The organism is Acidovorax cavernicola (assembly GCF_003581445.1).
In genome coordinates this window covers 1-57,671 of the sequence record NZ_QXMN01000023.1, presented here as the reverse complement: position 1 = coordinate 57,671, position 57,671 = coordinate 1, and the positions used below count along the sequence as shown (strand labels likewise).

Here is a 57,671-nt window from a genome sequence, read left to right as displayed (position 1 = left end):
CGCTGCAACTTGCCGCGCTGCCGCCGCTGTCGCTGTACATCCACTTGCCGTGGTGCCTGCGCAAGTGCCCCTACTGCGATTTCAATTCGCACGAGTGGCGCGCCGCGAGCGAAGCCGACATCGACGGCATTCCCGAAGCCGCCTACATCGACGCACTCGTTGCCGACCTCGACGCCGCGCTGCCGTTGATCTGGGGCCGCACCGTCCACACCATCTTCATTGGCGGCGGCACGCCCAGCCTGTTCTCGCCGCAAGCCATCGACCGGCTGCTCGGCGATGTGCGCGCACGCCTGAAGCTCGCGCCCGAGTGCGAGATCACGCTCGAGGCCAATCCCGGCACCTTCGAACGCAACCGCTTCCGCGCCTACCGCGCGGCCGGGGTCACGCGTTTGTCGGTGGGGGTGCAGAGCTTCAACGACGAGCACCTCACCGCGCTGGGCCGCGTGCACGACCGTGCCCAGGCCATTGCCGCGGTGGAAGAGGCCGCGAGCGCCTTCGATACCTTCAACCTCGACCTGATGTACGCCCTGCCGGGCCAGACCATGGAAGGCCTCGATGCCGACCTCACCCAGGCCCTGGCCCTCGCGCCGCCGCACATCTCGATCTATCACCTCACCATCGAGCCCAACACCTGGTTCGCCAAGTTCCCGCCCACGCTGCCCGAGGACGACATCGCCTACGCCATGCTCGACCGCATCACCGAGCGCACGGGCGCGAGCGGCATGGCGCGGTACGAAGTCTCGGCCTACGCGCGCGATGGGCACCAGTGCGCGCACAACCTCAACTACTGGCAGTTCGGCGACTACCTCGGCATCGGTGCCGGCGCGCACAGCAAGCTGAGCTTCGCGCACCGCATCGTGCGGCAGGTGCGCTATCGCGAGCCGCGCCTGTACATGGAGAACGCGCGCGCCGGCATGGCCGTGTCGCAGAGCGACGAAGTGGCGCTGGCCGATCTGCCGTTCGAGTTCATGCTCAACGCATTGCGGTTGAAACAGGGCTTCACGCTGCCCCAGTTCAGCGAGCGCACGGGCCTGGCGATGACGTCGATCCAGCGCGGCCTGGAAGAGGCCGAGCGCAAGGGGCTCGTCGCGCGCGACCTGTTCCGCGTGTGGCCTACGGAGCGCGGGCTCGACTTTCTGAGCGACCTGCAGACGCTGTTCCTGCCCGATGAGGAGTAGGGCTGCGCAGTCGGCATAAAATCAATGGTTCCGGAGAGTTGGGTGAGTGGTTTAAACCAGCAGTCTTGAAAACTGCCGACGTGAAAGCGTCCGTGAGTTCGAATCTCACACTCTCCGCCAAGATCGATCCCTGTCAGTTTTTGAAAGTCCCGCGCAGTCTCTGTGGCGGGACTTTTCATTGGGGATTCCGTCCTTTCAAGTCCGGCAAGGTCTTCCGCCGGATGCCCTCGGCAAGGCTCCGATGGTGGCATCCATCGTGGTATTTCCGGGGCACTACAGAGAGTGTCGCGACCCAGGCTGTTGACGCTGCCAGCTCGCGTGAGCAGGGCTGCAAACCAGCCGACATCCCGCCTGGGTGCCCTCTCGACCCCGCGGTGCAGGAGCACTTCAACGGTGCCCGAGTTTTCAGTCGTCCGCACCATCCCGCTCCTGCTTCAAGGGGTGGGCGATCGCCATGTCCTCCCATTCAAGCGGGTGACCTGCGCCTCGAAATGAGGACCAGAAATACCCCCGCGCCCGATGTCTTTCGCGGGACCCGGAGCCCGGGCAAAGGGCAGAAAGACTGGAAGGAGTTTTTCACGTTTGCTGCGCTGGCTTATTCCCTTTGGCCTGTGTTTAAGACTCGTCTGATGGTCCTGCGTAAAGGGTCCTCCTAGAGTCGTCCATGTCCCCACCGGTTGATCAGGATGCGTGTTCTCGCAGGCTGGCCCGGACCCATTTTTCACTCAGCGAGCACAGGATTTACATGGCTTCCAAGAAGACGAAGGTCGTTGTCAGCAGCAACGGAAAGAACATCGATCACGCAATGGCCGCAAAGGGCCAGGCACCGGTCAAGATCAAGACGCAGGCAGGTGCCAAGTACCTGCTCAAGGGCGAAGACGGCTTCGCGCCGGAGAACGTGACCCTCACGCGCGTGGGTGCGGATCTGCACATCACGCTCGAAGGCGAGACGACCCCCGGCCTGATCCTGGAAGGCTATTACGCGCATTCGGAACCCCTGGGCCTGTACGGCGTGGCCGAAGACGGCCAGGCGCCACCACCACCGGCTGCCGTGTCGAGCCCGGCGTCGCACCGGGCACGTTCTCGATCCGCATTCCCGTCAACGTTCCCGCATCGGCGATCGGTGCGGGCCGGGGGACCAATACCGCCAATCTCAGCGGCGGCGGTGACGCCGCCTGCACGACGGCATTGAACCAGCGCTGCGATGCCACCACGCCCGTCACGGCGGTGGTCGCCAACACGCCCAGGCTGCGCATCGTCAAGCGCGTGGAGGGCGACTTGGGCACGTATGAGTTCCGCTTCGCGCTGACCGGGCTCGCCGTGAGCAGCGAGACGATCACCGTTGCCAATGGCGTGGCTGTTTCCGGCGCGACGATCACGGGCACCAGTGGCCAGGCCGTGACCATCACGGAGTACGCGCCGCCAGGCTGGCCCCGTCGTCCGGTCAGCGCGAGTTGTACGACTCCCTCCGTCGTTGGCGTCATCGGCACGCTGAATGGCAATGTGCTCACCATTCCGGCCAATCGCATGGTGCCGGGTTCCGAGCTCGTCTGTACCTTCGTCAACAATCCGGCGTTTGCCCTGAACGGCCGGGTCTTCAATGACAACGGGGTGGGCGGCGGGGTCGCCAATGACGGGGTGATCAATGGCGCGGAGAAAGGCCTCGCCAATGTGGTGGTTCAAGTGGGCGGGTGCGGTGCGCCTCCGCTCGATTCGGTCGTGACTGACGGCAATGGGCGCTACAGCCTGAACGTGCCATACGCGTGGGCGGGTGCTCTGTGCCTCGAGAAACGCGGACTGGTGGGTTTCATGCCTGCAGGCGTATCGGTGGGGGGCGTGCAACTGCGCACGGACAGGACCACGGTCATCGACAGCAAGACCTACGGCTACAGCCGCCTCAATCCGCCGAATCGTGTCACGTTCACCTGGGACGGCCGGCGCATGGCCTCGATGGAGGCCACCAATTCCTGGATGATCGGATTGCCGCGTGTCCTGGTCGACCGGTGGCTGCCGGACGCTGCGGATGCGACCGAAACCTGCTTCAAGGGCGACAAGGGATGGGCCCAGGTGCTTTCGGCCTACCTGTGCGCCACAAGCCCTGAGCACCTGCGGCACATCAGCAGCCCGGTCGAGCGAGGCTTCGCGGTGGAGCACGTGATGTCGATGCTGTCGTTCGCGTTCGCGCAGAACGGTTTTGAAAAGATGGCGGGCGATGCGGAGAGCCGGGTGTCTCCCCGCGACCGCGAACTCCACGTGCGCATGCGGCGCTGGATCGCCGACAACTTTTCCAACCCGGACGTCAGTGCACAGAGCCTGGCGACGGACTTCAATATCTCCACCCGGTACGTTCACAAGGTGTTCGCGAACGTTCAGCGCGGGGTGACTTTCTGGGGTGTGGTGCAGGATGCGCGGTTGAAGAACGCCGCTCGGTTGCTGAGGACCCCGTTGTATCGACACGGATCGATCGAAGACGTGGCGCTTCGGTGCGGATTCGTGGACACCGCCTATTTCTCCCTGGTCTTCCGCAAGCGCTTCGGATGCACTCCACGCGCTTTCGCGTTGAAGACAGAGGACGAAACCCCGAAGGATTGAGGGTGGACGCCGGCCGGTCTGCACCGGCCTGTTCCTGGGGCCGCAATGTCCGCGCAACGACTGCTGGTAGCCTTGCCGGGTATTCAGGCGCGGCTCCGGACACCCGGGACCGCGCGATCCGCAAGATTCAGAAAGGACTTCGCGCGTGGTTGTGACAGGCGGCAGATGGGGCGCATGCCTCTCCTTGGCAGTGGCATTGATGGTGGGCGCATGCTCCACCACGCCCAGTACGCCGGTGGCGGGCCCCGGTGAATACGTCGTGCAGCCGGGCGACACGCTGTACCGCATCGCGCAGCGTTCAGGCCGGACGACGGCCGAGATCGCACGCTGGAACCAGATCAAGGACCCCGATCAGCTCGAAGCCGGACAGGTGTTGCGCGTGGTGCCGCCGGGCGGCGCCACGGCTGCTCCAACGCCCCCTCCACGCAGCAGTGGTGGCAGTGGCGGCAGCACTACAGAAAAGGCCAGGCCCGCGCCCGCTCCCCGCGAACGCGACCCCGTGGTGCCGCCTGCTTCGCGGCGCAGCGACTGGGGCTGGCCGTCGCAGGGCGCGGTCATCGCGGGCTTCAACGGCAACAGCAACAAGGGCCTGGACATCGGCGGCAGCAGCGGCGAGCCCGTGCACGCGATCGGCGCCGGTTCGGTGGCCGCGACCGAGACGATGCGCGGCTACGGCAGCGTCATCATGGTCGACCACGGCGGCTCCTACATGTCGATCTACACGAACGTGGCCAAGGTGGGCGTGAAGCAGGGCCAGCGCGTGCAGCGCGGCCAGAAGATCGCCGAGATCGGCCCGGCGGAGGGCAGCGGTCGCGCCAGGCTGCACTTCGAGATCCGCTACCGCGGCAAGGCGGTCGATCCGCGCCTGTACCTGCCCGCAAAGTAAGGCGAGGGCCGAGCGCCCGCCGGTTCAGGCGCTGGGGGGCAGGTTCATGAAGAGCCGGTAGCCGAAACCGCGGATGGACACCAGCGACACATCCTTGGTGCCCGTCGTCTTCAGCAGCTTGCGCAGCCGCGTCATGTGGACATCGACCGTGCGGGTCTGCCCCGAGGGTCCCGCGTCACCCCAGACGGCGCGGAAGATTTCATCGCGCGAGTACGCCCGGTTCGCGTGCCGGAACAGGAACAGCGCGAGCTCGAACTGGCGCGGTTGAAGGCGCGTGCCCTGCCCGTCGATGCGCACCGTGCAGTCGATCGGATCGAATTCGAAACGACCGAAGCGGAAGACCTCGTTCTCTCTTTCGGCCTTGGTGGCCAGCACCCGCAGGACGCGCACGACCAGTTCGCAGTCCTCGCATGGCATCAGCACGAAGTCGTCGGCAACCTCCGGGGCGATGACCTGGCTCCCGAGCAACTGCTCCGGCCGCATCAACAACAGCAGCGGCGTGGACCCGCCGGCCAGGCGCCGCAGGAACCTGGCGGTCGACCAGATCACGTCGTGCGAGCCGTCGAGCGCGAGCAGCAGCAGGTCGAACTTCTCTCCGGCGGACAGCGACTGCGCAAACTTGCGCAGCAGCGAGAACTCCACGACCTCGTGGCCCGCCGTGCGCAGGGCGCTGGCCACGAAGTACCGGTCGGGGTCCGATGGCTCCAGCACCGCGATGCGCCGCACGGCGTCGCCCGGCCCGTTGCCGCGATGGACCGCGACCTCGAGACCGTGTGTCGACGAGGCGCGCGCAGGCCCGGCCGCAGCCCGGGAAGCGGGCGCGCGGTCGCTCGGCCGAACGGCCTGCGACCTGCGCGCAGACGTCATGGCATCGGTGTCCGTGTCGCCCTCGTGCATCCACGCCCCGTGCAGTGCGAGCGAGAACGCCGGATGGCCGATGGGAATGACCGGGTGCATCAGCGGGCCGCGACGCGTTCGCCGGCAGGTTGAACGAACACGTTCGCCGTCACGATGGCGGAGCGGCCGGCCGCGTTGATCGCCAGCACCTGGATCGTCTGCACGCCCGGCCGGGCGGGTGTCCAGTGGCAGGCATACGGCGCGGCCACGAAGGTGCAGACCGGCAGGTCGTTGCCCGCCACCATCACCTTGACCCCTGCGGCGCCGCTCGCATCGCTCGCCACCGGGACGAGGACGAGGGGCTGGCCGACGACCGCCGGGCCCGTCTCGGCCAGCGAGACCGTCGGCGGCGCGGTCTCGCCGCCGCCCAGCGCCAAGTCGATGGTGAAGTGCGCGCGGCCCTGCACCGCCTTCTGTTCGAAGGCATCGAAGATGGTGAACCACGTGGCGCCGTTCTCGCGCCCCGTGGCGCCGGCCTTCACCAGCAGGTTGGTCTTGCCGACCGCGAAGCAGCTGAACCCGCAGCCCCAGTCGAAGACGAAGCGACCTTGCGCGTCGGCCGTGCCGCTGGCCAGCAGCTCCAGCGGCTTTTGCGCGCCGGGGTCGCGCCACACCGACACCGCCGCGCCGGGCAGCGCCTGTCCCGTCGCGCGGTCGGTGACCGCCACCCGGGTCTGCGCGGTGGCGGCCATGTAGGTCGAGCCGGCCCAGCGCGGCCATTGGCGCCAGTCGGTGTTGATCATCGCCTTCGTGCCCTCGGTGAAGCGCGTCATCGCGAGCGTGGCGCTGCGGTTCGCCTGCGGATCGAGCCGCTCCTCGAACACGCTGCCCAGCAGCGGGTCCTGGCGCCAGTGCTGGCGTGGCCACCAGTAGCGGTCGCGCGGGTTCGAGAGTGCGAGGTCGGCCTTCGGTGCCACGCCGGTGGTGTCCGTCACATGGCTCGCGTGGTAGTACTCGCCCGAGCCGGCGCCATGCACATGTTCCAACTCGTGCAGCAGGGTCTTGAGCTGGCGGCCCAGGTAGTCCTTCTCGGTCGACTCGGGCGCCGCAGCGGTGACCTCGCGCGACAGCCGCTGCGGGTCGTGGATCGCCCGCCAGTTGAGGTTCCAGATCACGCCCTTGACCGGATAGGTCCAGCTCATCGCCAGGCCGCCGTGGCTGTAGCCGCGCTGCGAGGCCGACAGGCACACCACGATCTCGCCGTCCACCAGGTCGTTGAGGCTGCAGGCGGGTGCCTTCGACGGCGCCACCAGTTGCAGGTCGGTGGCCGGGTCGAACACGAAGCTGCGCACCGTCTCGCGGGTGAACACGCTGTTGACGTCGGCCACATACTGCACGAGACGCCGGCCCGCTTCCGCCGCGCCGATGTCGGCGGCGAGCACCGGGTCGACATGGAACTTCAGCCGGTGCACGCTGCGCGGCGCCTGGCCGATGGCATCGAGGGTGGGCGACGCCGCGGCCGCCAGCGGCATGAGCGGCAGGAGTGCGATGGCGCAAGACAAAGCTGCGCCCAGCCGGCGCGCAAGCGCCGGTAGAAAGATGGTGGACATGACGTGGGCCTGGCCTCAGCGCGGACGCCGCATCCGGGCGGCGTGTCGGTCGCGTGCGGCGACCCACAGAGGGCAAAGGAAGAGGGCCGGCTCAGGCCGGGGCGGCCTTTCCGCGAACGCCATGACGGCGCCCCGGAAAGCTCTGCGACTCGCGAACGTGGACAACTTGCATCTCCCTGGACTGACATGCAGCGCGGCGAATACCGCGCTTCATTGATTTGCCTCGTATTTCCTATTCGATGAAAAGTTGTGATTGGTTACGAGCGTGATTCTTCGGAGTGTGATTTTTTTCACAATCAAAGATGCCAAGGCGTCAATCAAATGGAAATTAAGAATCCAACCGTCCGGATGCTGCGTTTTTGTGGGTCGATATTTTTCGATCGAGGCGCAAGTTTCAAGAGCCGGATGTTCGTGCGCTGAGTTGGATTTAATCGTTAACAAATCTATTTAAATGTTTGTGAGAAAGTTCCGTGGTGCCTCGGATATGTTCCTGTTTCGCTTGAGGTCGTGTCTTCTGCCGCCTGTCGGGTTGCTCCTCGTAGCTTCTCGATTTTCATTTGGAGGAATTGATTTTTCTCGTGCAATTGACTTGTTTTAATTGTGGATTCAATGCGAAACAAATCACTTTCAAATCAATTGATGCGACAGCGCAACGCAATGAAAAGCATGGGTACTAAGGTTCTTTAATTGTGTGAATTAGGTCATCAATTTCTTTGAATCGATTTTTTCCGGGCGTCCAATGAATTGCCGATTGCCATAGAGTTCGCTCGCATTGAAAGCGCGAGGCAACCGTTTCCGACACGAAGGGCATGCCGAACGCGAACGCTCGTGGGGACTGGCCGCACGAGTTCACCCGGTCACTCATGAAGCAGTTCTGGAACAGCGTCGAAGGAGAGTCGTCTTGCGTCGGGCTTGCCGCCTCGCGCGTGGCCTCGGCTTGCCGAAGGCTGCCTCCGTCACCGGGCGAGGGCGCCCTGGGGAGGCCTTGCTGCGCCTGCCTGGAGGGCGCAGGCCGCCGCGCAGTTCGCGACCGGTGTCCAGAAACAAAAAAGTGCGCGTTGGACACATTCCAGTTCTTCGAATGCGACAAAAGTCACAAGCGAGGATGGGGGCTTCGTAACCGATCGAGAACGTGTTCCGAAATTGAGAGGCGAGCCGACAAAACCCAGCAAGAGGCGGTCGGCACGTTTCGATTCACCGGATGGGGGAGGCGCATGCGATCTGGATTGGGACTTCATTCAAGAAGCCGGACACCTGTTCCGGCGGCGATGCAGGGGCCGCAGCGGCCTGGCGTTGCCGATGCGAAGTCCGATGTCGCTGGCGAGTTGCCACGCCTGTGGATGCGATGTCGACAGAAGAAAGAAACGAGCGGTAGGCCGCGAGGGAGGCACGCCTTCCTTCATGGCCGGAACCGCAGGCGACGACCGGCGAGCGGCGTGCACTTCATGCACTTTCTCTCTCCAGGTCTTCAGTAGATCCGGTCCCGATGCGTCCCTTGCACACATTCAATTTGGAGTCATTCATGTCCCGTCTGAAATCATCTCGATCGAGCTTCCTTGCGATCCCCATCCTCCAGATGGCCTTCCGCCTTGGCGGCGGTGCGGCCGTACTGGCCGTGTTGGGAATTGCCGGCGCGGCCGTCGCCCAACCCGCCGCCATGGCTGCCGCCACCGAGGCTGCGCAAAAGAAGACGGTGGAAGTCGTCCTGGTGCAGTCCAAGGTCGTGAAGGACGCGCAAGGCAAGGAGCAACTGGTGGCGGCCGATTCGGTCAAGCCGGGCGACGTGCTGGAGTACACGGCCACCTACACGAACCACACGGGCAAGGCCGTCACCGGCCTGGTGGCCAACCTGCCGATCCCTGAAGGGCTCGAGTACCTGCCCAAGACCGCCAAGCCCGGCGCGACGTTGGTCAAGGCAGCGACCAAGGACGGCGCGTTCGCCGCCGAGCCGCTGGCACGCACCGTCAACGGCAAGAGCGAAGCGGTTCCGTACAACGAATACCGCTCGCTGCGCTGGACGCTGGGCCAGCTGCCGGCCAACGGCTCGGCCGCGGTGACCGCGCGCGCCAAGGTCGAGACGGTGGTACCGCCCGCCGCGCCTGCTGCAGCAGCACCCGCACCCGCCGCCGACAAGGTGGCGCGCAAGACGCCCTGAGTTCGCGGCGTTGACAACCGTCAGCGGCATCCCGCGCTGACGGCGAGTTCTCTTTCCTGAAACCCCGCTGGTTTTTCCATTGCCGGTTTCCGTTCGCGGAAATCCCCGGCCGGGGTGAGTTCGTCCTTTTTCCCTGACCTTTCTTGACCCACCCCTGAGGAGAAACCCAAGTGACCCCTACCTTGTCAGCCCGTCGCACCGGCCCCGCGCCGCGTGCGCTCTGGGCGGGCGCAGCAGCCTTGACGCTGAGCTTCCTGTTCGGAAGTTCCGGTGCCTTCGCCGCGGCTCCACCCGCCAACACCGTCATCGGCAACCAGGCTTCGGCCACCTACCTGGACCCCAATGGGGCCAGCCAACTGGCCACCTCCAACCTCGTGCAGACGACGGTGCAGCAGGTCGGCTCGTTCAACCTGGACACCTTCACCACCGAGACCACCACGGTGGTCAACACCAAGACAGGCGCGGCCGGCACGACCGTGTACGCGCCGCACGTGCTGACCAACACCGGCAACGGCACCGACACCTTCACCTTCACGGTGACCGCACCGGCGAGCCCGAACGGCTTCACCAAGGTCGAAGTGTTCGCCGATGCCAATGCCGACGGCGTGCCCGACAGCACGACCGCGCTGTGCTCGGTGGTGCCGGGTGCGGTGTGTAACGTTCCGGCGCAGACCGTTGCGGGCAACAACGGCACCTTCCCGTTCGTCGTCGCGTACTCGATCCCGAGCACGGCCACGGCAGCCACGTTCACCTCGCCGGTGGCCGCGACCGTCAAGGCCACCGCGGGCACGCCGGCGCTGTACGCCGCCGGCAACCTCACGGCCGCCGACGTCGACAACGTGAACCTCACGGACCAGGCCGCCTTCAACGCCACCAAGAGCCTGGCCGTTCCGTCGGTCGCCTGGTCCGCCAACGGCGGCACCTGGCCCACGGCGTCGGTGAGCGGTCCGCGTTCGGTGGCCGGTTGCGCCGCCACCGTGGCGGGCGCGACCACGCCGGCCGCAGGTTGCGTGTACACCACCTACACGTTGAAGTTCAACAACACGGGCGGTGCACCGGGTCGCTTCGTCATGACCGACACAGTGCCTGCCGGCTTCACGTACGTGCCGGGCTCGGCCGTGTGGAGCAATGCACCGGGCACCGCGCTCACGGATGCACCGCAAGCTGAAGCGGCCGCCGCCGCCGGCATCGACTTCACCGCGACCGGCAACACGCTGGCCTTCGTGGTGGCTTCGCTGCCGCAGAACGTGACGCAGACGGTGAGCTTCGTCGTGATGGTCAACGACACGGCCGCCATCGGCACGTCGACGACGACCAACACCGCCAGGTACAACCCCGTGACCGTGCCGCCGACGACCACGTCGGACAACCCGGGCACGCCGGGCTCGCCGACCAACCCGTCGAGCTACAACGTCATCGGCACCTTCGGCATCATCCTCGGCTCGGCCGATGCCAGCGCCAGCCCGACGGCCTCGAAGGACACGGCAGTGGGCAACCCCAACACGACCGCGGCCGACACCACGACCGTGGCCAGCGCAGGGGCGGGCACCACGGTGAAGTTCACCCAGACCGTGTTCAACATCGGCAACGCGCCGGACGTCGTGAACCTCACGGCGGCCCTGGGCACGTTCCCGGCCGGCACGACCTTCAAGTTCTTCGCCGCCGACGGCGTGACGCCGCTGATCGACAACAACAGCGACGGCATTCCCGACACCGGTCCGGTGCCGGCCAACGGCAGCGTGAAGTTCGTGCTGGCAGCCACGCTGCCGGCCGAGGCGGCACCTGGCGCGGGCGGCAGTGCGATCGTCACCGGTACCTCCACGGGCGATAGCACGAAGACGGAATCGACGCGCGACACGCTGACCAACGTGGTGGGTGTGCTGGTCGACCTGACCAACACGGCCACCGGTAACGGCACGGCCGGCAACACCGGCAACGGCGACGTGGGCACGGGCCCGAGCCCGCAGCCGACAACGACGAAGACGACCCCCGCCGGCACCGGCACGATCTTCAACCTGTTCGTGCGTAACAACGACTCGGTGGCCAACACCTACAGCCTGGCGGCGAGCCAGACCAACAGCTTCCCGGGCAGCCTGCCCGCGGGCTGGACCGTCAAGTTCGTGGCGGCGGGCGGCACCTGCGCGGGTGCGGCGATCACCTCGGTGAACGTTCCCGCCACCACGCAGACGCCGGTCGATGCCTGCGTGACGCCGCCTGCCTCGCAAGCGCCGGTCACCGGCCAGGCCGTGTACTTCCAGGTGCGCTCCACCATCACGACCTCCACGGGAGTGACGGCGATCGACACGAAGATGGACGCGGTGACCGTGACCACGGCCAATACCTTCGGCGCGACGCTCACGCCGAACAACAACGGCCAGGTCGCTCCCGGCGGCTCGGTGGTGTATGCCCACACGGTGACCATCACCGGCGCGCAAAGCTGCGGCACCAAGTACAACGTCACGGCCACGCTGCCCGCGGCAGACGTGACGGCGGGCTGGACCACGGCGCTGTATGTCGACGTGAACGGCGACGGCCAGATCGACGGCGGCGACACGCTGGTGACGAACGGCACGGTCACGCCGACCGCACCACCCACCGGCACCGCGCTGGACAGCGGCAAGACGCACAAGCTGCTCGTCAAGGTGTTCGCACCGGGCGGTGCCACGGCAGGTGCCACCGACACCGCCACGGTGACGGTGACCTTCCCCGACGTCGCAGCCTGCGGCTCGCCGACGGCCACCGACATCACCACCGTCATCACCGGCCAGATGCGCCTCGTGAAGACGCAGGCGCTGGACACGAACTGCGACGGCACCGAGGTCCCGTCCTCGTCGGCTCCGCTGGTCGCCAAGCCCGGTGAGTGCATCGTGTACCGCGTCGTTGCCACCAATGAAGGCGCCGCTCCGGTGACCAACATGTCGATCAACGACGCGGTGCCGGCTTACACCACCTTCACGGGCGCGACGCAGCCTCCGGCCGCGAACCAGTGCACGTCCACCGGCGTGACCGGTACGGCCCTGGCCTACAGCAGCACCGCGACGACGGTGGCTTGCGGCAGCGCAAGCAACACGGTTGCGCCTGGCGGCACCGCCACGCTGCTGTTCTCGGTGAAGGTGAACAACTAAGGGACCCCGGCCTGTGTGAAGGCGAAGCGCCGGCGGGCCCCGTGCCGGCCGGTGGCTTCCCTCCCAGGCACACCTTCACATCCCCACAAGGGGGCTCGCCCCCTTTTTCCCCTGCGCCTTCACCGCTCGTTGTCCATCGACGGGCGAGGGCGCACAGGAAAAAAGTTCTTCCATTCCTTTCTGGGTCCCCAGGCAGAGATCGTTCAAGGGTTCGCTACATGCTGTTCACGTCCAAGCTCAGAGGCACCGGCCCGCGATCGCCGCGCGGGTTCGCTGCCGCGCTGTGCGCATGCATGGCGTTCGTGCTGCTGCTCGGCGTGATGGCATCGGCGCATGCAGCCCCCGCCCCCGCGGGCATCGTGATCCGCAGCATTGCCACGGGCACGTACGTCCCCAACGGCCTGGCGCAGACCGAGACCATCTCGTCCAACGAAGTGATCGCCACGGTGCTGCCCGTGGAAGCCTTGGTGCTCACGCAGGACCAGTCGCTGTCGCGCCCGCCGGCCAGCGTCGTCACGCTGAGCCACCTGCTCACCAACACCGGCAACGTCGCCTCCACCTACACGCTGGCGCTGGCCAACAACGCAGCGGGCTGCGCAGCCGACACGCTGGACCTGTCCGCACTGCGCGTGGTGCGCGATGCCAACAACAACGGCGTGGTCGACCCGGCCGATCCCGTGGTGCAGCTCAACGCGGCAGGTGCCATCGCATTGAAGCCGGGTGAGACCGCCGCGTTGCTGGTGCAGGGCACCATCCCTACGGCAGCCACGGGCGTGGCCTGCGTCGGTTTGACAGCCACCACCGCACTGCAAGGCCTCACTGCCGCCAACCGCGACACCGTCACCGTCGGCAACGCCGCCGCGCTGCAGCTCGTCAAATCCGCCAGCTACCCCGGCACCGTCATCCCGGGCCAGACGCGCATCGACTTCTCCGTCTCGGGCACCAACATCGGCGCGCAGGACGCACAGCCGTCCAACGTCATCGCCCCCACCAACACGCCGCTGCTGGTCAACGGCGCACCCTCCGCATTGGTCCTCGTGCGCGACCCCGTGCCCGCCGGCACCCAGTACCTGCCCGGCACCCTGCGCACCACGGCCGCCAACGCCGTCAAGCTGTACCGCCTGGCCAACGACCCGGCCTTCAGCTACCGCACCGCAGAGGACGCCTCGGCCGTCGAAGTGGCCATCGGCATCTCCACGCCCGTGGCGCGCAACGTGTCCATCGCGATGCAGTTCGCCGTCAAGGTCAACGCAGACCAGACAGGCGAGATCCGCAACACCGCCCACAGCGCCTACAACGACGGCACCGGCCCGGCCACCGTGCCGTCCAACACCATCGTCATCAGCTCCACCCAGGCGCGCATCGGCGTGGCCAAGGCAGCATCGACCCCGCGCATCAACCGCGGCGCCGACGGCAAGACCGACGGCACCGCCACCGTGCGCTTCAGCGTCAACGTGCGCAACTACGGCACCTCGTGGCTGTACGGCGTGCAGGCCGCAGACGTCATGGAGGGCGCAGGCGCCACCCAGTTCGGCACCTACACCGCAGCGGCAGTGCCCGGCGCCAACCAGTACACCATCGTGCCCGGCTCGATCGTGATTGCGCCCGCCCCCAGCGGCGGCACCATCGCAACGGCCAACCCCGCCTTCAAGGGCACCGCCGCCGCCTCCAACCTGCTGGCCGAGGGCGCCGTGCTGCCCGTGGGCGCGCAGCTCACGGTGCAGTTCGATGCCCGCATCAACTTCACCGGCCGCACCGGCACCTTGCTCAACACCGTCAAGGCCTCCGGTGCATTGAACGCCGGCGGCCCGGCCGTGGCCCTGGACGACTCCGTCAACGGCGACAACCCCGACCCGGACGGCGACGGCAACCCCAACAACGACACCTCGCCCACGCCGGTGTCCACCCAGCTGCCCACGCTCACCCTGACCAAGCAGGCCTCCATGGCCCGCCGGGTCTCCCCGGGCGTCTACGAGCTGGACTACACCTTCAAGGTCAGCAACACAGGCGCTGTCGCCGCACCCAACGTGCGCGTCATCGACAACCTGAACTGCACCTTCGACATGGACAAGTCGAGCGGTCAGATCGCCTCCTGGGAACTGCTGGGCCCGCCCAAGAGCGCCAACGGCAACCTCAACGCCGCCACCGGCTTCACCGGCCGCGCCACCTGCAACCGCAGCACGCAAGACAGCGCCAACCCCTTCCAGCTGCCCACCGAAGTGGCGCTCAGCCTCACCGATGGCAGCCGCGCCCTGGCCCCCGGCCAGAGCGAGCAGATCCGCCTGAGCGTGCGCATCACCGAGAAGCCAGCGGCCATCGGCGGGCGCGTGTCGCTCACCAACAAGGCCTGGGCCGCCGCCTTCGAGCAGAACACCGTCAACGTCACCCCCACCATGCTGCTGGCCGCCACCGCCAGCTCGGTGCAGTCGCTGCTGGTCGATCCGCAAGGCACCGTCTACAACGCCCTCACGCGCCAACCCGTGGCCGGCGCCCTGGTCACCTACACGCGCCAGTCCTGCAGCAGCGGTACGGCCGGGCCCATCACCGCCGCGGAGATCTACGGTGCCGACTCCGGTGCCTACACCCTCAACCCCAACGGCAGCATCTCCATGACCACCGGCGCCGACGGCGCCTACCAGTTCTACCTGCAGTCGCCCCCGGTGACCGGCTTGTGCACCTATGGCCTGTCCGTGACCCCGCCTGCAGGCAGCGGCTACGTCTACCCCTCGCAACTGATCCCCGTGACCGGTGGTTCCTTCAACAGCTGCGGCGCCGTCGTGCCCAGCGCCGTGCCCCCGAAGGACGCCGACCCCACCAGCTACTACTTCCAGGTGCAGGCCGGCGCCAAGCCCGACGGCACGCCCTGCGACGCCGTGCACAACCACATCCCGCTGGACCCGGGCAACATCCTGGGCCTCGTGCTGCGCAAGGACGGCAGCAAGCGCCAGGTCGAGTTCGGCGACTTCATCGACTACGCGCTCACCGTCACCAACAAGACCGGCTTCCCCGTCACCGGCGTCACCTTCAACGACACGCTGCCCCCGGGCTTCGCCTACGTGGCCAACAGCGTGCGCCTGAACGGCCAGGTCGTGCCCAACCCCGCCGGCGGCGCCGGCCCGGGCCTGATCTTCAACTACCCCGCGCTCGTCATCGCACCCGATCAGAGCGCGATGGTGCGCTACCGCGTGCGCATCGGCGTGGGCGCGCCCACCAACGGCGATGCCATCAACCGCGCACGCGCCACCTCGGGCCCCATCCAGTCGAACCTGGCGAACTGGACCGTGCGCGTGACCGGCGGCGTGTTCTCCGACGACGCCTTCGCCTTCGGCAAGGTCTATCTGGATTGCAAGCGCGACGGCAAGCAAGAGGGCACTGACGAGATCGGCGTCCCCGGCGTGCGCCTGTACATGGAAGACGGCACCCACGTCGTCACCGACATCGAAGGCAAGTGGAGCCTGTACGGCCTCAAGCCCGTGACCCACGTGCTGCGCCTGGACCAGACCACGCTGCCCCTGGGCGCGAAGCTCGAAGTGCTGGACAACCGCAACGCGGGCGCCCCCGAGAGCCGCTTCGTCGACCTCAAGAAGGGCGAGTTCCACAAGGCCAACTTCATCATCACCAACTGCGACGAGAAGCGCGTGATCGCCGACGTGGCCGCGCGCCGCGCCGCCATCGCCGCACGCCCCGACACCGAGGCCGAAGCGCAGGTGCGCCTGCGCCTGGACCCCGAAGGCAAGGTCGTGCCCGTGGGCGACGTGCGCGGCCTGCCCGCCACCGGCCAGGCGCTGGTCAGCGGCAGCACCGGCGCCGTGCAGACCACCTCCGCACCGCTGATCGCACTGCCCGTGGCCCCGGCCAACGCCAGCAGCTTCGTCAGCGGCGGGGGTGGCAGCATGGGTGGCACGCTGGGTGTCCAGCCTCCGGCGATCCCGACCGGCAGCCTGTTCTCGCCCTTGAACGGTGTGTCCACCTCGGGCCTGCCATCCTCGCCCACAGGAAGCTCGGCGACCGGCGTCGGCGCAGGCCCGGTGCGGCCCATCGGTACGGGTGGCGCCATGCTCGAACCCCGCGCAACGCCCATGCTGCCGCAAGCGGCTCCGAGTCCCATCGAACTCGAGACCCTGCTGCCCCAGCTGGAGAACAACACCCTGGCCTTCATCGGCCTGAAGAGCGGCGACACCGTCGCCGGCCAATCCATCAACGTGCGCGTCAAGGGCGCTGCCGGCGGCGTCTTGCGCCTGAGCGTGAACGGAGTGACCCTGGAAGATCGCCGCGTCGGCAAGAAGACCGTGCTGGCGTCCAAGAACATCGCCGCCTGGGAATACATCGGCGTGGCCCTGCGCCCCGGCACCAACACCCTCAAGCTCGAAGCCGTGGACGGCTTCGGCAACGTGCGAGGCAGCGCCGACGAGATCACCCTCATCGCCCCCGACAAGCTCGGCGCCATCGAGGTCGACCTGCCCGAGGTGGCCCGCGCCGACCTGCGCACCCCCGTGGTCGTCAAGGTGCGCCTGATCGACGCGGCCGGCGTGCCCGTCACCGCCCGCACCCAGCTCACCCTGGAGACCGATCGCGGCCGCTGGCTGGCCGAAGACCTGAACCCCACCGAGCCGGGCACCCAGGTCTTCATGGATGGCGGTGCTGCAGAGTTCCAGCTCCTGCCCCCGGGCGAACCCGGCGATGCGCGCCTGCGCGTGAGCGCGGGCACCTTCGTCAAGGAAGTGCGCCTGGCGCTGCTGCCCGAGATGCGCCCCATGATCGGCGTGGGCATCGTCGAAGGCGTTCTGGACTTCACCAAGCGCGGCAAGCTCCCGATCGGCGCCATGCCCGCCGGCGCCGCCTTCGAAGCCGAACTCACGGGCCTGAAGGACGAGGGCAACAACAACACCCGCGCCAGCGGACGCGCCGCCTTCTTCTTCAAGGGCACCGTCAAGGGCGAGTACCTGCTCACCGCCGCCTACGACTCCGACAAGACCCGCAAGGATCGCCTGTTCCGCGACATCCGCCCCGACGAGTTCTATCCCATCTACGGCGACTCCGCCGTCAAGGGCTTCGACGCCCAGAGCACGCAAAAGCTCTATGTGCGCATCGACAAGAACCGCTCCTACCTGCTGTACGGCGACTTCACCACCGCCAGCAGCACCGAGGTGCGCAACTTGAGCCAGAGCAACCGTTCGCTCACGGGCCTGAAGCACGTGTACGAAGACGAGAACGTGCGCGCCACCAGCTACGTCTCGCGCACCGCCCAGACCCAGCAGGTGGAAGAGTTCCGCGCCGTGGGCACCTCGGGCCCGTACTACCTGAGCGCGGGCAACGGCGAGTTCGTGGACAACAGCGAGCAGATCGAGATCGTGGTGCGCGACCGCAACCAGCCCAACATCGTGCTGCAGCGCACGGCCGTGGCGCGCTTCGTGGACTACACGGTGGAACCGCTGACGCGCCGCATTCTCTTCACGCACGCCATCGCTTCGATCGATGCGAACCTGAACCCGCAGTCCATCCGCGTGACCTACGAGGTCGACTCGGGCGGCCCCAAGTTCACCGTGGCCGGCACCGACGTGCAGGTCAAGGTCAGCGAGAACCTCCAATTGGGCGTGGTGGCCAGCGTCGACCAGAACCCGCAGAACAAGCGCAAGCTGCAGGCGCTCACGGGCGTGGCGCGCATCGGCGAGAACACCAGCGTGGCCGGCGAGCTGGTCAAGACCGAGTCCGACGACAAGGGCAGCGGCCACGGTGCGCGGGTGGAAGCGCGCTACCAGGACGAGAAGCTGGCCGTGGTGGCCCTGGCGGCCAAGACCAGCCAGGGCTTCGACAACCCGGGCGCGAGCTTCTCGGCCGGCCACACCGAGGCCTCGGCACGCGCCGAGTACCGCATCGACCCGACCCTGGCCGTGCGCGGCGAGGTGCTCTACAGCAAGGACGCCGCCCAGGTGCAAGGGGATGAGCGCAAGGGCGCGACGCTGAGCGTGCAGAAGAAGCTCAGCGACACGACAGTGGCCGAAGTGGGCCTGCGCCACGGCCAGAGCAACAACGCGCTGGGTTCCAGCTCGGGCTTCGACTACGGCCAGATCTCCACCTACAACGGCCAGATGGGCAGCAGCATCGGCGCCAACAGCGTGACCACCCTGGGCGCCGCCGTGCAGGCCAATGGCGTCGACACCCAGAGCCAGACCACGGTGCGCGGGCGCCTGTCCACCGCGCTGCCGTTCCTGACGGGTGCGCAGGTCTTCATTGAAGGCGAGCAGGACCTGAAGGACGGCAAGCGCCATGTGCTGGCCATCGGCGGCAACTACGCCGTGACCGACAAGACCCGTGTGTATGGGCGCTACGAACTCATCTCGACCCTGAACGGCCCCTACGAGCTGGACAGCACGCAGCGCAACAACACGGGCATCGTCGGCATCGAGAGCAACTACATGGAAGGCGGTCGCGTGTACAACGAGTACCGCATCGCCGACGGCGCCGAGGGGCGCGGGGTGCAGGCGGCCATCGGCGTGCGCAACACCTTCAAGATCAACGAGCAGGTGCGCGTGACCGGAGGCGTGGAGCACACGCGCGACATGAGCGGCTACAGCAACAGCAAGAACACCGGCACGGGCTATGCTGGCGGGCTGGGCGAATCGACCGCAATCACCAGCGGCGTGGAGTACATCACCGACACGATCAAGGCCAGTGGCGTGTATGAGGCGCGCTGGGGCGACGATGCGAACACGCGCCTCTTTAGCGCCGGCTTCGGCTACAAGCTCAGCCCCTCGCTGAGCTTGCTGGCGCGCAGCATCGTGAGCGACAGCGAAGGGCGGGGCGCCAACGCGGGCAACGAGCGCCATCTGCAGCGCCACCAGATCGGCATCGCCTACCGGCCGGTGGACGACGACACCTGGAATGCGCTGGCGCGCTACGAGCGGCGTTCCGAGCGCGTGGTGGGCGCGGGCAACGCGGCCGGTGCGTTGCAGGGCAGCAGCGTCTTCGGCGCGGACAACGGCGCGAGCCTGCCGGGCAAGACGAGTGCGGACATCGTCTCGGCGCATGTGAACTACAACCCCGAGCCGGGCCGGGCCGTGATGGCGCGCTATGCCTTCAAGCTCAGCCGCGCCGATGACGGGACGCTGGCCAGCAAGTACTGGGCGCACCTGGTGCAGGCGCGCTACACGCAGGACATCAACCAGGACTGGGACTTCGGGGTGCAGGCGGGTCTCTTGTACGGCAAGGGCGGGGCGCTGCAGAAGACGCTGGGCTTCGAGGTGGGCTACCAGGTTCAGAAGAACATGTGGGTGTCGGCGGGCTACAACTTCGTGGGGCTGAACGACCGGGACCTGACGGCCAACGAGTACACGAGCAAGGGGGCCTACGTCAGATTGCGCTTCAAGTTCGATGAGACGAATCTGGGGTTTGCTTCGGCGGGGGCTGAAGTGAATGCCAAGGCTGACAAGGCCGAGAAGGTGGCCGTCGAGGTCGCACCGCTGCCGATGCGCACCGTGCTGCAGGCCGACGCACTGTTCGAGCCGATGAAGTCCTTCATCAAGCCGCAGGCGCACGACACGCTGAACACGCTGGCCGCGCAGATCAAGGCGACCGAGGCGCAGGTGGTGATCCACATCAGCCACGCAGATGCGCAACAAGGCAACGCCGACGACCGCCTGCAGCTGATCGCGCAGCGGACCAATGCTGTGCGCAGCTACCTGATCGGGCGCGGCGTGGACGTGCTGCGCCTGCGCACGGACACCAAGGAAGACACGCCGCCTGTCGCGGACGCTGACAACAGTCCCAAGAGCCGCTGGGTCGTGATTGCCGCGGCTGCGCAGGAAACCCGCTGAACGAGACCATGATGCAAAGCAGAAAGAGAAACGGTGCAGGTGGGTGGGGGTCGATCTTTGTGCGCACGCTTGCCCAGCTACTGCTGCTGGCCTCCGTGTTCCTCGCATCGCAGGCCTACGCCCAGCAGTGCGCGGCGAACACGATGGTGCTGAACGCCGACATGACGATCACCGGCGGCAGTTGCACGGCGGCCCGGCCCTGCACCAATCTGGCCACCAGCGATTCCACGGCGTCGCCGATCGACGTGTCGGAGAACAAGGCGGAAATCGTCTCATCCACGAGCGCCGATCCGATCACGTTCACGTTCAAGAACGCGCCCCTGTCGATCAAGACGCTGCGGGTGCACAACGCCTGGGGCGTTCGCGACACCGAGCCCTACGCGTGGTACTTCGAGCTGTACGACGCCGCCGGCACCAAGCTGGCGACCACGCCGACCTACACCGACCCCAATCCCGTCGGCACGTCGAACAGCACGACTGGCGACACCAACCCGCCACCCACGGTGGACACCACGCTGGCGACACCGGTGGCGAACGTCAAGTCGGTGCGCTGGATCATCACCTCGTACTACGCCACGCGCATCTATGCCAACGGGAGCGGGTCCACGCCGTCGGCGGCCAGCGGCGGCCAGGTGAGCTTTGCGGAAGTGCGCGAGGTGGAATTCTTCGGTTGCGCGAGCAATCCCAGCATCACGCTGCAGAAGGCGCTGGGTGGATCGGGGCGCATCAATGCCAGCGACCAGTTCAGCCTGTCGGCCACAGGCACCGGCGCGCCGGCTGCGACTTCCACGACCGGCACGGGCGCGAGCGTCACGTCCGCGGCCTACAGCTTCGCTGCGACGCCAGGAGCGAGCTACTCGCTGAACGAGGCGATGGCCGCGGGCAGCGCCTCGGTGCTCATGCAGTACAGCCAGGCCGTGAGCTGCACCAACAGCGGCCCGACGGATGTCAGCACCAAGACCTCGCTGCCGGTCACGGTGACCCCGGTCGCGGGCGACAACATCAGCTGCGTGGTCACCAACACGCCGATACCGGTCGTCGATCCCAACCCGGGCGGGGGCGATTCTTCGACGCTGGCCTGCAATGCGGACCCGATCATCGCCGGTTCGAACTTCCTTGGCGCCGCATGGAGCAGGTCGGGCTGGGACGGCAGCAACACTGCGGGTTTCGTCAACATGACGAACGACAACGGGACCGCGACATTGAGCCAGTCCGTCAGCGGTGTGACGCCGGGGGCCCTGGTGACTTTCACCTGGCGCTTCAGGAACGGCCTGATCAGCAGCGGCCCCGGCGGCAACGCGTCGAGATTGAGGCTCTCCTACAACGGGGTGGTGTACTGGACCGTCAATACGAACGCGGGGATACTGAACCTCAACTCCGACGCGTCGACCGCCTCCGGTGGCGCCAGCTGCGTGAGCGGCTGCACCGCGCTCGCCGAACAGACCAACCGCACGGTGCAGTTGCGGTTGCCCACGACCATTCCGATCTCCGGCACGCTGACCTTCACCGCACAGTCCTTCGGCGGGACCTCGGACGACATGGGGGTGGTGGCGCCGGTCTCCATCGTCAACACGGGCATCTGCCTGGCGAAGACCAGCGTCGGAGGCACCGGGACATTCAACTTCACCACCACCGGCGTGGACACCACGATGGGCGGCGGCGGCACCACGGCCAGCATCACCACGGCGGCCGTCAATACGCCCGTGCTCTACGACGCCAGCGCCACGCGCACCAATGCCCAGCCCCTGCTAATCAAGAGCCCGGGCGCCTCGGCCAACGTTACCATCACGGAGACCCCGGCGTCCGGATTCGTGCTGAACGGCGTCAGCTGTTCCGGCGGGGTGACGCCGGTGCTCTCGGGCAATTCGTTCACCATCGCCAATGTCCCGAGAGACACGGTCGCGAGCTGCATCGTCACCAACAGCACCTCGACCCTCAACTTCAGCAAGGCCCTGGGTGGCAGCCGCGCCGCGCCCAACGACAACTTCACCGTGGCGATCCGCACCGGCGGCGTGAACGGCACGGTCGTGAGCTCCACCGCGGCCTCCACCACCACGGGCAGTGGTGCCACGGTGACCCCCGGCACAGGCACCACGGGCAACTTCCAGGCGACGCCGCGCACGGCCTACATCCTCACGGAGAGCGGCACGGCGGGCACCGTGCTCGGCAACTACAGCGGCAAGCTGACCTGTACCGACGCGGCCGGTGTGATGCCGGCCTCGAGCCTGCCGACGAACGAGAACTTCGATCCGTCGGTGGGGCGCCTGATCATTCCGTTGTCCGGCGCGAACCTCAGCTGCGTGCTCACCAACACCTCGACCGTCGGGCCGAGCATCACGCTGCAGAAGGCCCTGGGCGGTCCGGGCCGCGTGGCGGCGAGCGACCAGTTCGCGCTGTCGGCGACCGGCACTGGCGCACCCGCCACCGTCAACACGACGGGCATGGGCACTGCCGTGACCTCGCCGGCCTACACCTTCACGGCCACGCCGGGCAGCGCGTATGTGCTCAACGAGGCGATGGCCGCAGGCAGCGCCTCGGTGCTGGCCAACTATTCGCAGAGCGTGACCTGTACCAACACAGGCCCCACGAACGTCTCCACCCTGACCACGCTGCCCATCAACGTCACGCCAGCGACGGGCGATGCCATCAGCTGCGTGATCACCAACACGCCCGTGGCGCCGGCGGTGACGGGCAAGGTGTTCCTGGACAACGGCATCGGCGGCGGCACGGCCAACGACGGCATCCTCAACGGCGGCGAAGGACCCCAGTCGGGCATCACGGTGCGGCTGACCAATTGCGCGGCCACCGTCTACGCGAACACGTTGACCGACGCCTCGGGCAACTACAGCCTGACGGTGCCGGCCAGCGTGGCCTCCGGCGGCGCCCTGTGCGTGGAGCAGACGAACGGACCCGCCACGCGCGTGTCGACTGGTGCGTCCGTGGGCAATGTGGCGCTGCCCTCGGGCACTGCGACTGCCGCCGCAGGAGGCTCCTACACCTACACGCGTACCGGCACGCCGGACCGCATCGCCTTCAGCTGGAACGGCACCGGCCACGCCAACCTGAACTTCGGCGACGTCGACAACAGCAGCTTCGCCGCCGACGGCGCCAAGACCGGTTTGCCGGGCAGCACCGTCATCTACGCCCACACCTTCACGGCGGGCACGGCAGGGCAGGTGCGCTTCAGCGTCGCGAGCGAGACGGCCACGCCGCCCATCACCGGTTGGACCACGAAGATCTTTGCGGACCCGGGCTGCACCGGAAGCTTGCAGCCCGGCGCGGCGCAACTGTTCCCGCCGAGCGCACCCGCAACGCCGGTGGCGTTTGCCGGCAAGGTGTGCGTGATCGTGCAGGAGTTCATTCCCGCCACCGCGCCGCAGGGCGCCAGCAACAAGGCCAAGGTGCAGGCGGACTTCACGTACACCAACGCGAGCCCGTCGCTCAGCGGCAGCTTCGCGCTGGACGACACCACCACCGTGTCGAACGTGGCGCTGGAGCTGAAGAAGGAGGTGCGCAACGTCACGCAAAGCGGCAGCTTCGGCATCAACAACCAGGCCAAGTCGGGCGAGACGCTGGAGTACCGCATCAGCTACACGAACAACGGGGCCGCACCCATCAGCAGCATGGTCGTGAACGACACGACGCCGGGCTACACGACCTTCGTGAGCGCGACCACCGGCACCACGCCGGCCACGCTGACGGGCTGCACCAAGCGCACGCCTGCGAACGCCTCACCCGCCCCGACGGTCGCCTGTACCGCCGCGCAGCCCGCGGGCGGTACCGGTGCGATCGGCTGGACCTTCGTCGGGACCATTGCGCCGGGCGGCACGGGCTTCGTGCTGTTCCAGGTGAAAGTGGATTGATGAGCGCGACGCCGGCGATGCGCGGCTACCAGCGCAGCAGACGTCGCCCGAGCAGTGCACCCGCCAGCGTCGGGATCACCATGCCGAGCAGGTGCCAGATGGCCAGCGAGGCCGGTGCGAGTTCCTTGCAATGCAGCGCGAAGACCGCGGCTGCGACGCCGCCGGCCAGCGCGCCCGCCGCGGCACCGGCCAGTGCGGGGCGGGTGGGCGCCAGCTCGCGCAGCGCCAGCAACGTGGCCACCAGGACCGGCAGCGAGATGAGGGCGATGCTCATCACGCATGCGAGCCAGGAGCCTCCCTGCACGGCGGGGATCTGGTCGACCAGGAATCCGGTGAGCTTGTGTCCGAGGGCCAGTGCCCAGACCGCGAGGATCGGCAGCAGCAGCCCCGCCCACGTCCACCCCGTGCGGATGCCGGGCCGCCCCAGCCGGTGGAGCGCCACCAGCGCCGCGGCGGCGATGCACAGCGGGAACAGCAGCTTGACCCAGAACATCGGCTGCAGCATGGCCGAGGCGATGTCGTCCCGCACGCCGAAGCCGATGAACAGGATTGCCATGGATACCGGAAGCCCGATGAACAAGGCCTGGCCAATGCGCCGGCGCGCGGCGTGCGGCGGCACGGGCGCGACGCCTGTGGCGAGCAGGGCGACGAGGTCGTCGGTCTTCATGGGATGTCCCTGAGGCGCGCGGACAGCGCCTTGAGGCCGCGGTGGATGCCGACCTTGACCGCCGATTCCGACATGCCCGTGAGGCGCGCCGCTTCGATCACCGACAGGCCGTCGATCTTCACGTGCACGATCGGCAGGCGCTGGTTGTCGGGCAGGCCCTGAAGCAGTTGCGCCAGGTCGCGGCGGGCGTCGCTGGCATCGATGTCCGAGCCGGCGAACACGGCGAGGTCGTCTTCCAGCGGGTCATGCAGGTCTTCGCGGATCGACTTGGCGCGCAGCAGGTCGGTCATCTTGTAGCGCGCGATGGCGTGCACCCACGCCGTCAGCGGCTGGTCGCTCTGGTAGGTGTGGCGCTGGTTGTGCATGGCGAGCAGACATTCCTGAACGAGATCTTCCACTTCATCGGGCCAGCCAAAGAGGCGCTTGCCCAGGTAGGCGCGCAGGTGCGCGCTCAACCTTTGCAAGAAGGCACGATAGGCCACGGCGTCTCCAGCGAGACCTCGCGTGAACAGATCGTGCAGTGCGATCTCCGCGTCGCTCTTCACAGGTCCCCTCTCGTGTAATTCGTTCGGTGGCACCGCCGGGTTACAGGCGGTTGGGAGTTCAAACAACTGTGAATGAATGTACCTTTTGCACTCTTCGTTAAGAAGTAGGACTACACCCCTGGTGTGCATGTCTGGCTGCTCCAGCGACATGAACTGTGCGGTTCGTCAACAAAATCACGGCGCTGGTGGCCTCGCTGTAACCCGAGGCGCGTGCGGATCGAATTCGAGGCAGAGGAGCCTCTTCCCCGCTCGCGACAGGACAGCCGGCGGCAGCGATCGCCTGCGTGAACAGGCGCGCGAGCGTGAAGGGGCTGAGGGGCACGACGTGTCGTTGCGTCCTTCCAGGTCCAACAACTCCAAAGGCGGTCACCGCATGAAAATCCCTCGGGTCGTGATCCTGGTGTCCAGTCCGCGGCACATCCCCTTCTTCCTGAAAATCCACGACGAATTCCTGGCCCGGCAGATCAGCTGCCAGTTCTCGGTCCAGCTCGCGGAACTGACGCGCACCCCGCCGAAGGACGACGTGGTCTACCTTGTCGACTCGACCGATGCCAACGACGATCGGCTGCTCGACCTGGTGGTGACCCTGCGCGACCTGCGCGCGCAGGCGGCGCTGCTGTTCATCGAGGCGCAGCGGGTGCAGGAGCCGATCGCGGTCTATTCGCAGCGGATCTTCATGCTGTCCGCCGACGCGTCGCCGGAGACGGTCGTCGATTTCGTTTTCAACCACCGGGCGATGCGGACGGCGCGGCCCTTGCAGGTCGACGATGACATTGATGCAGCCGGGGCGGACTTCGTGACGGACCCCGGTGTGTCCTTCATGGCCGCCTGAGCAGCGGCCCGTTCATCGGTTCACCAGCGCAGCAGCCGGGCCCCGAGCGCCGCGCTGATGGCGATGGTGGCGGCCACGCCGCCGACGTACCACACGGCGAGGAAGGGCAGCGCCAGCTCCGGGCAGTGCAGGGCATAGACCGCGGCGCCCGCGCCGCCGGCCATCGCGCCCACCGCGGCCCCGGCCAGGGCCGGGCGCGTGGGCGCCAGCGTGCGCAGTGCCGCCAGGGCCGTGGCCACCATCGGCGCCGAGACCAGCAGGATGCTGAAGATGCAGCTCTTCCACGTGTCGCCCAGCAGCAGCGGCATGCGCTCGGGCGGCGCGGCCTGCAGCCAGGTGGCGAGCGCCGCCAGCCAGAGCGCGGCCAGCGGCAGGGCGAACCCCAGCATCGCCGCGCCCGCGCGCACGCCCGGTCGCGCCAGCCGGTGGGTGATGAAGAAGCCGGACCATCCCAGCGCGACGAGGAAGACGAGCTTGATCCAGAACGCCGGCCAGAACACGACCAGTGCCAGATCGGTGCGCAGGCCGTAGCCGAGGGTGACGATCAGCAGCGACACCAGCAGCCCCGCGCCCAGGGCCAGGCCCAGGTGGCGTGTGGTGGCGTGCTGCCGCACCGGTGTGACATCCGCTGCCAGCAACGAAACGAGTTCATCGGTCTTCACGTGCAGTTCCGTTGGTTCTTCTCGCTGAGCGTGCCGGGGCGGTGTCCTGCGTTGGAGACGCCCGGCCTGCGCATTGTCCTATGCCTCACGGATGGCCGTAGGAGCCGCTTCCTCGGCCCTCAGCCCTGCGGCCGGGTGAGCAGGTCGAGCTCGGCCCGCAGGCGTCGCACGGCGACTTCATGGCGCCGCGTCTGCGGCCCGCGCCCGTGGGTGCCGGCCTTGAGGATGAGCCGCAGCTGCTCGCGCTGCAGCTGCGCCTTCAGGCGCCGGGCGCGCCGGCCGAATTCCTTGCCGATGTCGCGGCGCACGCGGTAGCGCAGCAGCGGCGCGCCCAGGCGCACCCATTCGTCGTCGCGGATCAGCTCGCGCTCCGGCACGAAGTAGGCGGCCAGCGCATGCAGGTAGGTGCCGTTCTCGCGCGCGGCGGCGCGCCAGACGAAGGCGGCGGCAATCACCACCGGAATGCCCTTGACGACCAGCAGCAGCGCGATGCCGACGAAGCCGTCGTCGAAGCGGTCTTCGAGCAGCGGCGAGTTCCAGATGAAGTGCATGGCCCACGCCAGCGCGAAGAAGAAGAGCGCGCAGCCGATGCGCGCCGCCATCGGGCGCTGCGGGTTGAGCAGGAACCACGCGACGCCGAACGACGCGATCGTCGTGTAGGCCGCATGGCTCCACAGCCCGCTCAGCAGTCCGCGCATCAGCAGGTGGTAGAGCACCGGGTACACCTGGTTCTCGAGCGGGAAGTTCACGGCGCCGTTGACGGTGTAGCTCAGGTTCTCGATCACCTGGAAGCCCAGCCCCGCCATGGCGCCGACGATGAGCACCGACAGGTAGGTTTCGAACTGGTTGCGCGCGATCAGCACCAGCAGGATCACGCCGGCCAGCTTCAGGAACTCTTCGGTGATCGGGCCCGCGATGGCCGGCCCCCAGGCCGCGACGAACTCCGGCGACACCAGCTTGGCGCACAGGCTCTGGATGGCGATGTTGGCCGGCGCGGCGAAGTACACCGCGCCCAGCCCGCCCCACGCGAAGGCCAGCACGTAGGCCTCGGGCGGGTGCTGTTCCAGCAGGTCGAGCGTGCGGAACACCAGCACGAAGGCCGCCGTGTAGCCGCCCCACACCAGCAGCCCGAGCAGCGCGGTGACGGGCACCACGCGAAAGCCGAGCGAGAACATGTAGACCGTGTAGAACAGGCCGTTGACGATCAGTGCGGCCAGCAGCCAGAACGCGGCGCGTTGCGGCTGGAAGAACGAGTCGGTGCCGATCGGCCAGTCGGCGTCTTCCTGCGTGGCGAGGGGGGCGGTGGCTTCGGTGGTGGTGCTCACAGCGGTGCCTCCAGGTCCATCGAGTCGAGCATCTTTCGGGCGTCGGCCAGCGCCTCGTTCAGGCCGTCGTTGGGGCCGTACACGTCGATCTGCACGAGCGAGCGGCGCTTCGTGTCGACCACCTGCCAGAAGCGTCCCGCGAGCTTGGCGCCGTAGTAGGCGAAGGTCTTGCCCTGCAGGCCCCAGCCGGTGACGAAGTCGGACGCGTCGCCTTCGATGGTCAGGCCCTGGCCGCGCTCCATGAGCCGCTGCTGCCGGTCCATGGGGCCATCGGGCCCGCCCATCCACAGGCGCGTGGTCACGAGGAACTTGTGGCCGCCCTTGAAGAGCATGAGCGACTGGCCGGCCTTGGAGCGCGACACGTCCATCTGCCAGCCGGGCGCGGGCTCGAAGCGCGCGTGGCCCACCGACACCGTCTCGCCCGCGGGCAGCGGCCGGCTGCCGGGCGTGTGGTTGTTCCAGAAGGTGAGGCCACCGACATACGCGGCAATGGCCAGGAGGATCGCGAGCGCGCCCGGCCAGGTGCGGTACGGGATGCGGCGGGACGGTTGAAGCATCCGCGGATCGTGCCACACCGCCTGCGGCGGCGCCGGGCTGCCGCCGCCGCTGCTGTCAGTCGGTCAGAAGGCCATGCGGATGCCGACGTCGTAGCCCAGCGCGCGGTGCGGCTGCATGCCGCCGGTGGTTGCATAGCCCGGCTGCGGAAAGATCGCCGGCAGGCTCAGCACCAGCGGCGTGACGCCCATCACCGTCGGGTTGTTGCGGCCGTTGGCGATGTGGATGCGCGCCACCGAGGCGTACAGCGCCGTGCGCTTGGAGAGGTTGTGCACGTAGCCCAGCGCCAGCTTGTTCACCGACGAGTTGCCGTCCGGCAGGTCCAGCCCGTTGACGAAGCGCACGCGCGCATACGAGGCGCGCAGCACGCCCGCGCCCAGCGGCACGTTCACGCCGGCCATGAGACCGTCGTAGCGGTCGCTCAGGCGCAGCGAGCCGTTGGCGAACGGGGCGGCGCTGTTGCGCACGTCGCGAACGCGCGACCATTCGCCGAACACCTTCACCACGCCGAAGTCGTACGAAGCGCCGAGGTTCAGGCTCTTGATCTTCTCGCTGAGCGCAGCGGCGCTGGCCAGCGTGCTTTCGCCATAGCCCAGCGCCACATCGGCGGGGCCGCTGGCCCAGCCGATGCGCCCGCCCACGTAGCGCCCGCGCTTCGAGGGGCTGTCGGGTGTGTTGCTGACCTTGGTGTTCTCGTGCAGTGCGTACTGCACCTGGCCGTAGAAGCCGCCCAGGTTCGGCGGCAGGAAGTAGCTGACGGCGTTGCTGGTGCGCAGGTAGCTGTCGGTGCCCGCCGAGAGACCGCCGTTCAGCAGGCCGCCCGTGGCCAGCGCGCGCGAGGCCGCGATGTTGCTGTTGACCACGGCGATCAGGTTGGTGCCCACGCCGTTGACGCTGAAGGGGTCGAACACGGCATCGTTCCAGAACGAGGCTGTGTAGTCGCGGCCCAGGCGCACTTCGCCGAAGGGCCCGCTGAGGCTGAGCGTGGAGCGGCGTCCGAAGTTCGTGATGCCGCCGCCGGTGTCGTTGTTCAGCGGCGCCTCGAGCCAGAAGCTCGCGGCCAGCCCGCCGCCGAGGTCCTCGGTGCCGCGAAAGCCGATGCGGCTGGAGGCATTGCCCGAGGGCGACAGCACGGTCTGGCTCTGCCGCAGCTCGGCCGGGCGCAGCGGGTTCCACGAACTGCTGGTGGTGCGGTAGTGGCTGATGCCCGCATCGACCACGCCGAACAGCGTGAGCGACGACTGGGCGAGGGCAGGGCCGGTGGCCAGCGTTGCCAGGGCTGCGATGGCGATGAGGGTCTTCTGGGTCTTCTTCTTCATGGTCTTGTCTCCTGTTTTTTGTGCGTGACTTCGTCTCTTTTTTTGTCGGGGTGCGCGCCCCGCTTCGCCCGCGTCGCCGGTCTCAGGGCACGAGCACGGTGGCGCCGGTGGTCTTGCGGCCTTCGAGCGCGCGGTGCGCTTCGGCCGCATCGGCCAGCGCGAAGCTCTGCTGCGGCTCGCTCACGATGCGACCGGCCAGCACGTGGCCGAACAGCTCGTCAGCCATGGACAGCATGTGCGGGCGCGGATGGATGTAGTGCACCATCGCCGGCCGCGTGAGCCAGATCGAGCCCTTGGCGGCGAGCTTCTGGGTATCGATGACGACCGCGCCCGACGAGGTGCCGTTGCTCACCAGCGTGCCGCGCGGCTGCAGGCAGTCGAGCGAGGCTTCCAGCGTGTCCTTGCCCACCGAGTCGTAGACCACCGGCACGCCCTTGCCGTCGGTGATCTCGCGCACGCGCTGGGCGATGTTCTCGCGCGAGGTCACGATGGTGTGCGTGCAGCCGTTGGCTTTGGCCATGGCGGCTTTCTCGTCGGTGCTGACGGTGCCGATCATCGTGACGCCCATCGCACGCGCCCACTGGCAGGCGATGAGACCCACACCGCCCGCTGCTGCGTGATACAGGATGGTCTCGCCGCCCTTCAATGGATAGACCTGGCGGAACAGGTACTGCGCCGTCATGCCCTTCATCATCAGCGTGGCGGCGGTGCGATCGCTGATGCCATCCGGCAGCGGAATGAGCACATCGGCAGGCATCACGCGCACCTGCGAGTACGCACCCTGCGGCCCGAGCAGGTAGCCCACGCGATCGCCCACGCGAATGTCGGTGACGCCTGGCCCCACGGCCTCGACCACGCCCACGGCATCAGAGCCCAGCCCATTGGGCAGCGCAAGCGGATAGCGCCCGGTGCGAAAGTAGATGTCGATGAAGTTGACGGCGATGAGGCTGTGGCGCACGCGCACCTGGCCGGGGCCGGGTTCGCCGACCTCGACGTGTTCGAGCTTCAGCACGTCGGCGCCGCCGGTTTCGTGGAAGCGGATGGCTTGGGGCATGTCTTGTTCCTTGAGGGGATCTGTGTCGGGGGCAGGCGATGCAGCTCAGGCGTGCGCCGACAACTGCGCGATGAAATCGAGGGCGCGTGGCCAGGGGCCGAAGCCGGACGCCGGGTTCAGGTGGCCGACCTCGCCCAGGTCGACCTGCTCGCTGCCCCAGGCATCCGCCAGCTGTGCAGCGCGTTCCTGCGCAGCGAGCGGGTCATTGCGGCTGGTGCCGACGATGCTGCGAAAGGGCAGCCGCTCGCGCGGCACGGGCAGCCAGCCATGATCGTCCAGCGACGCCAGGCTCGGGTAGCCCTCGGGCATCGGCCGCTCGAAATCCGGCGGTGCCGCCAGCAGTGCGCCGAGGATGGGGCGCGTGCTGCGCCGGGCCCAGTGCGCGACCATGAGGCAGCCGCCGCTGTGGGCGACCAGCACGACCGGGCCGGCGAGGGACTGCACGGCATGCTCGATGGCGGCGACCCGTGCCTCGCACCCGAGGGCTTCGCGGCCCATCGGCGGCACGCTGGCCGTCGGCTGGCCGCGCTCGCGCAGGTCGGCCTCCAGCAGCGTCTGCCAGTGGTGCGACACGGCGTCGCGCAGGCCGGGAACGATCAGGACGGTGGGCGCAGTCATGGCGGTCTGCACGCTCACTGGTTGAGCTGGATGTTGTAGGCCTTGACGATCTTCGCGTTGCGCTCGTACTCGTCATGCGTGATCTTCGCGAGCTGCTCGGGGCTCTCGCTGGTCATCGGCACGAAGTTCTGCGCGATGAGCCTTTCCCGCACCTTGGGCGAGGAGGCGACCTTCGTGAGGACCGCATTGATGCGCTTGACCATGTCGTCGGGCATCTTGGCGGAGACGATGGCACCGGCCCAGTTCGAGAAGTCGATCTCGTCGAAGCCCTGCTCGGCCATCGTGGGCACATCCGGCAGCTGTGCCAGCCGGGTCTTGGCCCCGACACCGAAGACCTTCACCTTGCCGGCCTTGATCAGCGGCAGCGACGTGACGATGCCGTCGAACAGGATGTCGACCTGGCTGCCCATCAGGTTCTGCAGCGCCGGCGGCGAACCCGGGAACGGCACATGCTGCAGGTCCAGCCCCGCCTTCCTCGCAAAGATGGCGCCGGCGTAGTGCGAGCTGGTTCCCGCGGAGTACGTGGCGTAGCTGCCTGGACTGCCCTTGCCGGTCTTCAGGTAGGCGACGAGTCCTTTCAGGTCGTTGGCAGGCACCGTCGGTGCGCTCACCAGCACCATCGCCGAGCGCGCCACCATGGTCACCGGCTTGACGTCCTTGACCGGGTCGAAGCCAGTCTTCATCACCAGCGGAATCTCGGTCAGGATGTTGCTGACCATGAACATGATCGTCTGCCCGTCGGGCGGCGCGCTGTTGAGCGCATGCACCCCGATGGCACCGCCGGCACCGGGCTTGTTGTCGATGATCACCGGCTGCCCGATCTCGGCCGAGATCGCCTCGGACAAGACGCGGGCCACGACGTCCATGGTGCCGCCCGCGGGCGCGGGCACCACGATCCGCACCGGCTTGTTGGTCCAGGCATGGGCGAGCAGGGGCGCGGCGGCCAGGGCGACGGCCCAGGGCCTCAGGGCGCGAAGGATGTTCCGTGTTTTTTTCATCGCGATGTCTCCAGGTGTTCGTGTGCGGGCGGCGCGTGGTGCTCAGGCCGCCTTGCGCAGGAAGCCCTGCTGCGCGCCGTTGCGATTGGGTGCGAAGCCGTTGGCGAGCAGCGTCTCTTCCACCGTGTCGTAGAAGACGCCGATCTTGGAAATCTCGCGCGCCTGCTTCGCGGTGGCGATGGGGCGTCCGAACTGGCGCGAGATGGCCACCAGCTGCTCGACCTGCGCCACGGTGCCCATCTTGGCGGAGCGGGACTGGTTCCAGAGGTTGTCCTCGATGCCGCAGCGCACGTGCAGGCCCATCGCAATGCCCATCATGTTCACCGGCAACACGTTGCGCATGGAGCTTTCTACCGTGAGCACCGCGCCGTCGGGCACGGCGCGCACGAAGTTGGCCAGGCTGTAGATGTTCGGCACGTCCATGCCGCCGCCGATGGCCACCCAGTTCATCACCAACGGGCCCTTGTAGACGCCGCGCCGCATGAGGCGCTCGACCGAGTCGAAGCTGTTGATGTTGTAGCACTGGAAGGCGCTCTGGATGCCGGCCTTGCTGAGGCGGCGGATGTGTTCCTCGGCCCAGCCCGGCTGCGCGGGCACCGTCATTTCCTTGTAGGCGCGGTAGACCTCGGGGTCTTCCATCGACGTGCCCTTGGTGTCGGCGTCGTCCCAGTGCTCGACCACGTTCATCTGCGAGGTGTTGATGGTCACCGTCACCTGGTCGGGCGTGGGCTCCAGCTCGGCCAGCATGTGGCGCGTGTCGTCGCTCAGCCACTTGGCCGCCGCGCCTTCGCTTTCCGGTGCGAAGCTGATCGAGCCGCCCACCTGGATGATCATTTCGGGCACGGCCTTGCGCACGCCGGCGATCAACTCGTTGAACTTCGACAGCCGCTTGCTGCCCTTGCCGTCGAGTTCGCGCACATGCAGGTGCAGCACTGTGGCGCCGGCGTTGTAGCAATCGACCGCCTTCTGGATCTGCTGCTCCATCGTGACGGGGATGTCCTCGGGAAAGTCGGCGGGCACCCACGACGGCGCGTAGGGGGCGGCGGTGATGACCAGCGGCTGCTGGTTTTCGGGGAACAGATGGCCGTCGAGAAAGTTCATGGCAAGACCTCGGGAGAAAGGGAGAGATGAAGGAAAGGAGGGCGCGTGCGGCGCCCGCTCAGAAGACCGCTTCGCCGACGATGCCGGCACGCTCCATCTTTCGATGGCAGGGCGGGTAGTCCATGACCGCGTAGTGCTGCGTCGAACGGTTGTCCCACATGGCCACGTCGCCCGGCTGCCAGCGCCAGCGCACCTGGTACTCGGGGATCTGCACCTGGCTCACGAGGTAGGCCAGCAGCATCGCGGCGCCGGGCTGGTAGTCCTGCCCGTAGCGCACGTTGGCCGGCGTGTGGAAGTTGGTGAAGTGGGTCGTGAAGCCGTTGACGAAAAGAATCTTCTCGCCCGTGTCGGGGTGCGTGCGCACCACGGGGTGCTCGGCGTCGGGGTACTGGGCCTTCAGCGCCAGGCGCTTCTCGGTCGGCATCGCGGCGCCGAAGGTGGCCTCGATGCTGTGGCGCGCGCGCAGCCCCGCAATCTGCTGCTGGATGTGCGCGGGCAGCTTCTCGAAGGCCAGCACCATGTTGGCCCACATGGTGTCGCCGCCGACCGGCGGGCATTCGACACAACGCAGCACGCAGCCGAAGGGCGGCTTCTCGCGCCAGGTGGCGTCGGTGTGCCAGCTGTTCTCGTAGCGGTCGACCGGGGTCTCGGGGTTCTTGTAGATGCGCACGAGGCCCGGGTGCTCGGGGTCGCTGCCGACCACGGGGTGGTCCTCGAGCTCGCCGAAGTGGCGGGCGAACGTGACGTGCTCGGCGCGCGTGAGTTCCTGTTGGCGGAAGAACAGCACCTTGTGCTGCACCAGCAGCGCGCGGATCTCGGCCGCAAGCCCGGCGTCGCGCGAGGCCTCGGCCAGCGACACGTGGCGCAGCTCGGCGCCGATGGCGCAGGTCACGGGGTGGACCTGGATGCCGCGCGTGAGCACGGCGGGGGCCCCGTTCGAGAGGCCTGGCTGGATCGTGGAACCCATCGTCTTGTCTCCTGTGCCGGTCGTGGGGTGCCGCTGTGTTGCTGTGCGGCGGTGACCGTGCTGGGAGCAAGAATAGGTCGGGGCCCCTTCGCGCGCCCCCTCCTCGCAGGAGGGGGAGGCAGGCCTGCAGGGGAGGGAGAAACCCTCGCCCTCTCAGTGTTCGGGGCCGAGCAGCCCCAGGATGCGCGCGCGCTGGACCACCTGCGTGCGGGTGCCTGCGTCGAGCTTGGCGAACAGGTTCTTCACATGCCACTTGATGGTGGTCTCGCCCACCTGCATGGCGCGCCCGATCTCCTTGTTCGACAGGTTGCGCGCCAGCAGCGCCAGCACCTCGCCCTCCTTGGGCGTGAGCACGGCGCCGTGCGGCATGGGCGTGGGCGCGGGCGGTGCAGCAGGCGCGAGAGGTACGACGGCGATCTCCGGCTGCGCGCCCTCGGCCGCGAGCGTGCCGACCCAAGTGCCCAGCTCGGGGTGCGCGTCGGACAGCACGCGCTGCAGGCCGTAGGCGCGCGCCAGGTCCATCGCCTCGCGCAGCAGCGCCTGCGAAGGCTGGCCGCTGCGCTCCAGCGCCAGCGCGCGCAGGCCCAGCAGCTCGATGTGCAGGCCGCCCTGCTTGCGCTGGCGCGCCTGTTCGTCGGCACGCGCCAGCTGCGCGAGGGCGTCGGGCCAGTCGCGCGCGGCGATGGCCGCGTGGGCGCGCGCCACGTCGCGCAGCGTGTCCACGCTGCGCCGCCACAGCGGGCCCTGGGGTAATGCGGGATCGGCCAGTTGCGCGTCGATGTGCTCGCACAGCTCGCGGCAGGTCTGGGCGCGGTGGCGCTGCGCGTGCAGGCGCACCTGCTCGGCCAGGCTGGCGATGCGCAGCCGCGGCAGGCGCCGCGCGGCACCTGCCGCGTCCAGCGCGTTCAGCAGTTCCAGCGCGCGGTGCTCCGCGCCTTCGGCCGCCGCGATGCGCGCCGCCGTGCGGTAGGCCTGCAGCAGCGATTCCGGCAGGCCGCTGTGCTCGAGCACGTCGAGGCGGTCGGCCAGCAGCGTGGCGGCGTCGCCCGGCTGGTCGCGCTCCCAGGCCACCGATGCGAGCAGCGCGGCCAGGTTGCAGCTGAGGCGATGGCGCCGGCCCATCTCGGCCTCGGCGCCGGCCACGGCGGGCCGCAGCAGCTGTTCGGCCAGCAGCATCTGGCCTTCCCAGGCATAGCTCTGGCCGATGACCAGTTCGCTCCAGCGCCGGATGTAGTCGACGCCGTGGCCCGGGTGCCCGCGCAGGGCCTGCTGCTGGCGCAGGCGCGCGAGCGCCGGTTCGCCTTCGAGCAGCGCGCGGTAGGCCATGCGGTTGGCGTGCGACTGCAGCAGCAGCGGATCGGTCAGCGGCACGGCCTCGGTCCACGGTGCGTGCAGTTCGACGAAGCGGTCGGGGTCGTCCGCGAACACGGCGGCGCCGCCGAGGATCAGCGCGCATTCGCAGCGCAGCGCATCGCTCACGCCGGGCTGCGCCAGGATGCGCGCCACGAAGCGGCCGGCTTCTTCGTGCCGCTCGCTCGATGCGAGCGTCCATGCCGCGGCCAGCAGCAGGCGCGGGCGCCGGTCGAGTTCGTCGGCGGGCATCTGCGCCATCCATTCGAGCACCGTGGCGTGCCGGCCGCGCCGCATGAGCGATTCGTACAGGCTGCGCTCCGCGAGCTCGTAGGCGGTCTGGTGCTGGCCTGCGCTCAGTGCGTGGCGGGCGGCTTCGTCGGGCAGGTCGTGCGCGGCCAGCCACTGCGCCGCGCGCGCGTGCGCCGCGACCTGTGCGGCCGCATCGAGCGCGGCGAAGCGCTGGCGCAGCACGTCGCGCGCCAGCGCATGCATGCGCAGCCACTCGCCCCCTTCGGCGGCGGCGAACACCGGCGTGTCGTTGCTCAGCCGGGCCAGCCGCGCCGGGGCATCGTCGGCGCCGGAGACGGCCCGGCACAGGTCGGGATGCAGCAGGTCGAGCGCGGCGATGCAGGTCAGGAAGTCGCGATCCTGGGGGTCGAGGTTGACCAGCAGCAGCCGCACCAGCTCGCCCTGCAGTTCGCCGGCGGCGGCCGTCATGTCGGACAGCGCTGCGTGCGTATCGGTGCCGCGCGAGATGATCGTCGTCGCCAGCTGCAGGCCCAGCGGCCAGCCTTCGGTCAGCGCGTGCAGCCGGGCGGCCGTGTCGCGGTCGGCACGCGCGCCGAAGCGCGCCTGCACCAGCTGCAGGGTCTCGTCGAGGCTGAACTTCAGCAGCGCCGGGCCGATCTCCACGCACTGCCCGTAGGCCACGAGGTCCTCGATGTCGAGCCGGCCGTCGGGGCGCGTGGCGATGAGCGTGCGCACGTTGGGCGGCGCGTTGCGCAGCAGGTAGGCCAGCGCCTCGCGCGAGGCCGGCGGCAGGCGGTCGGCTTCGTCGACGACCAGCACCACGTTCAATGCCGCCTGCGCCAGTTCGGCCAGCAGGGCCGTGACGCTGGCGAGCGTGCCGGGGCGGTCGTCCTCGAACACGCTGCGGCCGAAGGCGGGGCGCCCCATGGCGACGCGCAGCGCCAGCGCCAGGCTCTGCACCAGCCGGCCGGGGTCATCCTGGCCTTGCGCCGAGACCCAGCCGACCGGCACGCCCAGGCCCAGGTACTCCAGCCGCCACTGCGCCAGCAGCGAGGTCTTGCCGAAGCCTGAAGGCGCCTGCACAACGAACACCGCGTGGTCGCGCAGCGCGTCGGCGCTCGACAGGAGCCGGGCGCGCGAGACCAGGTGACGCGGGACACGGGGCGGCGTCACCTTGAGCAGCAGGTCGCGCGGAGCGCCGGTCGCATCGGGGGGCGGGAAGGTGGCCAAGGCTCGCTCGTGTGCGTGGGAAGAAGAGCGATTCTCCACATCCATCGCGCGAGGCCTGTGCGCGACGTCGTGCGCGCCGCTTCGTGCATCGCAGATATCAGGGCACGAGCACGGTGGCGCCGGTGGTCCTGCGGCCTTCGAGCGCGCGGTGCGCTTCGGCGGCGTCGGCCAGCGCGAAGCTCTGCTGCGGCTCGCTCACGATGCGACCGGCCAGCACGTGGCCGAACAGTTCGTCGGCCATGGACAGCATGTGCGGGCGCGGATGGATGTAATGCACCATCGCCGGCCGCGTGACCCAGATCGAGCCCTTGGCGGCGAGCTTCTGGGTGTCGATGACGACCGCCCCCGACGAGGTGCCGTTGCTCACCAGCGTGCCGCGCGGCTGCAGGCAGTCGAGCGAAGCCTCCAGCGTGTCTTTCCCCACCGAGTCGTACACGACAGGCACACCCTTGCCGTCGGTGATCTCGCGCACGCGCTGCGAGATGTTTTCGCGCGAGGTCACGATGGTGTGCGTGCAGCCGTTGGCCTTGGCCATGGCGGCCTTCTCGTCGGTGCTGACGGTGCCGATCATCGTGACGCCCATCGCGCGCGCCCACTGGCAGGCGATGAGGCCGACGCCGCCGGCAGCCGCGTGGTACAGGATCGTCTCGCCACCGTTGAGCGGATAGACCTGGCGGAACAGGTACTGCGCCGTCATGCCCTTCATCATCAACGTGGCAGCGGTGCGATCGCTGATGCCATCCGGCAGCGGAATGAGCACATCGGCCGGCATCACGCGCACCTGCGAATACGCACCCTGCGGGCCGATGAGGTAACCCACGCGATCGCCCACGCGGATGTCTGTCACGCCGGGGCCCACGGCCTCGACCACGCCCACGGCGTCGGACCCGAGCCCGTTGGGCAGCGCGAGCGGATAGCGCCCGGTACGAAAGTAGATGTCGATGAAGTTGACGGCGATGAGGCTGTGGCGCACGCGCGCCTGGCCGGGGCCGGGCTCGCCGACCTCGACGTGTTCGAGCTTCAGCACGTCGGCGCCGCCGGTTTCGTGGAAGCGGATGGCCTGGTTCATGGTGCGTCTCCTGATGCGATGCATGTGTGGGGGCTGGGATGGAACGGATTCTTGCGGCGCGTTGCGACGCCGGGAAGCGCGGTCTCGGCGATGTCCCAAATTGGCAAATCGATGCCCCAATAAAGCAAGAACCGCGAGCGGGGTGCGCCGGATACTGGCGGCGTCGGCCCACCGAGGCCCGCATGAAAAAACCGGAGACAACCCATGAAACTGCTGCACTTTGCACGCGCCGCCGTGGCGCTGATCGGATGCTCGATGGCCCTCGGGGCCTGGGCGCTGGGCGACAAGCCCGTCAAGCTCATCGTCCCCGCGCCGCCGGGCGGCACGATGGACATCGTCGCCCGCGTCGTCGGGCAGCAGATGGCGCTGGACATCGGCCGTCCCGTGATCGTCGAGAACCGTCCCGGTGCCGGCGGCTCGATCGGCCTGCAGGCCATGCTGCAGGCGCCGGCCGACGGCAACACCATCGTGATGGCGGCGAGCAACGTGCTGGCCGAAACGCCGCAGGTCGTGAAGATGCCCTTCGACCCGCTGAAGGACGTGGTGCCCATCGCCTCGGTGGCGCGCTCGGGCGTGGTGCTCGTCACGGCCGCGAACTTTCCGGCCAGGGATTTCCAGGGCCTGGTCGCCGAGCTGAAGACGCGCAAGGGCAAGGCCAGCTTCGCCAGCTACAGCCCCGGCACCGTGTCGCAGTACGCGGGCCTGATCCTCAGCGACCGCGCCGGGCTCGACCTGCAGCACATCGGCTATCCCGGCTCGCCGCCCGCGCTGCAGGACCTGCTGGGCGGCCAGGTCGACCTGATGTTCGACGGCATGCTCACCTCGATGCCGCTCATCAAGGCCGGCAAGCTGCGCCCCTACGCGTTCACCGGCAAGACCCGCTCGCGCTTCCTGCCCGACCTGCCCACCACCACCGAGCTCGGCTACCCCGACCTGCAGTTCCGCGGCTGGGTCGGCTTCATCGGCTCCGCCAAGCTGCCGGCCGACGTGCTGGCGAAGCTGCACGCCGCGATCGAGAAGGCCGGCCAGGCACCCGCCGTGCAGCAGAAGCTGCTCGACGTGGGCCTGGAGCCCGAACTCAGCGTCGACACGCCCGCGCTCATCGTCGAGACGAAGGCGCTGTCGGAGCGCAACGCCGCCATCGTCAGGAAGTACCGCATCCAGGCGAACTGAGCGTCGCTCGTCATTCCATCGGAGACCCTCATGAAGATCAGACCCATCACGCCCTCCATCGGCGCGGAAATCTCGGACGTCCACCTGGGCGAGGCCTCGCATGATCCCGAGCGCTTTGCGCCGATCCGCGCAGCGCTGCTCCAGCACAAGGTGCTGTTCTTCCGCGGACAGGACATCACGCGCGCCGAGCACGCGGCCTTTGCCCGCTGCTTCGGCGCGCTCGAAGACCACCCCGTGGTCGGCAGCGACCCCGAGCATCCGGGCCTCGTGCGCATTTACCGCAGCGACAACAAGCACAGCTACGAGAACACCTACCACTGCGACGGCCTGTGGCGCCAGGCGCCGGCGATGGGGGCGGTGCTGCGCTGCATCGAGTGCCCCGAGATCGGCGGCGACACCATCTGGGTGAACATGGTGCAGGCGCACGACGAGCTGCCCGAAGAGATCAAGCAGAAGATCGGCAAGCTGCGCGCCAAGGCTGCCATCGAGCACTCGTTCGGCGCGGTCATGCCGATGGAAGCCCGCCTCAAGCTGGGCCAGGACCATCCGCCCGTGGAGCACCCGGTGGTGCGCACGCACCCCGAGACCGGCGAGAAGGTGCTCTACGTGGGCAGCTTCACCACGCACTTCGTGAACTACAGCACCCCCGAGAACGTGCGGCACGGCATCGACAAGACGCCCGGCGCCGCGCTGCTGCTGAACTACCTGCTCAGCCGCGCCACCATCCCCGAGTACCAGGTGCGCTGGTCGTGGCAGGCCGGCGACGTGGTCGTCTGGGACAACCGCAGCACGCAGCACTACGCGCTGAACGACTACTGGCCCGCGCCGCGAAAGATGGAACGCGCCGGCATCGTCGGCGACGTGCCGTACTGAGCCGTGCGCTCCCTTCCGACCTTTGCATCGCAACCCGAAAGCGCCACACCATGAACTTCCTCGACGGCCACCTCTTCCCCGAAAACCAGCAGCCGCTGATCATCACCGCCGCGCCCTATGCGCCGGGCTGGCTTCCTTCCGACTTCCCGGGCGAAATCCCGGTCACGATGGAAGAGCAGATCCAGAAGGCGGTCGATTGCTACAACGCCGGCGCCACGGTGCTGCACCTGCATGTGCGCGAACTCGATGGCAAGGGCAGCAAGCGGCTGTCGAAGTTCAACGAGCTGATCGCCGGCGTGCGCAAGGCCGTGCCCGAGATGATCATCCAGGTGGGCGGCTCGATCAGCTTCGCACCGGAGAGCGAAGGCGCCGCGGCCAAGTGGCTGAGCGACGACACGCGCCACATGCTGGCCGAGCTGGAGCCCACGCCCGACCAGGTGACGGTGACCGTCAACACCTCGCAGATGAACGTCACGGAGCACGCCGAGCTGGCGGACTTCAAGGGCACCTCGCGCGAGATCCCGGCCATCTACGAGGCCTACAAGGAGATGACGGTGCCGGCGCAGCCGGGCTGGGTCGAGGAGCACATCCGCCGCCTCACGAAGGCCGGCATCCAGAGCGCCTTCCAGTGCTACAACATCAACAGCTTCGAGTCGGTGGAGCGCCTGATGCGCCGCGGCGTCTACAAGGGCCCATTGGTGATGAACTGGGTGGCCATCAGCGGCGGCATGGACGCGCCGAACATCTACAACCTGGCCAACTTCGTGCGCGCCGTGCCCGACGGCGCGGTGCTCACGGTGGAAAGCTCCGTGCGCAACGTGCTGCCGGTGAACATGATGGGTATCGCCATGGGCCTGCACGTGCGATGCGGCACCGAAGACGTGCTGTGGAACCAGACGCGCTCGGCCAAGATCGGCACGGTGGCGCAGATCGAACAGCTGGTGGAAATCTCTCGCCAGTTCGGCCGCCCGATTGCCACGGCGCAGCAGGCGCGTGAGATCTCGAAGATCGGTGTGTTCTACGACACGGCGGAAGAGTCGCTGGCGGCCAACGGCTTCGCACCGAATCGCAACGGAGCCAACCAGGGCTTCCTGCGCAAGGCGGCGTGAGCGCGAATGAGTGCGCATGGCGGTGACAAGGCATTTCACGCACGCGGTCTGGCACCTGCTGGAGTGCCTTTCGCATGCCCTCCGTCTTGAAGGCCTGACTCAGAGCGCGCGCACCGCCCCCTGAGCCACCGCACCGGCCGTCTGCTTGCTCCACTGCGAGGCGCTGCAGCCGAAGTGATTGCGGAACCAGTGGCTGAAGCTGCTGGGCCCCGAGAAGCCCAGCAGCTCGGCCACTTCGCTCAGCGGCAGGTCGCTGTCGCGCAGGTGGCGCTTGACGAGGTCGGAGCGCACATGGTCGAGCAGGCTGCTGAAGGTGAAGCCTTCGGCCTCGAGCCGGCGGTGCAGCGTGCGGCGATCGACGCGCAGGTGCCGCGCCACTTCCTGCGCCGTGCAGCCGCCACCGGGCATGAGCGCGAGGATGAGTTCGCGGCAGGCCTCGCGCGTGCTCTCGCCACGGTCTTTCAGGGCCGCCTCCAGGTACTCGCGTGCGAAACGCGCCGCGCCCTGGTCGCCTGATTCGCGCGGCTTGCGCAGGTCGGCCGCCAGGCACACGAGGCCATTGAAATCCTGGTTGAACTTGACGTGACGCCCGAAGAAGGCGCGGTGCGCCGACACGTCTGCCGGCGGGCGGTGCGTGAAGCAGACCTGCTGCGGCCGCCACTGCGGATCGATCAGCTCGGTGAGCACGCGGAACATGATGCCCACGGCCAACTCCATCGACTGGCGCATCGGCAGCCCGGGGCTGGGCAGCAGGTCTTCGCGCAGGATGACCATGTCGCCCGAGTCCTCCAGGCGAAAGCTCAATGAGGCGTTCACCAGCTTCAGGTAGCGGCCCAGCGTGTCGAGCGCGTCGCGGGGCGTGGGCTCTTCGCGCAGCACGACGCTGATCGGCCCGAGCGCCGAGAGCTTGCGCTGCGCCGCGAGCCGCAGCGCGAAGTCTTCGGTGCGCGTGGCGCGCGCGGTGATCTCGAGCAGCTCGCGCACAGCGTCGCCCGGAATCAGCATCTCGGGGTGCTCGAGCAACTGGGCCTTCAGGCCCACGGTGCGCAGGAAGGCATGCGGGTCCCGGCCGAGCGAGCGCACCAGGTCCATGTAGCCGCTGAGGCTCGCGCTGCGCATCAGACGGCCGAGGTGTTTCATGGTGGATTCTTCAGCAGCCCCGTGCTCGCCCGGGCTGATCCTGGATTGCAGTGTCTCGATGATGGCCCGATTGTGAGCGTTTCAATGTCCCGCAAGGACAAGTCGCCGTCCCAGATAAGCAAGAGGTTTTCCGGAGTGCGCCAGACACTTTTGGCGCCAGAGCAACCTTCCCACCGGAGACAAAACCCATGAACTTCCTCGACGGCCACCTGTACCCCGAGAACCAGCAGCCCCTGATCATCACGGCCGCGCCCTATGCGCCGGGGTGGATTCCCGCCGACTTCCCCGAAGACATTCCGGTCACGATGGAAGACCAGATCCAGAAGGCGGTCGATTGCTACGAAGCCGGCGCCACCGTGCTGCACCTGCATGTGCGCGAGGCCGACGGCAGGGGGAGCAAGCGGCTGTCGATGTTCAACGAACTGATCGCCGGCGTGCGCGCGCGGGTGCCCGAGATGATCATCCAGGTGGGCGGCTCGATCAGCTTCGCGCCCGAGGACGACGGCGCCGCGGCCAAGTGGCTGAGCGACGACACGCGCCACATGCTGGCCGAACTCACGCCCCGTCCCGACCAGGTGACCGTGACCGTCAACACCACGCAGATGAACGTGACCGAGCACGCCGGCCTGGACGACTTCAAGGGGCTGTCGCGCGGCGACCCGAGGCTCTATTCGACGTACAAGGACATGATCGTTCCCTCCAACCCCAGCTGGGTGGAGGAGCACATCCGCCGCCTCACGGCCGCGGGCATCCAGAGCGAGTTCCAGTGCTACAACATCAACAGCTTCGAGACCATCGAGCGGATGATCCGCCGCGGCGTCTACAAGGGGCCGCTGGTGATGAACTGGGTGGCCATCAGCGGCGGCATGGACCAGGCGAACATCTACAACCTGGCCAACTTCCTGCGCGCCGCACCCGACGGCTCGGTGGTCACGGTGGAAAGCTCGGTGCTCAACGTGCTGCCCGTGAACATGATCGGCATCGCCCTGGGCCTGCACGTGCGCTGCGGCATCGAGGACGTGCTGTGGAACCAGACCCGCACCGGCAAGATGAGTTCGGTCGAGCAGATCAAACAGCTGGTGCGCATCTCGACCGAGTTCGGCCGCCCCATCGCCACCGCGCAGCAGGCGCGCGAGATCATGAAGATCGGCGTGTTCTACGACACCACCGAAGAAACGCTGCAGGCCAACGGCTTCGCGCCCAACCGCAACGGCGCCCAGCAGGGCTTCCTGCGCAAGCCGGCCTGACGCATCGGGGACACCGGGGGCGATTGACGTACCGACTGGTCAGTCGGTAGACTGGATCGGTATCGCATCGACCAGAAAGCCCCCGATGAGCGAGAACTTCGCAGCCGAACTCCATCGCCGAGCCACCACGGCCCTGCTGGCCGGGCGCGCCGACGCGCAAGGGGAGGGCGAGCGCGTGCCGGTCGGCCAGTACACCGACGAGGCCATCGCGCGCGACGAGCAGCGGCTGCTGCAGCGACACCCGCAGCCGGTGGTCGCCAGCGCGTCGCTCGCATCGCCGGGTGCGTGGCTGTCGCTCACGCACACCGGCGTGCCGCTGCTGCTGGTGCGCCAGGAGAGCGGGCAGGTGCAGGCCTTCCTCAACGTGTGCCGCCACCGCGGCGCGCGCGTGGTGCCCGAGGGCAGCGGCAGCGAGGCGCGCGCCTTCGTCTGTCCTTACCACGCGTGGACCTACAAGCCCGACGGCGCCTTGCGCGGCGTGCCGGAGTCCTTCGGCTTTCCCTGTTTGAAGCAGGACGAATCGGGCCTGCGTCGGCTGGCCACGGTCGAGCGTGCGGGCGTGGTCTGGGTCGTGTGCGATCCATTGCTGGCAGGCAGCGACCCCGGCGCGCATCTGGGGGCGCTCATGGACAACCTCGAATCGCTGGCGGGGCTGCGCGCGCCCGTGGCCTATGCACCGCGCAGCTACGAGGTCGAGGCCAACTGGAAGCTGCTGGTCGACGGCTCCTTCGAGGCGTACCACTTCAAGGTGGCGCACCGCGAGACCATCGCCCACATGTTCCTGCACAACCTGCAGATCGTGGACGAGTTCGACCTGAACCGGCGCCTGTACCTGCTCAAGTCGAAGTTCGAGGAGCACCAGCCCGAAGCCACCGGCTTCGACCCGCGGCGCTACGGCAATCTGACCTACTTCTTCTTCCCCAACACGACCATCCTCGTGCAGCCCGACCACGCGCAGCTCAGCATGCTGGAGCCGCTGGGCGCCACGCGCACGCGGGTGCACGAACTCACGCTGATTCCCGAAGCACCGGCTTCGGAGAAGGCGACGGCACACTGGGACGCCAATGTCGCGCTGTACCGGCGCACGCTCGCGGAAGACTACGCGCTGGCCGAATCGATCCAGGCCGGGCTGGCGTCGGGCGCGAACGAGGCACTGAGCTTCGGCACCTTCGAGTACAGCGCACCGCGCTTCCATGCGCAGCTGGCGCAGCGCGTGGCGGCGATGCAGGCTGAGCACTGATGCGAGCGGGTGTCGCGCGTGCAACAACCAGACCACAAGACACAAGAAAGAATGGTGCGCATCGCGTCTGATCGTCGGTTGCGTTTTCGCGGCGCGCGCTTGGCGTGACGCGCTCAAGAATCAATCACCCGATGGCCACGCTTGCCCCCTCCCGCAAAGAACTCATCCTCGCGCGTGCCGAGCAGCACTTCGCCGACCACGGCTTCCAGGGCGCGTCGCTGTCGGCCATCGCACGCGATTGCGAGGTCGGCAACCCGGGGTTGCTGCATCACTTCCCGAGCAAGGAGGTGCTGTACCGCGCCGTGCTCGAGAAGCAGGCCGAAGACCTGACGGCACGCATCTGCAGGCGCGTCGAGGCGGCGCCCGACCTGCCCGCGCGGGTGCAGGCCTTTGTCGCGCTGCAGGTCGAATGGATGCACGCGCGGCCCACGGGCTTCAAGCTGGTCACGCGCGAACTGCTCGACAACGCCGAGCGCATCCAGCATGCGCAGACCCGGCCGCTCGAAGGCTTCCTGCAAGCCAGCCTGGGCCTGGTGGCCGCGGCGCAGAAGGGCGGCCTGGTGCGCAACGACCTCTCGGCCGTGGTGGTGCTCACGCTCATCTTCGGCACGCTGAACTACGCAAAGATGGCGCGGCCCACCTTCGCCAAGACCTTTGCCGAGTCCGAACTCAAGAGCGACACCGCCTGGATGAAGGCCATGGCGCGCGACGTGTTGCGCGTCATCTCGCCGCCCTGATTCTTCTTTTTCTCTTTCTCCTTCTCTTTCCTTCCCAGCAACCCCGACCAAAGGACGTTCCCTTGAAAACCCGCATCACCGAACTCTTCGGCATCCGCCACCCGATCATCCAGGGCGGCATGCACTACGTCGGCTTTGCCGAGCTGGCTGCGGCCGTCTCCAACGCTGGCGGCCTGGGGATCATCACGGGCCTCACGCAGAAGACGCCCGAGCTGCTGGCCCGCGAAATCGCGCGCTGCCGCGAGATGACCGACAAGCCCTTCGGCGTGAACCTCACCTTCCTGCCGACCTTCGCCTCGCCGCCGTACCCCGAGTACATCGCGGCCATCGTCGAAGGCGGCATCAAGGCGGTGGAGACCGCGGGCCGCAGCCCCGAGGCCTACATGCCCGCGCTGAAGGCGGCAGGCATCAAGGTGATCCACAAGTGCACCTCGGTGCGCCACGCGCTCAAGGCCGAGCGCATCGGCTGCGACGCGGTGAGCGTGGACGGTTTCGAGTGCGGCGGCCATCCCGGCGAGGACGATGTGCCCAACATGATCCTGCTGCCGCGCGCGGCCGAAGAGCTGAAGATCCCGTTCGTCGCCTCGGGCGGCATGGCCGACGGCCGCAGCCTCGTGGCCGCGCTCGCGCTGGGCGCCGAAGGCATGAACATGGGCACGCGCTTCATTGCGACCAAGGAAGCGCCGGTGCATGCCAACGTGAAGCAGGCCATCGTCAATGCCTCGGAACTCGACACGCGACTGATCATGCGGTCGCTGCGCAACACCGAGCGCGTGATCAACAACGCGGGGGTGGAGCGCCTGATCGAGATCGAGCGCGAGAAGGGCGACGCGCTGAAGATCGACGACATCATGGACCAGGTCGCCGGCATCTACCCGAAGGTGATGACCGAAGGCCACATGGACGCCGGCGCCTGGAGCTGCGGCATGGTGGCCGGGCTGATCCACGACGTGCCCAGCTGCGCCGAGCTCATCGACCGCATCATGGCGCAGGCCGACGAACTCATCGCCAGGCGCCTGGCGGGCATGCTGAACGGCTGAGCGAAGCCTTGTCTCGGCAGGTGGGAATCAGTAGGTCACCGTCACCGTGATCGTGCTGCCGTAGCCGCCCGGCGCCACGTACTGGCCGGGCGGGATGCGGCCATACACGGTGTAGGGGCGTGAGGTGACGGTGCCCCCGATGGAAGCCAGGGCGCTGTAGCTGTCGTTGACGCTGTTGGTGCCCCAGACCGTGCCGCGCGCGTTCGTGGTGTAGAGGTTGTAGGCCAGTGGCGTGGTGCTCGGCCCGGTCATCTGCCGGGCCGCAATGGTGCCCGCCGAGCCTGCGCTGAGGCTCACTGAATAGGACAGTGTCACCAGGATGCCCACGCCCGTGACCGTGCCGACGACCGTGACGGTCGAGGTGCTGTCCCGAGGCGTTGCAACGGCGGGATCGTAGTTGCCGAACGCGAGCGGCGAACCCGCGCTGACCGTGGCGCTGCAGCTGAACAAGCCCACGCCCGTGCACGCGGCCGACGCGGCGCGCGGGGCCAGCAACCCGGCCAGCGCGAGCAGGGCGGCCGTCAGCGTGGGGGCGGTGACACGGGCAGGCATCGGTAAGGTCCCATCGCGGGCAGGGCGCCGGCGGCGCGGTCGGGCGCGCCGAGCGTGAAGCGGCAATGGCCGCTCTTCCAGCGGGCTTCGAGGCTTTCGCCCGGTTGCGGGTCTTCGATCGACACGAGGCCGTGAAAGCCCGACAGCAGCGAGGTGCCGCGCGCCGGCCGCGCCACGTCGATGCCCGGCGGCAGCGGGGTTCCGTCGGGCAGCAGCACCGTGACGTTCGCCACCGTGTCGCGTGCGATGTCGAAGCTGGCCTGTGCCACGCCCTTGAAGCGCGGCACCACGCGCAGCGCGTCGCTGCGCACCTGCGCCTCGATGGGCAGGTCGCCGTTGTCGATGCTGATGTGGTTCGGCTCGTAGGCGCGCAGGCCCGAGACGACGGCGCGGCCTTCGCTGTCGGTGGTGGTCCAGGGCTGGTTCTCGCGGTAGACCTTCACGTTCGCGGCGCCGGGCACGGTGACGAGCGCGAAGGCATCGTCCGACTGACGCGTGGCGAAGGGCAGCCCGCCCGCCAGGCCGACGGCGCCGCTGGCGCGCAGGCGCACCGCGGTCTGGCCCTGCGCGCGCGCGGCTTCCGCCGTGAGCATGCCGTAGCGGCCGCGCAGGTCGACGCCCGCCTCGCTGCGCGCGTTGTCGCCGTCGGCGGCGCGCAGCCGCCAGCCCCAGCCCGCGTCGCCGGGCGGTTGCTGCACCACCTCGGCCACGGCCGAGTGGCGGCCGGTGTTCTCGCGCTGCAGCGAGAGCGCTGCGTGCCGGCGCTCGCCGAGCGCGAAGGTGAGGCTCAGTCCGACCGAGGTCGTCGGGCGCTTGCCGTCCTGGCGGGTGCGGGCCACGTAGGTGCCGAGCCAGGCATTGCCGCCCACGCCGATGGACCAGCTGGCCGTGGTCACGCCGATGTGCTCGCCGGTGTTGTAGTGCAGCTGCGTGTGGCTGGCGCCGAGCGTGCCCCAGCGACCCAGCGAGCGGCCCGCGAAGACCTGGGTCTGTGCATCGGTGTGCACCGGGCTGTCGTGCCAGGCGATCTGCGTGAAGCCGCGGCTGGCCACCTGCCGGCTCACCGAGAAGTTCCATTCGTCGCTGGTGCGCGTGTAGGCCGCGCGCCAGAGGCGGCCGTTTTGACCGTCGCGGCTGCGGCTCGCGGCGCCGTGCAGCGAGAACTCGCCCACCGTGCCCCACACCCAGGTCACGCCAGCGCCCGCAGTCTGGCTGCGCGCGCTGGCTTCGCCGCGCGCCTCGACGGTCACGCTGTCGTTCACGCCGTAGCGCCACGTGCCGGCCACGAAGGGCGGGCCGTAGTCGAAGCTGCGTTCGCCGTAGCGCAGGCGCGTCCAACCGGCCTCCAGCGAGTAGTCGGACAGCCCCGCGCGCAGCAGGTTCGAACTCACGTAGTAGGGCGTGGTCACGGTGCGTTGCACGCCGAGCGCGTCGGTGACGGCGAAGCGCATTTCGCCCGCGCCGGTGAGCACGGGCACGTCGCTGAGCGCGAACGGGCCGGCATCGACACGGCGCTGGTAGCGCAGCGTGTCGTTCACGTAGACCTCCACCGCCGACGGCACGGCCGCGCCGCCGCGCAAGGTCGGCATCGGGTAGCTGATGTAGCCGGGCTGCAGCCCGAAGCGGGTGCCGAACTGCACGCCGCCGAAGCGGAAGGGCGTGGACCACGCGGCCGCCTGCGTGACCGAATCGCCCACCGTGAGGCGCGTGAGCCGCACGGGGTCGTCGCGGCGAAAGTAGCTGTCCAGCCGCGTCGTGCCGCGTCCGCCGTTGCCGCTGCTGCCGCCGAATGCGGACTGGCCGGTGACGAAGCTCGTGCCCACCAGGCCCCATTCGCCCGAGGCGGCCGCATCGAAGTAGCCCGAAAGCCGTGTGCCGTCGCGGTCGTGCTGCAGCGCCAGGTCGTAGTTGAGGAAGGCGCCGAAGGCCGAAGGCGACAGCGGCGGCCGGTCGGAGACGGCCGCCTGCGGGGGACCGGATGCAAAGGCCTCGGCGGGCACGGTGAGCTCCAGGCTCTGGGTGCTCTCGTCGAGCCGCAGCTGCGCGCCGGGCAGCGCCTGCAGGTCGTAGTAGTCGGTGCCTTCTCGGTGCAAGGCCGGTGCCGCGGGTTTCACGAGACGCCAGGCCTCGAGATCGGGTTCCGCCACCAGCCATTGCGCGCCGCGCCGCAGCAGCGGACGCGGCGCGGGCTGGCTCTGGCCGTTGATGCGCACGTCGAGGATCGCGGGGGCCAAGGCATCGGAGGCGCCGGGCGTCGCGGTGGCGGGCGCGGTCTGTGCGCAGGCGACACCCAGGCCCAGCCAGCAGCACGCCCAGGCGCTAGCGCGGCTCGGCAGGCGCACGGGGGACGCGCACGGTGGCGGTGGACTGCGCCTCGGGCGCATCGGTGGCGGCCTCGATCTGCAGGCGGGTGTCCGGCGGCAGCGTCGCCAGCTCCAGCGCGACCGCCGCCGACTGCCCGGCCAGCGCATAGAGCGACAGGCTCCTGCGCAGCAGCTCGGTGCCGTTCTCGCGGCGCACCACCAGTTGCGTGAGCTGAATGTGCTCGCTGCCCTGGTTGTCGAGCACGAGCCGGTAGCCCGCGGGGGCGGCCTGCAGCGACCACTGCAGCGCGTGCTTTGGCTGCGCGGGCGGCACGAACACCGGCACGCCGATGCGCAGCAGCGTCTGCACCGTCGCGCCGGCCGCGCCGTCCCTGGGCAGCGCCTGGTCGCGCGGCAGCTGGCGCAGGAAGATCCGGTAGCTGCGTTCGCGGGCCTCGGCCGGCACCTGCAGGCCCAGCCGCACGATCTGCCGCCCGCCCGGCGGCATGCGGAAGATCGCGGGGTTCACCAGCACGTCTCGCGTGGGTTCGTAGATGTCGTTGCCGTCGCGGTCCTGCGACCAGTGCAGCACTTCGGCCTGCACCGCCACTTCGGTGTCTTCGCCGTTGCCCATGGTGAGCGAGGCCACCGGCCGCTCGGGCGTGAGCGCGATGCGTAGCGGCGCCACGCTCAGGCTCGCCGCCGCCGCGCCGACCGGCGCGAGCAGGCAGGGCCACAGGGCGGCCCACAGCAGGAGGGCGCGGCGCATTCCGTCGGTGCCTGCGGTCGGTCAGTAGGTCAGCGTGAGGGTGATGGTGTCGGCATAGTCGGTGGCTGGCCCGGCCGTGTACTGGCCGACCGGAATCCGGCCGTAGATCGTGCGTGCCTGCGGCAGGCCGCTGCCGGTGTAGCCGGTGCCGGAGGTGCTGTTGTCCCAGTTGGTCGCGTAGGTGCTTTCCTTGAAGAGGCCGTACGCCAGCGAGTTGTTGCCCGCGCCCGCCGTCGGACTGGTCATGGCGCGCGTGGTGATCGTCGCGCCCGTGCCGGTGCCGGCATTCAGGCCGATGGAATAGGGCGTGCCGAAGGTGCATGTCACGTTCAGGCTGGTGGTGCCGGCCAGCGGGGTGGCGGACGCGGGGTCGTAGCTGCCGAAGGCCAGCGTGCCGGGGGTTGTCATGAGGCAGGCCTTGAGCACGGTCGCCGTCACCTGGAAGGTGGTGGTGGCGGTGGCCGCCTGTGCGGCGGGCGCGACGGCGAGCAGCGCGCCGGCCGGGCATGCGGCGAGGGCCAGGGCACGAAGGAAGAGGCGGGGCGAGGAACGCATCGGACGAAGCCTTTCATGGGTGGGCTGGAACCGGCGGCACGGGTGCCGCCACGGCCTTCGGTGGACGCCCCGTTTCTAACCAAGCTCACCCCGAAGGCACGTAGGACACGTACCGGCGGCGGCCATGAGAGACAGCTCTTACTTTTGGAAAGCCGGGAAGGAATGAATAAGCGTTCAGTCTGCCCGGCCGGTGTGGCGTCGCCGCCACCCCGCGCGACAACCCCTTGGCGTTCGCCCGGCAGCGACGGATGGGTTTACATTTGCCGGATTGAGACGCCGACCGGCGCCTCGGGTCCCTTGTTTGCCCGCGAGGTCTTCGATTCCCGTGACAACCGCTTCCCCAGCCGCCGCCAGCCCGTCTGGTCTTCGGTCGGACTTCACCATGGCGTTCCAGCCCATCGTCGACCTGGGCCGGCGCAGCATCTATGCGCACGAGGCGCTGGTGCGCGGGCTGTCGGGCGAAGGCGCCGCCGAAGTGCTCGGGCGCGTCAATCCGGTGGATCGCTTCGCGTTCCACGAGGCCTGCCGCGTCAAGGCCATCGAGATGGCGGCGGCGCTCGGCATGACGTCCCGGCTCAGCCTCAATGTCATGCCCAACGACGTCGCGGGACAGGCCGAGTGCTTCCGCACCGCCATCGCCGCGGCCAAGCGCAGCAAGTTTTCCGTGCGCCAGCTGATGTTCGAGATCACCGAGGGCGAGCGCGTGCGCGACCTGCCCGGCCTGGCCTCCACCTTCCGTGCCTTCAAGCGCCACGGCTTCACCTCGGCCATCGACGATTTCGGTGCTGCCTACGCGGGCTTCGAACTGCTGGCCGCGTTCCAGCCCGACGTGGTGAAGCTCGACCTGAGCCTGATCCGCGGCATCCATGCCGATCCGGTGCGGCTCACCATCGTGCGGGGCTTTGTCGCCACCTGCGACGAGCTGAACATCCGCGTGATCGCCGAAGGCGTCGAGGCGGCCGAAGAGGTGCGCGCACTGCGCCAGCTCGGCGTGGAGCTGTTCCAGGGCTACCTGTTCGCCCGGCCGGCCATCGGCGCGATGCCGGCGGTGGCCTGGGACGCGGCCTGAGCCGCGCCCTTTCCTTTCCTGTTTTTCAGACGTTACTGGTCGCGCGCACTTCTTCCAAAGTTGTGCGGCCGGCCAGCACTTTCTCGATACCGTCCTGACGCAGCGTGCGCATGCCTTCGCGCATGGCCGCGTCCTGCAGTTCCTCGGCGCGGGCACCGCCCTGCACCAGCCGGCGCAGGCCCTTCGACATCACCATGAGTTCGTGGATGCCCACGCGTCCCTTGAAGCCGGTGTCGTCGCAGTGCTTGCAGCCGGTGCTCGTCCAGGTCTGCAGCTGGCCGTCGCGCCCGTGGCGTTGCACCCACTCGGCGCGCACGGCGTCGCGCGCGGCGGGCGTGTCCTGCGCGCCGAAGGCGTGCATGTAGTCGGCCAGCAGTTCCTCGACCGCCTCGCTCGTCGCGGGGCGGCTTTGCACGCACTGCGGGCACAGGCAGCGCACCAGCCGCTGCGCCAGCACCGCCAGCAGCGAGTCGGCGAAGTTGAACGGGTCCATGCCCATGTCGAGCAGGCGCGTCACCGTTTCCGGCGCGCTGTTGGTGTGCAGCGTCGACAGCACCAGGTGGCCGGTGAGCGAGGCCTCGATGGCGGTCTTCGCGGTCTCGGCGTCGCGGATCTCGCCGACCATGATCACGTCGGGGTCGGCGCGCACGAAGGCGCGCAGCGCCTTGGCGAAGGTCCAGTCGATGCGCGGGTTCACCTGCACCTGGCGCAGGCCGGGCTGCGTGATCTCGATCGGGTCTTCGGCCGTCCAGATCTTGCGCTCGGGCGTGTTGATGCGCATGAGCGCCGAGTGCAGCGTGGTGGTCTTGCCCGAGCCCGTCGGGCCCACGCACAGCACCATGCCGTAGGGCCGGTCGACCGCCTGCGCGAACTGCGCCAGGTTGCGCTCCGACAGGCCCAGCGCGTCCAGCGCAATGGGCTTGGCCGAGGCCAGGATGCGCATCACCACGTCTTCCAGGCCGTTGTTGGTCGGGATCGTGGCCACGCGCAGCTCGATGCGGTGCTGCGGCGAGTACTTCGAGAAATTGATCTTGCCGTCCTGCGGCTTGCGCTTTTCGCTGATGTCCAGGTCGCACATGATCTTCACGCGCGCGACCACTGCGTTGCGATAACTGGGTGGCAACTCCAGGTAGGTGTAGAGCCGGCCGTCGCGGCGAAAGCGGATGCGCGTCTTTTCCTGCCCCGGGTCGCTCTCGATGTGGATGTCGGACGCGCCCTCGCGGTGCGCCTCCAGGATCATGCTGTTGATCATGCGCACCAGCGAGTTGTCCGACTGCTCGACTGGCGCCTCGCCGGCGGCGGGCGCGGCGGCCGACTCCTCCTTCTCGAGCGTCTTCAGCAGCGTGCTGGTGCCCGTCATGTCGAACTCGAGCGGGCGCATCGGGTCGTTCATGTCGACCACAGGGCGCTCGGGCGCCACCTGGCCGACCTTCTCGTAGGCCTTGTGCAGCACGCCGTCCAGGTCCAGGCACTGGCCCAGCACGGGGATCACCTTCATCTGCGCGATGAACTCCACCTCGTCGATCACCGCGTGCCGGTTGGCCGGGTCGTCGAGTGCGAGCACCAGGCGCCCGCCGTGCAGCATCAGTGGCATCACCTGCAGGCGCCGCGAGGCTTCGTGGCTGACCTTGCGCAGCGCGTCGGCCGCGGCCGGAAACACATGCAGGTTCACGAGCGGATAGCCCATCTTGCGCACCAGCGCGGTCTGCAGCTGGCCGCGGCTCACGACGCCCATGCGCACGAGCGTCTCGCCCAGCGGCACGGTGGGCTCGCGCTGCTGCTGCTTGAGCGCCGCGTCCAGTTGCGTCTGCGTGACCATGCCCAGCGACATCAGCGCCTGGCCGATGCGCGCGATCGGCATGCGGCTTTGCAGTTCGAGCTCCTGCACGAGCTGTTCGGGCATGACGACTTCGGTGGCTGCCATGGATCGATCTCCTGGTGGTTGTGTGAGGTGCGTGGCGCGGTGTCCGACGCTATTGGAAAAAAGCGAATCTGTTGCGGCCTTGCGACTTGGCGGCGTAGAGCGCCGTGTCTGCGCGTGCGAGCAGTTCCCCGGCCTCGACGGTGGCATCGACCGTCTCGAGGAACGCGATGCCGATGCTGGTCGTGACGTCCAGCCGCCGGCCGTCCACATCGAACACCGGTGCCCCGATGTACGCGACGATCTTCTGCGCCACGCCCGCCACCGCGTCCTGCGAGCGCACGTTCTCGAGCACCACCACGAACTCGTCGCCCGCCAGGCGCACCACGGTGTCGGTTTCGCGCACGCTGGTGCGCAGGCGCCGGGCGTATTCGGCCAGCACGCCGTCGCCGATGGCGTGGCCGAGCGTGTCGTTGATGGCCTTGAAGTGGTCGATGTCCAGGAACATCAGCGCCATGCCGCCCTCGGCGCGGCGCGCGCGCGACAGCGCCGCGGGCAGGTGCTCGTTGAAGGCCAGCCGGTTGGGCAGGCCGGTCAGCACGTCCATGCGCGCCAGTTCGATCAGCTTGCGCTCGGCCTCCTTCAGCGCCGTGACGTTGAAGGTCATGAGGTAGAAGCCCGGCACGCCGCCCGCCAGGTCCTTGTCGGGAATCAGGTTCACCTGGAAGTGCGCCTCCCGGTCGCCGACCGGCACCTGCACCGGGTACATCGCCGCCTTGCCGGCGAGCACCTGGGGCAGGTGGGGCGTGTGCTGCGCGTACACCGCCTCGCCCACGGCCGAGCGCAGCGTCACGCCGTCCAGCGGCGCGCGTTCGTCCAGGCCCGCCATCCGCCGTGCGCGGCTGTTGCCGTACAGGCAGTTCTCGTCGCGGTCGAAGTAGGCCACCAGCGCCGGGATGTTGTCGGTCACGTCGCGCAGGCGCTTTTCCTGCTGCGTGAGGGCGCGGCGGATGTTCACTTCGTCGGTGATGTCGAAGGTCATCGCGAACACGCCGTGCACGGTGCCGTCGGCATCGTGGTCGGGAATGTAGTGGGCCTTGAAGGTGCGCTCGCCGATGCCCAGTGCGGCGTCGCCGGCCTTCTCGACGATCACGGTCTCGCCCGCCAGGGCGCGCTCGATGTGCGGCCGCACCACGGCGAAATCGGCCTCGCCCCGGATGCCCGGCATCCACCGGCCGACCAGCGCGTTGTCGTGGTGCAGCGCGCGCACTTTCGCATTGACGAAGGTGTAGTGCAGCGTCGCGTCGACGTGCGACACCAGCGCCGGAATGTTGTCGGCAATGGTGCGGATCTGCGCTTCGCTGTGCGCCAGCTCCAGCTCGATGCGCTTGCGCTGCGTGATGTCGAAGGTCATCGCGTAGTAGCCGCGCACCTGCCCCTGCGGGTCGAGGTCGGGGATGAAGTCGGTCTGGAAGAAGTGCTCCTCCTCGTCCCGGTGCGCGGCGCCGCGCCGCTCGAAGGACACGGCCTCGCCGGCCAGCACGCGCCGCAGGTTGTTCTCGAGCACCGGGTCGTCGTGCAGGCCGCTCATGCTCTGCACGGGCTGGCCCACCAGCTCGTCGGCGTTGTAGCCGAGTTCCTCGCACAGCCGCGCGTTCACGAAGGTGTAGCGGCCCTGCGCGTCGGCGTGCGAGATCATGGCCGGCAGGTTGTCGGTGATGTCGCGCAGGAACTTCTCGCTCGTCTGGCGCTGCTGCATGAGCCGGTCGAAGGTGCGCGACAGGTCGCCGATCTCGTCGTGCGGGTAGGTGCGCGCCACCGCCGCCCGGTCGGGCGAGGCATGGGCATCGAGCATGCGGCGGTGCAGCCAGGTGAGCGGGCGCAGCAGCCGCTGTGCCACGGCCAGCGCCAGCGCGCCGGCCAGCAGCGCCAGCACGAAGGCGCCGATCCAGGCGGTGCGCTCGATGGCGTCGATGCGGGCAAAGGCCTCGTGGCGCGGGTACATGGAGCCCATGACCCAGTCGGCCTGGCGGATGCGCTTGAAGGCGTACAGGCCGCGCACGCCCGCGTGGTTGACGCCTTCGATCGTGCCTTCGAAGCCGGACAGCGCGCGGTCGATGTCGGGTGCGTCGTCGGCCATGGCCGCGTTGGCCTGCTTGAGCACGCGGTCGGCCAGCGGGTGGTCGATCACGACGCCGTCGGCGGTGGTGATGAACACGTAGCCCGTCTGGCCGAAGCGCACGTCCGCCAGCTCGCCCAGGATGTTGCGCTCCTTCAGGTTGATGGAGCCCGAGATCACGAACAGCACCCGGCCGGCCGCATCGAGCACGGGCTCGGTGATGGCGACCTGCGCCAGGCCGTTGAGTCGGTTGCGATAAGGCTCGGAGATCACGCCCGTGCGCGAGGCGACTGTGTCCTTGAAGTACGTGCGGTCCTTCACGTTCACCTTGCCGATCTGCCGTGCGCCGTTCAGGTTGGCGACCAGGTCGCCGTCTAGGTCGAGGAAGGCGACGTTGTCGAACGCTGCTCGCAAGGACTGGTGCTTTTCGAGAAAGGCCTGCAGCGGCGCGGCGGTGGTGAAGCCGTGCGACCCCACGCTCTCGGCGATCGATTTCAGCAGGATGCGCCGGCTGGCGAACTTCTGATCCACCGCGTTCGCGATGGCCGACAGCCGCGCGAACTCCTCGTTGGCGATCGAGGCCTGCATGCGGTCCTTGACCAGATGCAGCGCCACCGTGGCGATGCCGAAGGTGGTGGCCAGAACGACGACCGCGACGCCGACGCTGAGGCGTGTGTTCAGGCTGATGCGGGGTTTCCCGTTCGCGAAAAATTTCATGGGCGTCGTGCAGGCAGCGCGGGAAAGCGCTGGGACCACCGGCCGGCCATGAAGGCACAGCTCACACCCGGCGCGCGTTGCGCAGGTAGTTTGTCAGAAAGAGCGAGAAATGCGCATAAATGCACAAAAATCTGCGCCAATTCGGTGCGCCGCGCGAGGCTATGGCCTGCCGAGGCCGTCGCGCAGGCGACGGCTGAATTCCATCGTATTACTCGACGGCGCGCGGCGGCGGGTCCGGACGCGCCGCCGCGGGCGACCGGGCCGGTGCGATCAGCACCATCGCGCCGTCCTGCCCGCGCCGCACGCGCAGGCGAGTGCCGTCCAGCAGGCGGTCCAGCGCCGCGTCGGCGGCGATCTTGCCCTTGATGCCCCGGGTCGAAAGGTCCTTGACGTCTTCCACCTTGTAGATGAGCTGCACGCCCGACTGCGCGATGTAGGCGTCGAGCGCGGGCCGCAACTCGCCGCCCTTCACATCGAACTCGCGGGCCAGGGCGAAGGCCGGGCCGGTCGTCAGGAGGCCGGCGGCGGCAACGGCGAGGGCAAGGCGGGGGCGTGTGAGGAAG

General features: G+C 68.4%; 40 protein-coding genes and 1 tRNA gene (1 of these 41 running past the window's edge). 18 read left to right on the top strand and 23 right to left on the bottom strand.

Annotation, left to right across the window (positions count from 1 at the left end; all coding sequences use genetic code 11):
* The 5 genes from hemW to D3H34_RS18340 form a co-directional block, all read left to right on the top strand.
* A protein-coding gene (gene hemW / locus D3H34_RS18360; protein WP_119555544.1) for a radical SAM family heme chaperone HemW crosses the window boundary here: on the top strand, nucleotides 1–1,178 show its 3' portion. The gene continues 85 nt to the left of window position 1, outside the view; only the last 1,178 of its 1,263 coding nucleotides appear in the window; the start codon falls outside the window, past its left edge; the stop codon is at nucleotides 1,176–1,178.
* Nucleotides 1,179–1,210: 32 nt separating this feature from the next.
* Nucleotides 1,211–1,298 (top strand) — tRNA-Ser (locus tag D3H34_RS18355).
* A 625-nt stretch (nucleotides 1,299–1,923) separates the two neighbouring features.
* Nucleotides 1,924–2,370 carry a hypothetical protein gene (locus D3H34_RS18350; protein ID WP_119555543.1) on the top strand — a complete coding sequence of 149 codons (447 nt, stop codon included), beginning with the start codon at nucleotides 1,924–1,926 and terminating at the stop codon, nucleotides 2,368–2,370.
* Nucleotides 2,367–3,770 carry a helix-turn-helix transcriptional regulator gene (locus D3H34_RS18345; RefSeq protein WP_119555541.1) on the top strand — a complete coding sequence of 468 codons (1,404 nt, stop codon included), beginning with the start codon at nucleotides 2,367–2,369 and terminating at the stop codon, nucleotides 3,768–3,770. Before D3H34_RS18350 ends, D3H34_RS18345 begins: the two co-directional genes overlap by 4 nt.
* Before the next feature lie 190 nt (nucleotides 3,771–3,960).
* Nucleotides 3,961–4,656, top strand: a complete 696-nt coding sequence (locus D3H34_RS18340; RefSeq protein WP_286185896.1) for a peptidoglycan DD-metalloendopeptidase family protein — start codon at nucleotides 3,961–3,963, stop codon at nucleotides 4,654–4,656.
* A gap of 24 nt (nucleotides 4,657–4,680) precedes the next feature.
* Here the strand turns inward: D3H34_RS18340 and D3H34_RS18335 are convergent, their stop codons facing one another.
* Nucleotides 4,681–5,613 (bottom strand): response regulator transcription factor, encoded by a 933-nt coding sequence (locus D3H34_RS18335; protein ID WP_119555537.1) that lies wholly within the window; start codon nucleotides 5,611–5,613, stop codon nucleotides 4,681–4,683.
* Nucleotides 5,613–7,103 carry a hypothetical protein gene (locus tag D3H34_RS18330; protein WP_119555535.1) on the bottom strand — a complete coding sequence of 497 codons (1,491 nt, stop codon included), beginning with the start codon at nucleotides 7,101–7,103 and terminating at the stop codon, nucleotides 5,613–5,615. The genes D3H34_RS18335 and D3H34_RS18330 overlap by 1 nt, the downstream gene beginning before the upstream one ends.
* Before the next feature lie 1,522 nt (nucleotides 7,104–8,625).
* Between D3H34_RS18330 and D3H34_RS18325 the strand changes: the two genes are divergently transcribed.
* From D3H34_RS18325 to D3H34_RS18310, 4 genes are all read left to right on the top strand, one after another.
* The gene (locus tag D3H34_RS18325; protein ID WP_286185887.1) at nucleotides 8,626–9,258 is read left to right on the top strand and encodes a hypothetical protein; all 633 of its coding nucleotides are present in this window, start codon (nucleotides 8,626–8,628) and stop codon (nucleotides 9,256–9,258) included.
* 170 nt (nucleotides 9,259–9,428) lie between these two features.
* The gene (locus D3H34_RS18320) at nucleotides 9,429–12,383 is read left to right on the top strand and encodes a beta strand repeat-containing protein (protein ID WP_119555531.1); all 2,955 of its coding nucleotides are present in this window, start codon (nucleotides 9,429–9,431) and stop codon (nucleotides 12,381–12,383) included.
* A 218-nt stretch (nucleotides 12,384–12,601) separates the two neighbouring features.
* On the top strand, nucleotides 12,602–20,197 hold the full coding sequence (locus tag D3H34_RS18315; RefSeq protein ID WP_286185886.1) for an OmpA family protein: 7,596 nt from the start codon (nucleotides 12,602–12,604) through the stop codon (nucleotides 20,195–20,197).
* A 95-nt stretch (nucleotides 20,198–20,292) separates the two neighbouring features.
* Nucleotides 20,293–24,060 carry a beta strand repeat-containing protein gene (locus D3H34_RS18310; RefSeq protein WP_167481236.1) on the top strand — a complete coding sequence of 1,256 codons (3,768 nt, stop codon included), beginning with the start codon at nucleotides 20,293–20,295 and terminating at the stop codon, nucleotides 24,058–24,060.
* Nucleotides 24,061–24,085: 25 nt separating this feature from the next.
* Here the strand turns inward: D3H34_RS18310 and D3H34_RS18305 are convergent, their stop codons facing one another.
* Together D3H34_RS18305 and D3H34_RS18300 are read right to left on the bottom strand one after the other, a co-directional pair.
* Nucleotides 24,086–24,727, bottom strand: a complete 642-nt coding sequence (locus D3H34_RS18305) for an NrsF family protein (RefSeq protein ID WP_119555527.1) — start codon at nucleotides 24,725–24,727, stop codon at nucleotides 24,086–24,088.
* The gene (locus D3H34_RS18300; RefSeq protein ID WP_286185884.1) at nucleotides 24,724–25,272 is read right to left on the bottom strand and encodes a sigma-70 family RNA polymerase sigma factor; all 549 of its coding nucleotides are present in this window, start codon (nucleotides 25,270–25,272) and stop codon (nucleotides 24,724–24,726) included. The genes D3H34_RS18305 and D3H34_RS18300 overlap by 4 nt, the downstream gene beginning before the upstream one ends.
* A 373-nt stretch (nucleotides 25,273–25,645) precedes the next feature.
* On the opposite strand from D3H34_RS18300, the gene D3H34_RS18295 reads away from it, so the two are divergent.
* Nucleotides 25,646–26,104 (top strand): hypothetical protein, encoded by a 459-nt coding sequence (locus D3H34_RS18295; RefSeq protein WP_147400461.1) that lies wholly within the window; start codon nucleotides 25,646–25,648, stop codon nucleotides 26,102–26,104.
* Between the two features lie 20 nt (nucleotides 26,105–26,124).
* Here the strand turns inward: D3H34_RS18295 and D3H34_RS18290 are convergent, their stop codons facing one another.
* The 11 genes from D3H34_RS18290 to D3H34_RS18240 form a co-directional block, all read right to left on the bottom strand.
* Nucleotides 26,125–26,766 (bottom strand): NrsF family protein, encoded by a 642-nt coding sequence (locus tag D3H34_RS18290; protein ID WP_119555523.1) that lies wholly within the window; start codon nucleotides 26,764–26,766, stop codon nucleotides 26,125–26,127.
* 119 nt (nucleotides 26,767–26,885) lie between these two features.
* The gene (locus tag D3H34_RS18285) at nucleotides 26,886–28,091 is read right to left on the bottom strand and encodes a PrsW family intramembrane metalloprotease (protein WP_119555521.1); all 1,206 of its coding nucleotides are present in this window, start codon (nucleotides 28,089–28,091) and stop codon (nucleotides 26,886–26,888) included.
* Nucleotides 28,088–28,648 carry a hypothetical protein gene (locus D3H34_RS18280; protein ID WP_119555519.1) on the bottom strand — a complete coding sequence of 187 codons (561 nt, stop codon included), beginning with the start codon at nucleotides 28,646–28,648 and terminating at the stop codon, nucleotides 28,088–28,090. The genes D3H34_RS18285 and D3H34_RS18280 overlap by 4 nt, the downstream gene beginning before the upstream one ends.
* 63 nt (nucleotides 28,649–28,711) lie before the next feature.
* On the bottom strand, nucleotides 28,712–29,965 hold the full coding sequence (locus D3H34_RS18275) for a porin (protein ID WP_119555517.1): 1,254 nt from the start codon (nucleotides 29,963–29,965) through the stop codon (nucleotides 28,712–28,714).
* Nucleotides 29,966–30,047: 82 nt separating this feature from the next.
* Nucleotides 30,048–31,019, bottom strand: a complete 972-nt coding sequence (locus tag D3H34_RS18270; RefSeq protein WP_119555515.1) for a quinone oxidoreductase family protein — start codon at nucleotides 31,017–31,019, stop codon at nucleotides 30,048–30,050.
* 45 nt (nucleotides 31,020–31,064) lie between these two features.
* The gene (locus D3H34_RS18265) at nucleotides 31,065–31,637 is read right to left on the bottom strand and encodes an RBBP9/YdeN family alpha/beta hydrolase (protein ID WP_119555626.1); all 573 of its coding nucleotides are present in this window, start codon (nucleotides 31,635–31,637) and stop codon (nucleotides 31,065–31,067) included.
* A gap of 14 nt (nucleotides 31,638–31,651) precedes the next feature.
* Nucleotides 31,652–32,635, bottom strand: coding sequence for a tripartite tricarboxylate transporter substrate binding protein (locus tag D3H34_RS18260; protein ID WP_119555513.1), 984 nt, complete (start codon nucleotides 32,633–32,635; stop codon nucleotides 31,652–31,654).
* Nucleotides 32,636–32,677: 42 nt separating this feature from the next.
* Nucleotides 32,678–33,736, bottom strand: coding sequence for a beta-keto acid cleavage family enzyme (locus D3H34_RS18255; protein ID WP_119555511.1), 1,059 nt, complete (start codon nucleotides 33,734–33,736; stop codon nucleotides 32,678–32,680).
* Between the two features lie 58 nt (nucleotides 33,737–33,794).
* Entirely contained in the window at nucleotides 33,795–34,643 is an 849-nt protein-coding gene (locus D3H34_RS18250; RefSeq protein WP_119555624.1) for a TauD/TfdA dioxygenase family protein, read from the bottom strand.
* A 213-nt stretch (nucleotides 34,644–34,856) separates the two neighbouring features.
* On the bottom strand, nucleotides 34,857–37,535 hold the full coding sequence (locus D3H34_RS18245; RefSeq protein ID WP_119555509.1) for a winged helix-turn-helix domain-containing protein: 2,679 nt from the start codon (nucleotides 37,533–37,535) through the stop codon (nucleotides 34,857–34,859).
* A 97-nt stretch (nucleotides 37,536–37,632) separates the two neighbouring features.
* Nucleotides 37,633–38,604, bottom strand: a complete 972-nt coding sequence (locus tag D3H34_RS18240) for a quinone oxidoreductase family protein (protein ID WP_119555507.1) — start codon at nucleotides 38,602–38,604, stop codon at nucleotides 37,633–37,635.
* A gap of 204 nt (nucleotides 38,605–38,808) precedes the next feature.
* On the opposite strand from D3H34_RS18240, the gene D3H34_RS18235 reads away from it, so the two are divergent.
* The 3 genes from D3H34_RS18235 to D3H34_RS18225 are packed head-to-tail and all read left to right on the top strand — an operon-like array spanning nucleotide 38,809 to nucleotide 41,759.
* On the top strand, nucleotides 38,809–39,777 hold the full coding sequence (locus tag D3H34_RS18235) for a Bug family tripartite tricarboxylate transporter substrate binding protein (protein WP_119555505.1): 969 nt from the start codon (nucleotides 38,809–38,811) through the stop codon (nucleotides 39,775–39,777).
* Between the two features lie 30 nt (nucleotides 39,778–39,807).
* Nucleotides 39,808–40,650 carry a TauD/TfdA dioxygenase family protein gene (locus D3H34_RS18230; RefSeq protein ID WP_119555503.1) on the top strand — a complete coding sequence of 281 codons (843 nt, stop codon included), beginning with the start codon at nucleotides 39,808–39,810 and terminating at the stop codon, nucleotides 40,648–40,650.
* A gap of 50 nt (nucleotides 40,651–40,700) precedes the next feature.
* On the top strand, nucleotides 40,701–41,759 hold the full coding sequence (locus tag D3H34_RS18225) for a beta-keto acid cleavage family enzyme (RefSeq protein ID WP_119555501.1): 1,059 nt from the start codon (nucleotides 40,701–40,703) through the stop codon (nucleotides 41,757–41,759).
* 99 nt (nucleotides 41,760–41,858) lie between these two features.
* On the opposite strand, the gene D3H34_RS18220 is transcribed toward D3H34_RS18225, so the two are convergent.
* Nucleotides 41,859–42,899 carry an AraC family transcriptional regulator gene (locus D3H34_RS18220; RefSeq protein WP_119555499.1) on the bottom strand — a complete coding sequence of 347 codons (1,041 nt, stop codon included), beginning with the start codon at nucleotides 42,897–42,899 and terminating at the stop codon, nucleotides 41,859–41,861.
* A gap of 188 nt (nucleotides 42,900–43,087) precedes the next feature.
* Between D3H34_RS18220 and D3H34_RS18215 the strand changes: the two genes are divergently transcribed.
* The 4 genes from D3H34_RS18215 to D3H34_RS18200 all read left to right on the top strand — a co-directional run bounded on the left by D3H34_RS18215 (nucleotide 43,088) and on the right by D3H34_RS18200 (nucleotide 47,163).
* Complete coding sequence (locus D3H34_RS18215) at nucleotides 43,088–44,146, top strand: beta-keto acid cleavage family enzyme (protein WP_119555497.1); 1,059 nt, start codon at nucleotides 43,088–43,090, stop codon at nucleotides 44,144–44,146.
* Nucleotides 44,147–44,231: 85 nt separating this feature from the next.
* A complete protein-coding gene (locus D3H34_RS18210) occupies nucleotides 44,232–45,386 on the top strand; it encodes an aromatic ring-hydroxylating oxygenase subunit alpha (RefSeq protein ID WP_119555495.1) in 1,155 nt (384 codons plus the stop codon).
* A gap of 131 nt (nucleotides 45,387–45,517) precedes the next feature.
* Nucleotides 45,518–46,123, top strand: a complete 606-nt coding sequence (locus D3H34_RS18205; RefSeq protein ID WP_119555493.1) for a TetR/AcrR family transcriptional regulator — start codon at nucleotides 45,518–45,520, stop codon at nucleotides 46,121–46,123.
* A gap of 62 nt (nucleotides 46,124–46,185) precedes the next feature.
* Complete coding sequence (locus tag D3H34_RS18200; RefSeq protein WP_119555491.1) at nucleotides 46,186–47,163, top strand: NAD(P)H-dependent flavin oxidoreductase; 978 nt, start codon at nucleotides 46,186–46,188, stop codon at nucleotides 47,161–47,163.
* A 27-nt stretch (nucleotides 47,164–47,190) separates the two neighbouring features.
* Here D3H34_RS18200 and D3H34_RS18195 read toward each other — a convergent pair whose 3' ends face one another.
* From D3H34_RS18195 to D3H34_RS18180, 4 genes are read right to left on the bottom strand one after another with little or no spacing between them, the layout of a single operon-like run.
* On the bottom strand, nucleotides 47,191–47,715 hold the full coding sequence (locus D3H34_RS18195; RefSeq protein ID WP_119555489.1) for a spore coat protein U domain-containing protein: 525 nt from the start codon (nucleotides 47,713–47,715) through the stop codon (nucleotides 47,191–47,193).
* Nucleotides 47,685–50,057 (bottom strand): fimbria/pilus outer membrane usher protein, encoded by a 2,373-nt coding sequence (locus D3H34_RS18190; protein WP_167481235.1) that lies wholly within the window; start codon nucleotides 50,055–50,057, stop codon nucleotides 47,685–47,687. Before D3H34_RS18190 ends, D3H34_RS18195 begins: the two co-directional genes overlap by 31 nt.
* Complete coding sequence (locus tag D3H34_RS18185) at nucleotides 50,035–50,787, bottom strand: fimbrial biogenesis chaperone (RefSeq protein ID WP_119555485.1); 753 nt, start codon at nucleotides 50,785–50,787, stop codon at nucleotides 50,035–50,037. The genes D3H34_RS18190 and D3H34_RS18185 overlap by 23 nt, the downstream gene beginning before the upstream one ends.
* A 21-nt stretch (nucleotides 50,788–50,808) precedes the next feature.
* Nucleotides 50,809–51,342: a Csu type fimbrial protein gene (locus D3H34_RS18180; protein WP_119555483.1), complete on the bottom strand. Its 534-nt coding sequence runs from the start codon at nucleotides 51,340–51,342 to the stop codon at nucleotides 50,809–50,811.
* Between the two features lie 382 nt (nucleotides 51,343–51,724).
* Between D3H34_RS18180 and D3H34_RS18175 the strand changes: the two genes are divergently transcribed.
* A complete protein-coding gene (locus tag D3H34_RS18175; protein ID WP_119555481.1) occupies nucleotides 51,725–52,411 on the top strand; it encodes an EAL domain-containing protein in 687 nt (228 codons plus the stop codon).
* Nucleotides 52,412–52,436: 25 nt separating this feature from the next.
* Here D3H34_RS18175 and D3H34_RS18170 read toward each other — a convergent pair whose 3' ends face one another.
* The 3 genes from D3H34_RS18170 to D3H34_RS34295 all read right to left on the bottom strand — a co-directional run.
* Nucleotides 52,437–54,335 (bottom strand): GspE/PulE family protein, encoded by a 1,899-nt coding sequence (locus D3H34_RS18170; protein ID WP_119555478.1) that lies wholly within the window; start codon nucleotides 54,333–54,335, stop codon nucleotides 52,437–52,439.
* A gap of 49 nt (nucleotides 54,336–54,384) precedes the next feature.
* Nucleotides 54,385–57,108: a sensor domain-containing diguanylate cyclase gene (locus D3H34_RS18165; protein ID WP_119555476.1), complete on the bottom strand. Its 2,724-nt coding sequence runs from the start codon at nucleotides 57,106–57,108 to the stop codon at nucleotides 54,385–54,387.
* Between the two features lie 208 nt (nucleotides 57,109–57,316).
* Nucleotides 57,317–57,671 (bottom strand): STN domain-containing protein (locus D3H34_RS34295; protein ID WP_205736752.1); only part of this gene is annotated, 355 nt, incomplete at its 5' end.

Bases quoted from the DNA above. Each gene is read 5' to 3' on its own strand.
- D3H34_RS18275 (WP_119555517.1), bottom strand. From the start codon at position 29,965: ATGAAGAAGAAGACCCAGAAGACCCTCATCGCCATCGCAGCCCTGGCA.
- D3H34_RS18235 (WP_119555505.1), top strand. From the start codon at position 38,809: ATGAAACTGCTGCACTTTGCACGCGCCGCCGTGGCGCTGATCGGATGC.
- D3H34_RS18305 (WP_119555527.1), bottom strand. From the start codon at position 24,727: ATGAAGACCGACGACCTCGTCGCCCTGCTCGCCACAGGCGTCGCGCCC.
- D3H34_RS18315 (WP_286185886.1), top strand. From the start codon at position 12,602: ATGCTGTTCACGTCCAAGCTCAGAGGCACCGGCCCGCGATCGCCGCGC.
- D3H34_RS18180 (WP_119555483.1), bottom strand. From the start codon at position 51,342: ATGCGTTCCTCGCCCCGCCTCTTCCTTCGTGCCCTGGCCCTCGCCGCA.
- D3H34_RS18165 (WP_119555476.1), bottom strand. From the start codon at position 57,108: ATGAAATTTTTCGCGAACGGGAAACCCCGCATCAGCCTGAACACACGC.
- D3H34_RS18335 (WP_119555537.1), bottom strand. From the start codon at position 5,613: ATGCACCCGGTCATTCCCATCGGCCATCCGGCGTTCTCGCTCGCACTG.
- D3H34_RS18215 (WP_119555497.1), top strand. From the start codon at position 43,088: ATGAACTTCCTCGACGGCCACCTGTACCCCGAGAACCAGCAGCCCCTG.
- D3H34_RS18170 (WP_119555478.1), bottom strand. From the start codon at position 54,335: ATGGCAGCCACCGAAGTCGTCATGCCCGAACAGCTCGTGCAGGAGCTC.
- D3H34_RS18240 (WP_119555507.1), bottom strand. From the start codon at position 38,604: ATGAACCAGGCCATCCGCTTCCACGAAACCGGCGGCGCCGACGTGCTG.
- D3H34_RS18295 (WP_147400461.1), top strand. From the start codon at position 25,646: ATGAAAATCCCTCGGGTCGTGATCCTGGTGTCCAGTCCGCGGCACATC.
- D3H34_RS18205 (WP_119555493.1), top strand. From the start codon at position 45,518: ATGGCCACGCTTGCCCCCTCCCGCAAAGAACTCATCCTCGCGCGTGCC.
- D3H34_RS18175 (WP_119555481.1), top strand. From the start codon at position 51,725: ATGGCGTTCCAGCCCATCGTCGACCTGGGCCGGCGCAGCATCTATGCG.
- D3H34_RS18195 (WP_119555489.1), bottom strand. From the start codon at position 47,715: ATGCCTGCCCGTGTCACCGCCCCCACGCTGACGGCCGCCCTGCTCGCG.
- D3H34_RS18330 (WP_119555535.1), bottom strand. From the start codon at position 7,103: ATGTCCACCATCTTTCTACCGGCGCTTGCGCGCCGGCTGGGCGCAGCT.
- D3H34_RS18230 (WP_119555503.1), top strand. From the start codon at position 39,808: ATGAAGATCAGACCCATCACGCCCTCCATCGGCGCGGAAATCTCGGAC.
- D3H34_RS18260 (WP_119555513.1), bottom strand. From the start codon at position 32,635: ATGAAAAAAACACGGAACATCCTTCGCGCCCTGAGGCCCTGGGCCGTC.
- D3H34_RS18185 (WP_119555485.1), bottom strand. From the start codon at position 50,787: ATGCGCCGCGCCCTCCTGCTGTGGGCCGCCCTGTGGCCCTGCCTGCTC.
- D3H34_RS18210 (WP_119555495.1), top strand. From the start codon at position 44,232: ATGAGCGAGAACTTCGCAGCCGAACTCCATCGCCGAGCCACCACGGCC.
- D3H34_RS18265 (WP_119555626.1), bottom strand. From the start codon at position 31,637: ATGACTGCGCCCACCGTCCTGATCGTTCCCGGCCTGCGCGACGCCGTG.
- D3H34_RS18225 (WP_119555501.1), top strand. From the start codon at position 40,701: ATGAACTTCCTCGACGGCCACCTCTTCCCCGAAAACCAGCAGCCGCTG.
- D3H34_RS18325 (WP_286185887.1), top strand. From the start codon at position 8,626: ATGTCCCGTCTGAAATCATCTCGATCGAGCTTCCTTGCGATCCCCATC.
- D3H34_RS18350 (WP_119555543.1), top strand. From the start codon at position 1,924: ATGGCTTCCAAGAAGACGAAGGTCGTTGTCAGCAGCAACGGAAAGAAC.
- D3H34_RS18280 (WP_119555519.1), bottom strand. From the start codon at position 28,648: ATGCTTCAACCGTCCCGCCGCATCCCGTACCGCACCTGGCCGGGCGCG.
- D3H34_RS18255 (WP_119555511.1), bottom strand. From the start codon at position 33,736: ATGAACTTTCTCGACGGCCATCTGTTCCCCGAAAACCAGCAGCCGCTG.
- D3H34_RS18220 (WP_119555499.1), bottom strand. From the start codon at position 42,899: ATGAAACACCTCGGCCGTCTGATGCGCAGCGCGAGCCTCAGCGGCTAC.
- D3H34_RS18270 (WP_119555515.1), bottom strand. From the start codon at position 31,019: ATGCCCCAAGCCATCCGCTTCCACGAAACCGGCGGCGCCGACGTGCTG.